This is a genomic window from Ruegeria sp. BB6 (assembly GCF_056539385.1).
On record NZ_JBQFUW010000001.1, the window covers coordinates 228,634 to 284,324 of the forward strand.

Sequence of the window (55,691 nt, forward strand, 5' to 3'; positions counted from 1 at the left end):
AAGGCCACGGGTCCATGCCTGTTCGCAATCGCCCGCAGGATCGGCAAAGTGATCGAGTGATCGCCCCCCATCGCAACGGGAATCACCTGCTGGGCGAGGATGGCGTCATAGCTCTCCTTGATGATTTTCAGGCTTTCTGACAGCGAAAAGGTATTGATCGCCAGATCGCCTATATCCGCGATCTGCAGACTGTCGAAAGGCGCCGCATAGGTGGCCATGTTGTAGGGACGGATCATCGCGCTTTCGGACCGAATTTGTTTGGGTCCGAACCGCGTGCCAGACCGCCATGAGGTTCCGATATCCATCGGAATTCCCAAAACGGCCACGTCCAGCGCAGCCAGAGATTCAGCCTGCGGCAATCGCATGAAAGTATTCGGCCCCGAAAATCGCGCCAGGTCGTTGCCGCTGATCGGTTGATTGAAATCTGTCATCCGTTTGTATCTCCCGTCGGACCGGTTTGCTTTTTGATACCGGCGGTATGGCTAACCAATGGTTAAGCCCTCAGCTTGTTCCAACCCAACAGGCAAATAATCTGCGTCGCCACATGCGCGCCTGCGATCGCCGTTGCGCCGGACGTGTCAAACGGCGGAGATACCTCGACTACGTCGCCGCCCTTGATGTTGATCCCGGCGATGTCGCGCAGGATGATCTGCGCTTGAATAGAAGTCAGCCCACCCCAGACAGGTGTACCGGTGCCCGGCGCAAAAGCAGGATCCAGACCGTCGATATCAAAGCTCAGGTAGACGGGGCTGTCGCCCAGAATACCCTTGATCTTCTGCGCGACGGCAGCGGGGCCGGATTCATAAACCTCGCGCGCGTCGATGATGTTGACGCCCAGCGTGTCCTCGTTTGTGGTGCGGATGCCAACCTGCACCGATCGCTTGGGATCGACGATGCCCGACTTCACCGCCTTGTAGAACATCGTGCCGTGATCCACGCGGGACATGTCATCATCAGCCCACGTGTCCGTATGCGCATCAAATTGCAGCAGGGACATGGGCCCGTATTTCTCGGCATAGGCTTTTAGGATCGGAAAGCTGATATAGTGATCCCCGCCCAGTGTCACCGAGGCCACATCCGCCGCCAGAATCGTCCTGATATGGTCGGTCAGAGTATCCGGAAACGCCGGGATATTGGCGTAGTCGTAGGCCATGTCGCCATAATCCACGATCGCCAGCTCACTCAGCGCGTCAAAAGGCCAGCCATAGGGCGCATCCGGAGACTGCAGAGCACTGGCCTCGCGGATTGCACGCGGGCCCAGCCGTGTTCCGGGGCGGTTGGTCACCGCCTGATCAAAGGGCACGCCCGTCACGGCGATATCAACGCCTTTCAGGTCTTTGGTATAAAGCCTACGCAAGAAGGACGTCGCCCCGCCGAACGTATTTTCGTATGACAACCCCTTGAGGTCAGGGTTGGTGAACGCTTCGTCTACCTGGTTCTTTGCATCTTCCAGTGCCATTTATTCCCCCCATCAGCCCAGTGGCTGCGCCTTTTCGACGACCCGCGCGAAGAAGGATGCCCCAATCGGCGCGATCTCGTCGTTGAAATTGTATTTCGGGTGATGCAGCCCGGCGCTGTTGCCCTGCCCCAGAAACAGGTATGCCCCCGGACGCGCATTCAACATATACGAAAAATCCTCAGCCCCCATTTCGCGCCCGGAGTTGGAGGTCACGCGGTCAGCGCCTGAGATTTCGCGAGCCACGCCAGCAGCGAAACCAGCCTTTTCAGCGTCGTTAATCGTGGCTGGGTAATTCACTTCGTAGTCTAGACGGGCCTGGACCCCGTAAGAGGCTGCCTGCCCTTGTACGATCTGCTCCATCCGTTCCATCACCATTTTCTGAACCAATGGATCAAACGTCCGAACAGTGCCGTTGATATAGGCCGTATCCGGGATCACGTTATTGACCGTGCCGGTGTGGATCTGCGTGACCGAAACCACCAGGTCGTCCAGCGCATAGTGGTTGCGACTGACAATGGTTTGGATCGCCTGCGCAATACCGCACGCGGCCATCACCGGATCGCGGGTCTCGTGCGGCATAGCCCCGTGGCCGCCAACACCCTGAACATAAACGTGGAATGTGTCCACCGCTGCCATGATTGGACCCGGAGTTGTATGAAAATCTCCCACAGGAATCCCGGGTGCGTTATGCAGCGCATAGACCTCGGAGATATCGAACCGATCCATAAGCCCTTCTTCGACCATGACGCCAGCGCCGCCGCCTTCCTCCTCGGCGGGTTGAAAGATCAGCGCCACGCGGCCACGGAAATTACGCGTCTCAGCCAGATACCGCGCGGCCCCCAACAGCATCGTCGTATGCCCGTCATGGCCACAGGCATGCATATTGCCCGGCTTGGTCGAGGCATACTCGACCCCAGTCTCCTCGGGGATCGGCAAGGCATCCATGTCAGCGCGCAGGCCGATTGTCGGCCCCTCGCCCTGCCCGTTGATGATCGCGACAATCCCGGTTTTGGCAATTCCTTCATGCAGCTCATCCACACCAAATTCGCGCAGCCTGTCAGCGACAAAAGCTGCGGTTTCATGACATTCAAACTCCAACTCGGGGATAGAATGCAGGTGCTGCCGCCAGGCGGTCATGTCGGCGGTGTAATCGGCAATTCGGTTGACGACGGGCATCTGGGGTGGACTCCTGATCCTGACTGCGGAATGGATGCATCTGACACCGGAACGAAAGGGTTCGCAATGGCCGAAAATCCTCTGATCCACGATACCGACGCAGGGATCGAACGCCTGCTGGAAATCATGCGCCGTCTGCGTGACCCGCAAACCGGCTGCCCGTGGGATATCGAACAGGATTTCGCCACCATCGCCCCCTATACCATCGAAGAAGCCTATGAGGTCGCCGACGCCATCGAGCGTGAGGCATATGACGAGCTAAAAGGAGAGCTGGGCGACCTGCTGTTCCAATCCGTCTTTCACGCGCAAATGGCCGAGGAAGCCGGGCACTTCACCTTTCAGGACGTGGTGCGCACCATGTCGGACAAGATGGTTGCACGTCACCCCCACGTATTCGGCGAGGAATCTCGCGACAAATCGGCCGAGCAGCAGACGCTGGATTGGGAAACCATCAAGGCGGCGGAGCGCGCTGGCAAGGAGCAGAAAGGTGCGCTGGACGGTGTGGCCGCAAACCTACCCGCCCTGTTGCGCGCGCATAAACTGCAAAAACGCGCGGCCCGTGTGGGGTTTGACTGGCCCGATGCCAGCCACGTGCTGGCCAAGATCACCGAGGAAGCTGCTGAGTTGGAGGAAGCGCGCGACAGCATGGACGCCGACGCGTTAGAGGATGAGTTCGGCGATTTGCTGTTCGTGATCGTCAATCTGGGTCGCCATCTTGGGATTGAACCCGAGGCTGCCCTGCGCCGCACCAACGCCAAGTTTACCCGCCGGTTCGAGCAGGTCGAGGCCCGCCTTGCGGCACGTGGCAAAACGCCGGCGCAAAGCGATCTGGCCGAAATGGACGCCCTGTGGGACGAGGTGAAAACCGAGGAACATCGCGCCAATGGCAAACTCCCGCCGGTGGATGCGGTGGCGGATACCTAAAACGGCTGGACAAGCCCCGGGACACTTGCGAGTGTCCGACCTTCACGACCCCCGGAGACACCCATGCCCCCTCGTAAAATCATCATCGACACTGACCCCGGTCAGGACGACGCCGTCGCCATCCTGCTGGCACTTGCCAGCCCCGATGAGATCGAGGTTTTGGGCATCACAGCCGTCGCCGGGAACGTGCCGCTGGACCTGACTTCCAAGAACGCCCGCATCGTCTGCGAACTTGCCGGACATACCGAGGTGCCGGTTTACGCCGGGTGCGACCGCCCGCTGAAACGAGCGTTGGTCACGGCAGAGCATGTGCACGGAAAAACCGGTCTGGATGGCCCGGACCTGCCTGATCCTCAGATGCAGCTGACCGAAGGCCACGCGGTCGATTTCATTATAGACACCCTGCGTGCGCATGAACCCGGCACGGTCACGCTGTGCCCGTTGGGGCCACTGACAAATATCGCGACCGCCTTCACCAAAGCGCCTGATATTGTGGATCGGGTGCAGGAAATCGTGTTGATGGGCGGCGCGTATTTCGAGGTTGGCAACATCACACCCACAGCGGAATTCAACATTCACGTCGACCCAGAAGCGGCTGATATCGTATTTAAATCAGGCCGTCCGATTGTGGTTATGCCGCTGGATGTCACGCACAAGGCGCTGGTCACGAAACCCCGCAACGATGCCTTCCGCGCTCTGGGAACCAAGGTCGGCATCGCCGTCGCCGAGATGACGGATTTCTTCGAGCGCTTCGACAAGAACAAGTACGGCTCGGAAGGTGCCCCGCTGCACGATCCGTGTGTCACCGCCTACCTAATCAAACCCGAGTTGTTCTCGGGCCGCTTTGTAAATGTCGAGATTGAGACCCAATCAGAACTCACAATGGGTATGACGGTCGCCGACTGGTGGCACGTCACCGATCGAAAGCCCAACGCGACATTCATAGGTGATCTGGACGCCGACGGGTTCTTTGCTCTGCTGACTGAACGGCTGGCCCGACTATGAGCGCGGCACTACGGCTTGCCCGCCCCGAAGATATGGACCGCTTGATGGGCCTGGTCGCTGCTTTCCACACAGAGGAAGGTATCGCTCAGAATGCGGATCAGACCCGCAACGCCCTGGCCCCGCTGTTAGAGGGCATCCCCCACGGATGTGTCTACCTGATCGGACCCGGACGGGCACCGCTGGGATATATCATCCTGACATTCGGCTGGTCCGTCGAATTTGGCGGCATGGATGGCTTTGTGGACGAGATTTACATTCGCCCCGCCGTTCGCGGCCGTGGAATTGCATCCGAAGTCCTGCTGGACTTGCCAAAAGCTCTGGCCGGAGCCGGTCTTACCGCCCTGCATCTAGAGGTCGACCGCACAAACGAGTCAGCTCAGAAACTGTATCTGCGCACCGGGTTCAAACCGCGCGATCGATATATGCTGATGAGCAAAAAGCTCTGACTTGAAGGCGATCACGGGCACCCCGCCCGTGACCCGACAGGTTTTCCTTAACGCGCTTCACCACGGTAAATGTAAGTGGGCGACTGCATTTCCTGAACTGGATCACCCGGGCTGACGGCGTCGCCGCTGATCGGGTACGTGCCGGGCCCTGCACAGGCCGCAAGGAAAACAGTGCTGATCACTGATGCTACGAGAAGGAACTTGGAACCAGTCATGGTATTCTCCTTTTCTGTAATATCATGATGATACGAGACTAAACCCTGCCCCAAATAGGGAAAAGTTCACACATAAGAAGATTTATGTTTGCTTTTGCCCCGAGTTTGTAAATTTATCATTCAATAACAACAAGAAAGAGCTCGAAAAAACTTCGCAGTTTTTGTCTGGCGCTGGGCTAGTCTCGCAGGTTCATCTCAAAAAACAGCAGATGGCCGTCTGTGATCTCGGGCATTTCCGAATAGGCGTCGCGCAACTGAAACCCCATCGACAGGTAAAGGCGTGTTGCAGCCTCCAGCGGTTTTCCCGTGTCCATCCGAATGAAATGGAACCCTTGCTGACGGCAGGTTTCGATCAGATCGTTCATGATCGCATACCCTGCGCCGGTGCCCCGCGCATTCTCATTCACGAAGACTCGCTTGATTTCAGCCACACCGGGTTCAATCGTATGATACATTCCGCACCCGACCGCGCCACCATCCCTCAACGCCAACCGAACGCCCCCTGTGGGTGATGCGTGCTCGACCTCGATGGCGTCCATCAAACGGGCGTATTTCTCACGCGGATAGAACGTCCGCACAATGCGCTGAGATTTTTCGTCCAGCGTCAGCAGGAATTCGCGGTATTCCCAACACAAACGCCGGACCGCATCAAAGTGGTCCGGCGTCTTGGGTTCTATGATCGAAAGCAAAACCTGATCCTCGGCAAATGATACGAGGACCAGCCTAGCATTCAGCGCTTCAGGATCGAAGCCCCGGCGTATTCTGCGACTTCGCCCAGCGACTCTTCGATGCGGATTAGTTGGTTATACTTGGCCAACCGGTCGGACCGCGCCAGCGAACCGGTCTTGATCTGACCGCAGTTGGTCGCCACGGCCAGATCCGCAATGGTCGAGTCCTCGGTCTCGCCCGAGCGGTGGGACATGACGTTGGTATAGCGCGCGCGGTGCGCCATATCGACGGCGCGCAGGGTCTCGGTCAGCGAGCCGATCTGGTTCACCTTGACCAGCATCGAGTTCGCGCAGCCACGCTCGATACCTTCGGCCAGACGCGCGGGGTTGGTCACGAACAGGTCGTCGCCCACCAGCTGCACCTTGTCGCCGATGGCATCGGTCAGGGCTTTCCAGCCGTCCCAGTCATCCTCGGACATGCCGTCTTCGATCGAGATGATCGGGTAGTCTTTAACCAGCGCCGCCAGATACTCGGCGTTTTCCTCGGAGTTCAGCGAGATCTTCTCGCCCGACAGAACGTATTTGCCGTCCTTGTAGTACTCGGTAGCGGCGCAATCCAAGGCAAGGTGGATTTCTTGACCCGGTTTATATCCTGCCTTTTCAATGGACTGCAGGATGAAGTCCAGCGCTTCGCGTGTGGAGGCGATGTTGGGTGCAAAACCACCCTCATCGCCGACGCCGGTGGCCAGACCCGCTGCGGACAGTTCGCGTTTCAGCGTGTGGAACACCTCGGACCCCATGCGCACCGCCTCGCGGATATTCGCGGCCGAAGTCGGCATGATCATGAATTCCTGAATGTCGATCGGGTTGTCGGCGTGTTCGCCGCCATTAATGATGTTCATCATCGGCACGGGCAGAACGCGAGCCGAGGTACCGCCAACATAGCGATACAGTGGCTGGGTCGTGAAATCGGCCGCAGCCTTTGCGGTGGCCAGCGAAACGCCCAGAATGGCATTTGCCCCCAGACGGCCCTTGTTGTCGGTCCCGTCCAGTTCGATCATCGCCTGGTCAATGGCGACTTGTTCGGTTGCGTCATAGCCAACCAGTTCTTCGGCGACCTCACCATTGACTGCGGCGACAGCCTCGAGCACGCCTTTCCCCATGTACCGCGCCTTGTCACCATCCCGCTTTTCAACGGCTTCGTAGGCTCCGGTCGAGGCACCCGACGGCACCGCCGCGCGGCCCATCGTGCCGTCTTCCAAAATCACGTCCACCTCAACGGTCGGGTTGCCCCGGCTGTCCAGAATTTCGCGTGCGTGGATGTCGATGATTGTGCTCATGAGGCCGATCCCTGTGGCTGCATTAGGTTGCATGCCTCATAGCATCACAGGGTCAAAAGTAAACCGGTCATGTTATCGCTAACACACGTCAGCACCGGTGTTTGCGCCAACGTGCGACGATCCGTCAGGTCGCCGCCACCAATTCTTGCGCCAACTTCCTCTCACGCAGGAACGTATAAAGCCCCGAGCCGATGATGAGCGTAGCCCCCGCCATGGTCATCATGTCTGGCCGCTCTCCGAACATGAACATGCCGGCGGCGATCGAAAAGATCAGGCGTGTATAGCGAAACGGGGTCAACGCCGAGGCATCACCGATCCGCATTGCCGTGACAATACCGTAGTAGCCCAGAACACCGAACCCCACCGCGCCTATGAACGGGCCTATCTCTGCCCTTTCAAGGGGCACAAGCGGCTGTGCATTCAGAACAATCAGAGCCAGCCCCGCCAAAGTTACCGCCACGTATGCCTGCAGCGCCACCACCGCCGACGCGATGCGCGCGTCCAGCTTGCGGGTGATCAGATCGCGCGCTGCAATCGCCACGACGCTGGCCACAACAAACAGGGTTTCTGGCTGGAACCCGGCAAAACCAGGCCGAATGATCATCATCACCCCGACAAACCCAACAGCAATCGCGCTCCAGCGTCGCCAACCGACATGTTCGCGCAAGAAAAGCGCCGCCCCCATGGTGACGACCAACGGCATGGCCTGAAAGACGGCAGCGACGGTGGACAAATCGACCAATGACAGCGCAGTTACGAAAGCCACGGCCCCAAAGCCTTCGCTGGCGGCGCGGATCAGGGGCAACGGACCCCAAGCCGTCGCGTCTAGAATCCGTTTGCGTGTAACCACAGCCATCGCCGCAAAAGCCAATCCGCAGCATACCCCCAGAAAAACCATGATCTGGCCCGTCGGCACTGTGACCGAGAGATGCTTGATGAACATGTCCTCAAGCGCAAACGCTGCCATCGCGCCGATGATCAGCAAAATGCCGTTCACGTTGTTCATTGCTTTTTCCGTAGGAAGCCGCGGCGCAAATAGCCGCCTTTGACTTCACCAAAAGCCCAAGCGGCATCTTCAGGCAAGCAATATCAGCACGGGATTCATGAAATCCCGTGCGCCCATCGTTCGCATTTCGTGATGAGTCAGTCCTGCTCCAGCGGAACTCCGTACAGTTCCAGCCGGTGCCCTTTCAGCTTATACCCCAGCTTGGCTGCGATTTTTTCCTGCAGCGCTTCGATCTCGGGGTCTACGAATTCGATGACTTTGCCCGATTGCATGTCGATGAGGTGGTCATGGTGATCCCGCTCGGCGTCCTCGTAACGCGCGCGACCGTCGCCGAATTCCAGACGTTCAAGGATTCCCGCTTCCTCAAACAGCTTTACGGTACGATAAACGGTTGCAATCGAGATACCCGAGTCGACTTCGGACGCGCGTGCGTACAGTTCTTCGACATCCGGGTGATCTTCGCTCTGCTGCAACACATGCGCAATGGTGCGGCGCTGACCCGTCATGCGCAGACCTTTGGCTTCGCAGCGGGCGATGATCGTATCGGACATGATGACCCTCGGGACTTATTCGGTTCTCTGTCTTAATACGTCTGCGCGGCTGGCGCCACAGGGGAATTTCTTTCTAAGCCACACGCCGCAGATCGGCCCAGATCGGCAAGTGATCCGAAGCGATGTGAGCGGGCCGCGCATCATGTACGCCATGAAGTGTCGCCTCCAACCCGTTGCCCAGCGCGATCCTGTCCAACGCGCCCAAAGGCTGCGCGGCGGGAAAACTGGGAACTGGCGGTAGGAACCGCATGTCGGGGGCCAGATGATCCAACACCGGCTGGCGCGACCATTCGTTGAAATCGCCCGCCCAGACAGTCGGCATCTGGTCGAGATCGTCGTCGAACCGCCGTAGGTGAGTGATCTGTTGACGTCTGGACGCAGGCAGCAGGCCAAGATGCATCCCCATGACCCGCAATGGCCCGATGTGGGTGTCAAACTCAACCCGCACCGCGCCCCGCGGCTCTAGCCCCGGCAGATCATGATGACCTTTTTCACGCTCTTGAATCGCGTCACCGCGCCAGATGACAGCATTGCCGTGCCAACCCAGACTGCCCGCACCGCCCAGATCGACGATCTTCCAGCCAGCTTCATCCAGCATGAAATGCGGCAGGGCGGCCGGTCGTGGAGGAAGGCGTTTGTCGGCCTCCTGCAACACCACGATGTCGGCTTCCATGCTTTCGATAACCTGCAGGATGCGCTGCGGCTGACGGCGAAAATCAAGCCCCACGCATTTCTGGATATTGTAGCTCGCAATGCGCAGGGTTGAATGAGTTTGCATTTGGACCTGATCAAACATTTCGACCAAGAGTGCCACGATGGTTGTCAGGTGCAACCCCTCGGCGCACGAAAGCCCAAGATTTCCGCGACCAAAGGCCCGCTACGCCACGCCTCGCATGTTCCACTTGATCCGCAACCAATGTTCATTCTATCCCGACGGCAGGCAGGTTTCGGTTGCCGACTTCCGAGGAATTTCATGGTTTCCAACCCAGTTCAAACGGACAATACCACCCGCGCTAGCATCATCCTTGTCATCGGCGGAATGATGTGGGGTCTGTATTGGATTCCGGTCCGGTTCTTCTATGACCTTGGCTTGACGGGCCCGTGGCCGGGTATCGCAATGTACAGCGCCGCCCTGATTGTTCTGATCCCGCTGGTTTGGCGAGAGCGTCTGGCGCTGGCCTCGCAATGGCGCGATCTGGCCCTCAGCGGGATGTTCACCGGGGCAGCGTTCAGCCTGTATTCTCTCAGCCTTGTCTATACGGACGTCGTCCGCTCGATCCTGCTGTTCTATCTGACGCCAATCTGGGGCACGATGCTCGGTCTGTTTGTCCTGGGCGAGCGGCTGAGCTGGGGCCGGTTTGCCGGGCTGGTCTGCGGGATCGGAGGGCTGTTCGTCGTGTTGGGCGGCGACGGCTTTGTGCCATGGCCCCAAAACGCAGGAGACTGGCTGGCGCTGGCGTCGGGCATCTGCTGGGCGCTGGGAACCCTTGGGCTGTATCGGGCCAGCAGTATTTCCGTTTCCGGGCAGGTGTTTGCCTTTGTGTTGGGTGCGCTGATCCTGTCATTCTTCAGCCTCGCCCTCATCCGCGGCCCGGTTCTGCCCGCGCTCGCTCAAGGCGACCATCTTTGGGTCCTTCAGCTTGTCCTTCTGTCCGCCCTATACACGCTGCCCATGGTCTATATGACGATCTGGCCCGCGACCAAGCTGTCCCCCGCGCGGGTCGGCATCCTGTTGATGAGCGAGGTCGTCGTCGGAATCGCCTCGGCCGCCGCATTTTCGGGCGAACCCTTTGGCTTGCGCGAACTGTTGGGAGCTATCCTGATCGTCAGCGCGGCAGTCTTGGAAATCGTGCGAAAATAACCGCGAACGCTTACGTCCCGCAGAACGTCGCATGCACCACTTCGCCCTGCGTCGGCGGGCGTTTGAGGTCGGCCTCATCGGGTTGATCCTTAAATGGCTGCGCCAGAACCCGGTTCAGGCGGTGGAACGGGCCATAGTCACCCTGCACAGCCGCCTGGATCATTTGCTCGACCCGATGGTTGCGCGGAATGAAGGCGGGGTTCGCCGCGGCCATGACCGGGAATGGGTCTTCTTCCCTCTGCAACCGTGCCTTCCAGCCCTCGGCCCAAGTGTCAAAAGCGTCCGGGTCCGTAAATTGATCGCGGGCTGTATCGCTGCCCAGCGCGCGGAACGTGTTGGTGAAGTCGGCCTGACATTGCGCCATACGCACCAATAGATCGGTAATCAGTCCCTCATCCCCCTCTTCCGAGGTCGACAACCCCAGCTTGGACCGAAAGCGCGCCTGCCAATTCTCTTGCAGCAGATCAGGCATGGCGTGAACAATCTCGGTCGCTTCTTCCACCGCGGCCTGCTTGTCCTCGATCTGCTGGATCAGGGCGGTTGCAAGCTGCGCGGCATTCCAAACGGCAATCTCTGGCTGATTGGAATAGGCGTAGCGGCCCATGCGGTCGATCGAGCTGTAGACCGTGTTCGGGTGGTAGGTGTCCATATAGGCGCAGGGTCCGTAGTCTATGGTCTCGCCCGCGATCGAGCTGTTGTCGGTGTTCATAACGCCGTGAATGAAGCCCACGCTCATCCAAGCGGCGATCAGCTCGGACTGTTTTTGGACCACGGCGCGCAACAGACCCATCGGCCCCTTGGCCTGAGGGTAGTGCCGCTGAATGGCGTAGTCCGTCAGTTGGCGCAGGCTGTCAAACTGGCCACGCGACGCAAAGACCTGAAACGTCCCCACGCGCAGATGGCTTTGTGCAACCCTTGTAAGCACGGCGCCGGGCATCGGCCCTTCGCGCAGAACGACTTCTCCGGTTTCAACCGCAGCCAACGCCCGTGTCGTTGGAATGCCCAGCGCATGCATCGCCTCGGATACAACGTATTCCCGCAAAACCGGACCCAACCAAGCCCGCCCGTCGCCCTGACGGGAAAACGGCGTTGGCCCCGACCCTTTGAGCTGTATGTCCCGGCGCACCCCGTCGATCCCGACGGTCTCACCCAACAGCACGGCGCGACCGTCACCAAGTTGCGGGTTGTAGTTCCCGAACTGGTGCCCGGAGTAAAGCTGCGCGATCGGCTCGGACCCTTCGGGCAGTGTGTTTCCGGCAAACGCCTCGGCCATTTCATGCACATCACCCGGAGTGACGCGCAGAACACGCGCAAGGTCTTCGTTGAACGCAATCAGTTGCGGTGCACGCACGGGGATCGGAGCCTGCCGCGCGTAAAAGCTGTTGGGAAGCTGGGCATAGGTGTTGTCGAAGGGGATCATCAGGGTCATGCGGCAAACATATTCCTGATCCGGCCGAATACCATAGCGGATCACGCAAACCCGTGCATAATCACCCCCAACCACGAGGCGCCCATGACCGCACAAGACATCATCGACCACCTGAAACTGCAACAGCACCCCGAAGGCGGCTGGTTTCGCGAAACCTGGCGCGCGGATAACAAAGGCCGCGCGACGGGCACCTGCATCTATTTCCTGTTGGCAGAGGGTGAGCGCAGCCACTGGCACCGCGTCGACGCGACCGAGATCTGGCTGTTCCACTCCGGTGCGCCGCTTGTCCTATCCATCAGCGACACAGGCACCGGACCAGCGGTGGATCATACGCTGACCCCGGACCTTGCCCAAGGCGCGCCCCAACTGATTGTGCCTAAAGGCCATTGGCAAGCCGCCCGTACCACCAGGGACTACACCTTGGTCAGTTGCACCGTGTCTCCGGGGTTTGAGTTTGACGGTTTTGAACTGGCCGACCCCGGCTTTGACATTCCTCGCGGTTAAAGAATGGACCACCGCGCGCTCATAGCCTCGATTCCGCCGGAGGAGAAAGACCGCCTGCAAGAACGTTCCGACATCGCAGGCTTGCGGCACCTTTCCCTCTATGCCCTGCTGCTTCTGGCTACCAGTTCAGGCATTGCCTTTCAGGTTCCACTGTGGCCGCTTCTGCTGCTGCCTCAAGGTCTGCTGCTGGTGTTTTTGTTCACGCTCAGCCACGAGTGCACCCATAAGACGCCCTTTCGCACCGGCTGGCTGAATGACGTGGTTGGTCATCTTGTTTCGGTGCCTATTGCCCTGCCCTTCACGTGGTTTCGGTATTTTCATCTGGCCCATCACAAATGGACCAATGACCCGGACAAAGACCCGGAACTGGACGGCAAACCCAGACCGGAACGCTGGCGCGATCTGGCAATCTACCTCAGCGGCTGGCCGTATTGGAAAGGCATGGCGCTGGTTCTCTTTCACAATGCGATCGGAAAGATCGATGCGCCCTACCTGCCCCGGCGACAGCACCGCGCCATGCGGATTGAGGCGCGTATTTTGCTTGGCCTCTATACGCTTGTTGGCATCAGCTTGGTTTTCACACCGGTTCTGTTCTGGCTCTGGCTGTTTCCGGTCCTAATTGGCCAGCCGTTCCTGCGCCTTTACCTGTTGGCAGAACACGGCCTCTGCCCGCCGGTCGCCAATATGCTTGAGAACTCGCGCACCACCTTCACCAACCGCGTAGTCCGGTTTCTAGCGTGGAACATGCCCTTTCACGCGGAACATCATGCGTTTCCAAACGTGCCTTTCCACCAATTGCCATCCCTGCACGGCTGGACGAAAGCCCATCTTCAAACCACCTCGGATGGGTATGCTGAGTTTACGGCAGACTACGTGCACGCGCTGGAGCGCTGATTACCCCACCGCCGACCAAAGCCTTGACCCCGGTCGTTCCCGGGCAAGAGGTCGGCAAGCCCTTGGCCACACGCACGGCAAGATAGGCAAACGCCTGCGCTTCCAGCATGTCTCCGTCCAGACCCACGGCCTCGACCGGCTCTACCGGGCAATCCAGCGAGACGCGCAGCATCTCCATCAGTACAGGATTGTGGCGGCCACCCCCGGTGACAAGCACGCGCGTGGGCCGTTTGGGGCAATGCTCCATCCCCTGCACGACGCCCGTTGCGCACATCGCTGTCAGAGTCGCTACGGCGTCAGCGTCCGATAGCTCTTTCACCAGCCCGATCATTTCCGAAAAATCATTTCGGTCCAAAGATTTGGGTGGCATCTTGTTAAAAAACGGCTCGGCCAGAAACAGTTCCAGCGCGCCCGTCTCGACCGTCCCACCGCGTGCAACTGCTCCGTCGCGATCCATCGGCAGACCCAGCCGCGCCTGCATCAGGTCATCAACAGGCGCATTGGCCGGGCCGGTATCAAAGGCCAGCAGCGCGCCCGGTGCCTCGGGGCCGTCAAAACCAGGGTCTACGTAAGTCAGGTTCCCCACCCCGCCGAGGTTCAGAAAACACACCGGCTCCGTTGCCCCGATCCATTTGGCACAGGCAAAGTGAAAGAATGGCGCCAACGGTGCGCCCTCACCCCCCATTGCCACGTCGTCACTGCGGAAATCCCACACGACGGGGACACCCAACGCCTGAGTCAGACCGTCGCCGTCGCCCACCTGCAACGTGCCCCGCCCACTTGGTTCATGTGCAAGCGTCTGGCCGTGAAAGCCGATCAGGTCGATCTCGTCGAACTCAGACAGCGCTTCGGCATGAGCAATCGTGACCAGTTCAGCCGCAGCATCGACTTCTGGACCGTGCCAATGACCCAGCGCGGCCCTGAGGGTGGCGCGTTCTTCCTCGGAATAGGCGCGATAGCCGCTGGGTCCGAACCCCAGAATGCCTACCCCGTCCGTTTCGACCACGGCGGCATCCACACCATCCAGAGACGTGCCCGACATCGCGCCCAGTGCTGTGACCGTGTCCGATTTGCCAATTACCCGGCTCATGCCTTACCTCTTGCGTCCTTCGCGCCCGTTGCATCAGCGCGTTGGCCACAACCTGCACGGTAACGCGAACACAACGCAAGCCACATCAGACGCACCACGCGCTTTTCCTGCAAAAGGTGCCTTTTCCTTGCCACCCCCACCGCCTATACACTGCCCCGCAACACAAACCCAAAGGGCACGGATATGACCTACCACCCCAAATCGGATTTCATCGCCACGATGATCGAGCGCGGCTTTCTCGCCGACTGCACCGATTATCAGGGCCTTGACGACGCGCTGATCAGTGGGGTGCAAACAGCCTATATCGGGTATGACGCCACGGCGCAGTCGCTGCATGTCGGTCACCTGATGAACATCATGGTCCTGCGTTGGCTGCAAAAGACTGGACACAAACCGATTACCCTGATGGGCGGCGGCACCACCAAGGTGGGCGACCCCTCGTTCCGGTCCGATGAGCGCCCCTTGCTTGGCCCGGAACAGATCGACGCCAATATCGCCGGGATGCAGAAGGTCTTTGCCAAGTACCTGTCTTATGACGACAGCGACACCGGCGCGATGATGCTGAACAACGCCGAATGGCTGGACAGCTTGAACTATCTCGATTTTCTGCGCGATATCGGACGGCATTTCTCGGTCAACCGGATGCTGAGCTTTGAATCGGTGAAATCGCGTCTGGACCGCGAACAATCGCTGTCGTTCCTCGAATTCAACTACATGATCCTGCAAGCCTATGACTTCCTTGAACTGAACCGTCGCTATGGCTGCGTTCTACAGATGGGTGGCAGTGACCAGTGGGGCAATATCGTCAACGGGATCGACCTGACGCGCCGCGTGCTGGATCAGGAAATCTACGGCCTGACGACACCGCTGCTGACCACCAGCGACGGCCGCAAGATGGGCAAGTCTCAGGGCGGGGCCGTATGGCTGAACGGAGATATGCTGAGCGCCTATGAGTTCTGGCAGTTCTGGCGCAACACCACCGACGCCGACGTAGGCCGCTTCTTGAAGATCTTCACGGAGCTTCCCGTGGACGAATGCGACCGCTTGGCCGCGCTGCAAGGGTCCGAGATCAACGAGGCCAAAATCCGTCTCGCCAACGAGGTCACCACCCTGCTGCATGGGGCTGAGGCCGCAGCCACAGCGGAGGCCACCGCGCGCGAAGTGTTCGAGAAAGGTGGCGTGGGCGACGACCTTCCGACCCTGACCGTCGGTGCGGATGAATTGCCAGCCTCGATCGTTCAGTTGATCGTGAAATCCGGTCTGGCCAAGTCCGGCAAAGAGGCCAAGCGCCTGATCGCCGAGAATGGTGCCAAGCTCGACGATGCTCCGCTAACCGACGCGGGGTTGATGATCGACGCGGGCGCGCTCTCCTCACCGATCAAGCTGAGCGCAGGTAAAAAGCGGCACGCGCTGGTTCAACTGGGCTGAGCTGATAGACTAAAAAAGACGGCCACCCCCTTGGGTGGCCGTAGTTTTTTGAGATGATGAGCTCTGTGGCGTCAGCGTTTTCCGCCGTTTCCACCGCCATTGCCGTTTCCACCGCCTTGGCCGTTGTTGCTGCCGCCATTGCCAGTTCCGGGACCCGAGCCACTGGTATTGCCGCCGCCGTTACCAGAGTTCCCGCTGTTCCCGTTGCCGTTACCAGGGCCGCCGTTACCGCCACCGTTGCCGTTTCCACCACCTTTGCCGCCGCCATTGCTGCCGCCGTTGCCGTTTCCACCGCCTTGGCCGTTGTTGCTGCCGCCATTGCCAGTTCCGGGACTCGAGCCACTGGTATTGCCGCCGCCGTTACCAGAGTTCCCGCTGTTCCCGTTGCCGTTACCAGGGCCGCCGTTACCGCCACCGTTGCCGTTTCCACCACCTTTGCCGCCGCCATTGCTGCCGCCGTTGCCGTTTCCACCGCCTTGGCCGTTGTTGCTGCCGCCATTGCCAGTTCCGGGACCCGAGCCACCGGTGTTGCCACCGCCGTTACCCGGATTGCCGCCATTGCCGTTCCCGTTGCCGGGGCCGCCTTTGTTTCCACCGTTGCCGCCGCCGTTATCTCCGCCGTCGCCGCCACCGTTGTTTCCGCCGCCGTCGCCGCCACCGTTGTTTCCGCCACCGTTGTTTCCGCCGTCGCCGCCACCGTTGTTTCCACCGTCGCCGCCGCCGTTGTTTCCACCGTCACCGCCGCCGTTGTTTCCACCGTCACCGCCACCGTTGTTTCCGCCGTCACCGCCGCCGTTGTTTCCGCCGTCACCGCCGCCGTTGTTTCCGCCCGGACGGGAGCCCGCTCGACTCACTTGATCGTCGTCCGAGTTTTCACCCGTGCTGGATGTTGCCCCAATCGACGCCGTAGCGAAATCTGTCAACAATGCGGCCAAAGCAGGGCACTGCTCACCAGTAACTGCCAAAGTGGCTTCAAAATCGGACCGCCGCTGCAGGCGCTCAATGAAGCTAGGCGTCACTTGCGTACAGTCACACAGGGCTTGATAATCGCCCGCATTGGCCGCGATCCGCGCCGTTCTCGCATTGCAAACTTCTGGCGCAGCCTGCGCAGTTGTCGCCATCAACGCCCCGACGAACGGGGATACCACCAAGGCTGAAACGCTTGATTTAAGTCTTATCCGCATCATTAATCTCCTTGCGCCCTAAAAACCCAAGTACCTCAGGATCTTCGATTTCAATGTGGAAGCCTCAGATGAAGCGCGGTTAAGCACATGCTGAAATTGCGTTAACTAAAGGGCTCGCCACTACTCATCACAACCAACCAGAACACCAGTTGTGACAGCCTTGGGGCGTCGATATACAATATCTACCCGCGCCACCAATCAAATGTGGTCACAATGTGTCGAAATTAAGGAGAGGTTACCGAAATGCAACTACCCTCAACCGCTGCCATAGTCACAGGTGGCGCATCCGGGCTTGGCGAGGCGACCGCTCGGTACTTTGCCGAAAACGGAGCGCAGGTCACTATTCTGGATCGTGACGCCGAGCGCGGAAAAGAGGTCGCGGCCGAGATCGGTGGGCACTTTGTCGAGACGGATGTGACAGATGAGGCATCGGTCGCCGCTGCGATTGCTTATGCGACGGACAAGATGGGCCGGATCACCGCTGCGGTGAACTGTGCCGGTATTGCCGTGGGTATCAAGACGGTTGGGAAAGACGGTCCTCACCCGTTAAGCCCGTTCCAACGCACAATCGACATCAACCTGGTGGGAACTTTCAATGTTTCGCGCCTGGCCGCCGAACAGATGGCCAAGAACGCGCCCGAGTCAGACGGCGCGCGGGGTGTGATTATCAACACGGCGTCGATTGCAGCGTTTGATGGTCAGAAAGGCCAAACCGCCTATGCCGCATCCAAGGGTGGCATTGTGGGCATGACGCTGCCGATGGCCCGAGATTTGGCCTCATCGGGTATCCGCGTGATGGCAATCGCGCCGGGAATTTTCATGACGCCCATGCTTGCTGGCCTGCCGGAAGAAGTGCAACAGCAACTGGCTGCGGATGTCCCGAACCCTGCCCGCCTTGGCGACCCACGCGAATTCGGGCGGTTGGCCGGGTTCATCGTCGAGTTGGGCTATCTGAACGGAGAAGTTATCCGCATCGACGGCGCCCTTCGGATGAGGTGACGTTCAAGCGCCCTCGGCCTTTTCTTCTAGCATCAGCCATTCTTCCTCGGCTGCTGCTAGTTTCTCTTGCCGCTCAACCAGTGCCTCGGTCGCTTTTTGGAACTTGACCGGTTCACGGGTGAACAAGTCGGGATCGGACATGAGTTCTTCGAGCTTGCCGATCTCGGCCTCAAGCCGTTCCATTTCGGCTGGCAGCTTCTCCAGACGGTGTTTTTCGGAAAAAGACAGGCCGGATTTGGGTTGAGATTCCTGCTTCACCTTCGGCTTTGATGGCTTTGTTTTCTCAGTCTTCTTTTCAAAAACGTCACCGCGCTGCGCAATATAGTCAGACCACCCGCCCGCATAAACGGTGGCGCGGCCATTGCCCTCCATCGCGATAGTGGTCGTGGCGACGCGGTCCAGAAAATCGCGATCGTGACTGACCAGCAGCACGGTCCCGTCATAGTCGTCCAGCAGTTCTTGCAGCAGGTCCAGCGTTTCCACGTCCAGATCGTTTGTCGGTTCGTCCAGCACCAGCAGGTTGGACGACTTGGCCATCAGTTTGGCCAGCAGCAACCGCGCTTTTTCTCCGCCTGACAAGGACTTAACGGCGGCTCTTGCCTGCCGTTCATCGAACAGAAACTCCTTGAGGTAGCCGACAACGTGCTTGGGCTGACCGCCGACCATCACCTGATCGGCCTTGCCGGAAACGCGCATCTCGGGGTCACCTGTCAGGCTGTCCCAGAGGGTCATTTCAGGGTCCAACTGCGCGCGGGTCTGGTCGAATACGGCAATCTCAAGGTTGGTTCCAAGCGACACAGAGCCTTCGTCCGGTTGCTCCTGCCCCAGCAGCATTTTCAGCAGGGTCGTCTTTCCTACACCGTTGGGGCCGACAAAGGCCACCCTGTCCCCGCGTTGGGCCAAAAAATCAAAGTTCCGAACAATCTGTTGCGTCCCGAAAGACTTGGCCAGCCCTTTGGCCTCGATAACTTTTCTGCCAGATTTAGGTCCTGCTTCCAGCGTCATCGCAGCCGAGCCCTGACGCTTGATCTGCGCTGCTTTCTCGGCCCTTAGCGCCTGCAACGCACGCACCCGGCCCTGATTGCGCTTGCGCCGCGCACTGATGCCTTCGACGGCCCATTTCGCTTCGGATTTGATCAGACGGTTCAGCTTGTGGCGCTGCTGGTCTTCTTCTTCCCAGATTTTGTCGCGCCACGCCTCGAATGCTTCAAAGCCCTGTTCTTGCCGCCGGACAACCCCACGGTCGATCCACAGGGTCGCGCGGGTAAGTACGCGCAGAAACGCGCGGTCGTGCGAGATCAGGACATAGGCCGCTCGGGTCGCGCCCAACTCGCGTTCCAGCCACGCAATCGCTTCGATATCCAGATGGTTGGTCGGCTCATCCAGCAGCATCAGGTCGGGCGCTTCGGCCATCAGCTTGGCCAGCGCCGCACGACGGCGTTCACCGCCCGAGGCGGTCTCAACCGCGCGCGAAGGGTCAAATTTCAATCCCTCACCCGCGCGTTCGACCTTATAAAGCTCTCCGGGTTCCAACCCGCTGGAGGCATAGTCACCCAGCGTGGCAAACCCCTCCATCCCCGGATCCTGCTCCATATAACCCACAGATTTACCCGGAGGAATCACGATGTCGCCGTGGTCGGCCTCGACCAGCCCCGCCATGACTTTCATAAGCGTCGACTTGCCGGATCCGTTCCGCCCGACCAGAGCGACGCGGTCGCCCGGCTGAACCACCAGATCCAGCCCCGAAAACACCGGGTCACCCCCAAAGGTCAGGGAAATGCCGGCCATCTGCAACAAAGGAATTCTCGCCATATCCGCCAGCTAAACCGGCAGGGCCAAGGCGTCAACGACGATTACCCGACAACCGCGCGCAACAGCCGCTTTCGCGCCGGGGGAATCGCGCCGATCTCAAGCCCTGTAAAGACATGGAGCGTGTTCATGTGGCGATCGACAACCGCGTGATCGCTGACCCAGCCGCCCATCATCAGATATGTGCGCAGCAAAGGCGGCATCCGCAGCATTGCCTTTTTCGCATCGGGCCGGCGTCGCAGGCGTGCAGCAAAGCGGAACACATCGGGCGCTTTCACGCGGGGCAACCAGCGCTTTGGGGCCAGATGGCGATGTTTCAGCATGGCAAAGGCGTCCAGATACTCGGACGTTTCCGTCCCGGCGAAGGATGAGCAGCCAAACAGCATTTCCACGTTGTTTTCGTCCACATAGGCGGTCATTGCCCCCCATGCGACACGCAGGATGTCATGGTCAGTCCAGTCAGGATGTACGCAGAATCGCCCCATCTCGACCATGCGCCCGGTGAACCCTTCAAGCGCCGAGAGATCATAGAACTGGGCGGAATAGCTGCGCCCGATCTCGGACCCCTGATCCATCGTCAGCATCCGAAAGCAGCAGACTAGGTCCCCGCCAGCGCGCGTATCCTCGATCAGAATATGTGCGCACAGCGGATCGAAACCGTCCTGATCCACCTGTTCCGTTCCAAAGGCCAGCGTCCGCAGCGCCTGAGCCGCCGCAATATCCTGCGGTGTTTGCGCCAGTCGTGCGCGGTACCGGCCCTTGCCGAGCAATAGTGCCATGGTCGCACCTCCGCGGTTGCAGACCCGTTTCATCTTGCCGCGTCACTATCACACTATGTGTGACCATCGTGTGACTGCGACAAGAACTGGCTACAAATTAATTGGTCGCGCCGGGAATGTTCGCTGGGTTGAAGTTGCCAATGTTACCAAGCAGCTGACGCAGGAAGCCCCGGCCCTCGATACTGGAATCCGTCACGCGGCGATCCAACTGAACGACCACTCCGTCCTCAAGCCCGAAACGCTCGATGTTGCGCACGACACCGCGCTGGTCAAAGCTGATCGCGACCAGTTGACGCTCAACGACTTCGGGGCGCTTGGGTCCGTAGTGACGGACTTTGGAGCGCACGTAATAGTAACCGGAATCACGAACCACACCTGATGAGCTAGGCGCACCGACGGCCTCAACCACACTTTCGCGGGTATCCACGCCAACTTGGATCTCGGCAAGCTCCTCGGTGGTGGGAACATAGCCGTGATTCTCGAAAACAGGCGTACACGCACCGGCAACGGCCAGACAGACCCCAAAGGCAAGCGCTTTGGACGCTGGTTTCAACCTGTTCACAACCTTCAACATTCACACCCTCTTGCCTTGGCCCCTTGCGGACCCTATCCGATTACATCAAACCGCAGCCCCGGTTCAACACAGGAAAGGGTCACGAATGAGCAACCAGACATCTCTGCGGGTCGCCGACCTGCCGCAGAACGCCCCAACCATGTTCAATTTGCGTCCGGACTCCAAGATTCTGGACTCGATCAAGGATGATCTAAACCTGCTTGGACTACGCAAGTTGACCTTTGTGGGCGAGGTTCGCGCCAAAGGCAAGCGCGATTGGGGTTTGAAAGGCAAGCTGGGCGCAACGGTCATTCAGCCATGTGTTGTGACGCTGGAACCCGTAACGACCAGAATCGATGTGCCGGTAACTCGTGTATTCCTGGCGGATTGGTCAGACCCGGACGAAGAAGAGTTCGAGATTCCCGAAGGTGACGAATCCGAACCTCTGGGGCCAGAGATTGACCCGGCGCAGGTTATGATCGAGGCACTGTCGCTGGCCCTGCCACAATACCCGCGCAAGGAAGGTGCTGAACTGGAACAGGCCGACTATACAGAACCGGGCAAACAGGCGATGACCGACGAAGACGTCAAACCCTTTGCTGGGCTTGCCGGTTTGCGCGATGCGATGAAAAAAGTCGAGTGACACGGGTCTGATTTCCTGTCATAGCACGCCCTCAGAAAAATCGCTTGAACATGTCGAGAATCGCAGTATTTTCGCGCGCTCATCGGAATTTGGGTTGGACATTGCGGGGCTGGTCCCCTAAACGCGCGTCAAACCACGAGAAAAACGAAGAATGAAACCCGGCCCACAGCGAATCTGTTGGCCCTTAGTAGACAAAGGTTGAGACCATGGCTGTCCAACAGAACAAAGTTTCCAAGTCGCGCCGCAACAACCGCCGCGCACATGACGCTCTGGTTGCTGCAAACCCGAACGAATGCCCGAACTGTGGCGAGCTGAAGCGCCCGCACCACGTCTGTGCGTCCTGCGGCCACTATGATGACCGTGAAGTCGTCGCTCAGGCCGACGAAATCGACCTGGACGAAGACGCGGCCTAAGCCTTTCAACGTACAGGCCAAGGCATGACAGAACAGCCCACGCACGCCGGACGGATTACCATTTCGGTTGACGCAATGGGCGGAGATTCGGGGCCTGCCACAGTGGTGGCAGGCATTGCTCAGTCAGCAAACAAAAACCCCGACATCGCGTTTGTCCTGCATGGGCCCGAAGCCACGTTGCGCAAACTTGTCGCAAAACGGCGTGTCCTGAACGGGCGCGTCGTTTTTCGTGATTGCCCTGATGTGGTCACGATGGAGGACAAGCCCAGTCAGGTTGTCCGCAACGGCAAGCAGACCTCGATGTGGTCTGCACTGGAATCGGTACGGCAAGGCGAAGCGCACGGAGCGGTCTCTTGCGGCAACACCGGGGCGCTTATGGCGCTGTCGATGATGCGGCTGCGCAAACTGCCGGGCGTGAACCGCCCGGCAATCGCGATTCTGTGGCCTTCTCGCAACCCGCAGGGCTTTAACGTAATGCTGGATGTCGGCGCTGATGTGCGCGCGGACGCCAAGGATTTGCTGCAATACGCATTGATGGGTGCTTCATACGCACGCAACGGCATGGCGCTGGAACGGCCCCGGATCGGCCTGCTCAATGTAGGCACCGAAGAACACAAGGGCCGGGCCGAGCTGAAAGAGGCCCATGCAATGATCGCGGATTTCGCGGATCAGGCCAGTTTTGATTTTGTGGGCTTTGTCGAAGGCAGCGACATTCCCGGCGACAAAGCAGATGTCATTGTAACCGATGGGTTTACCGGAAACGTCGCGATCAAGACAGGCGAAGGAACCGCAAGCCTGATCGGTGATCTATTGCGTGAGGCGTTCAAGTACTCCCCCCTGTCCCGCTTGGCTTCGGTCCTTGCGATCACGTCGCTGAACCGCCTCAAGAAACGCATCGACCCGCGCCGTGTAAATGGTGGGGTTTTCCTTGGCCTCAACGGAACCGTCGTCAAATCTCACGGCGGCGCGGACGCGACCGGAGTTTCAGCAGCGGTCAAGCTGGCCTTCACTTTGGCTCAGTCGGGCTTTGCCGAAAAATTGGCGGCACGGGTTGCATCCACAGCCGAGCTTGCACAAGATGCCGCGCACGCACCGTCGAAGGCGGGCGAATAACAAAAAAGGCAGTACCTCAGAATGGCAGGCCGTTCAGTTGTTGTAGGTGTCGGACACTATTTGCCAGAGCGCATTGTTCCGAACTCCGAATTTGAAAAGACGCTCGATACGTCGGACGAGTGGATCAAGACTCGCTCGGGTATCGAACGACGCCATTTTGCCGCCGATGATGAAACGACGTCTGATTTGGCCACCAACGCTGCCGAAGCCGCGCTGAAGGATGCGGGGCTGACGGCGGATGACATTGACGCCATTGTCGTTGCAACGTCCACAGCCGACCTGACCTTTCCTTCGGCTGCGACAATGGTGCAGGCAAGGTTGAACATGACCAAGGGGTTTGCCTTCGACGTTCAAGCGGTTTGCGCGGGATTCGTTTTTGCACTGAGCAACGCAAATGCCTTGATTCTGTCCGGGCAAGCCAAGCGCGTTCTTGTGATCGGCGCCGAGACCTTTTCGCGAATCATGGACTGGTCGGACCGATCGACCTGCGTTCTGTTTGGTGACGGAGCAGGCGCGCTGATCCTCGAAGGGCAAGAGGGTGAAGGCACATCGCAGGATCGTGGCATTCTGGCGACTGACCTGAATTCGGACGGTCGCTATAAGGACCTGCTGTACGTAGACGGAGGCGTTTCGACGCAAACGACGGGCCATCTTCGGATGCAAGGCAATCAAGTCTTCCGACATGCCGTTGAAAAACTTACGAAAACTGCTGAAACTTCATTGGAAAAAGCAGGGCTGGAAAACTCGGATGTGGATTGGATTGTTCCCCATCAGGCCAATATCCGCATCATTCAGGGCACAGCCAAGAAAATGGGGCTGCCAATGGAACGCGTCGTCGTGACGGTCCAGGATCACGGAAATACGTCGGCCGCATCGATCCCACTTGCCCTATCGGTCGCCAAGCAACGGGGCCAAATCAAGCAGGGCGATCTGATCGTGACCGAGGCAATCGGAGGTGGATTGGCCTGGGGCTCGGTCGTCCTGCGGTGGTGACAAGCGCAAAACGGCTTACACACCCTCTCGCAATTCATTGATATTGACAGTGAATTTCCCCCCGCCATATTCTATGGCATCAACAGGGGAATAGGTATGGGCGACAAAACACTGACCCGAATGGATCTGAGCGAGGCCGTCTTTCGTGAGGTTGGCCTTTCACGCAACGAAAGCGCGCAACTGGTTGAGAGCGTTTTGAACCACATGTCCGACGCACTTGTGCGCGGCGAACAGGTCAAGATCTCGTCTTTCGGCACATTCAGCGTTCGGGACAAGACTGCTCGTATCGGCCGCAACCCCAAAACCGGCGAAGAGGTTCCGATACAGCCGCGCCGCGTGCTGACTTTCCGCCCGTCGCACCTGATGAAGGATCGCGTCGCCGCCGGGAACCGCAAGTAAGATCAGGGCGGCAGTGTCATGAGCAAGTCCCCCGACGCATTTCGCACGATCAGTGAGGTTGCGGATTGGCTGGGCGTTCAAGCTCATGTTCTGCGATTCTGGGAAAGCCGTTTCAGTCAGGTCAAACCGGTAAAGCGCGCGGGTGGCCGCCGTTATTACCGCCCGAATGACATGCGGCTTTTGGGCGGCATCAAAAAACTGCTGCACGAGGACGGAATTACCATAAAGGGCGTTCAACGCATCCTGCGTGAACAAGGCGTATCGCATGTCTCGTCACTGTCTCAGAGTCTGGACGAGCAAGCTCAACCAGACCCGACACCGCGAGACAGTGTCGTTGTTCCCTTCTCGACGAAATCCACCCCCGCTCAGGAACAGATCGCGTTGGATTTGGGGGGAACCAAGCCGACCGACATTCCACAGGTTGAGCCAGCCGCCGCTGCGCCTGCGGCCGAGGCAACTTCGGCCACGACACAGGTTGCCACAGCCGCCCAAAGCCCAGAGCCGGACCCGTTAACCGGGGCAGCATTGGTACGCGGAATCGCGTCTCAGGCTTGGAGCAAAACAGATTTTGACGAAGAACTTCTGCGTCAGATCGCGCCGGTCGCGAAAGAGCTGCGCGCCGTACTTGATCGAATTGAGAGCCGATCGGCGGGATAAGAAAAAAGGCGATGATTTCCTCTTGCCCCTGCCGGGAAAGTCTTTATGAACACCCCAACGTCGGGCTATGGCGCAGCCTGGTAGCGCGTCCGTCTGGGGGACGGAAGGTCGCAGGTTCGAGTCCTGCTAGCCCGACCAAATTACACCGACGTTTATGGCAGACAGGCCAGATCCCGCTCTGGCATCAGGGGGGATCGGAATGACAGGCGTATGTCCAAACCAACAGATCGAGGGCATGATTGCACGCGGTGAGATTACCGCCGAGCCAGCGATCATCGACCCGCAAGTGCAGCCAGCCAGTCTGGACCTGCGCTTGGGAACAGTAGCTTACCGCGTGCGCGCATCTTTCCTTGCTGGTGAAGGGCGCTCGGTCGCCGACCGTCTGGCCGAGTTCGAGATGCACCGGATAGATATCAGCGATGGTGCGGTTCTGGAAAAGGGCTGCGTTTATCTGGTTCCGCTGATGGAATCGCTTGCTCTGCCCGACAGCATCACCGCAGTCGCCAATGCCAAAAGCTCGACCGGGAGGCTGGACCTGCTGACCCGTACCATCACCGATGGCGGGACTGAGTTTGACCGGGTGCCCGCCGGGTATACTGGCCCCTTGTATGCCGAAATCTGCCCCCGCTCCTTCTCGGTCCTTGTACGGCCCGGAATGCGGTTGAATCAGATTCGATTCCGCGAAGGGCAAGCTGTCCTGAGCGACGCGGAACTGACTGCGCTGCACAACGACTCGCCCCTTGTCGATGGCCCTGCCGTGATTCAGGACGGCTTGGGTTTTTCGGTCGATCTGCAACTGCCAAACACCGATCTGGTCGGCTATCGCGCCAAACCGCATACTGGCGTGATCGACCTCGACCGGATTGGCGAATACGACCCACAGGAATACTGGGAGGAAGTGCGCACCACCGATGGCCGCATCATCCTTGATCCCGGTGCATTCTATATCCTGGTCAGCCGCGAGGCGGTCCATATTCCGCCCATGTATGCCGCAGAAATGGCGCCCTATCTGGCTATGGTTGGCGAATTCCGCGTGCACTACGCCGGTTTCTTCGACCCCGGTTTCGGTCATGCCGCTGCCGGCGGCGCAGGATCGCGCGGTGTTTTGGAAGTGCGCTGCCACGAAGCCCCCTTCGTGCTGGAGCACGGACAGGTCGTCGGGCGGCTGGTCTATGAGAAAATGGCCGAAATGCCCACGCAGCTTTATGGCGCGGGTATCGCCTCAAACTATCAAGGGCAAGGCCTGAAACTGTCCAAGCATTTCAAAGCGGTAAGCTAGAACTTCATGAACCGGCGCATCTGACGGGTCATGCGCTGCGCCTGTTTCATGTTCTGCTTTTGCCGCTGGGCATTCTGCTGCATGTGGCGTTCTGCACCGGGGTCGTCTTTGGCACCGGGCGCGTCGGCAGAGTTTCGACCAATCCGGCTTGCCATATCAAAGCCCTTGTCCACGCCCTTGTTCACCAGACGGCGCATGACTTGACGTACGATCATATCGATCATTCGATTGGCATTCATTGCTCAACTCCGTTTTCTTGGCCCTAACATAGACGATTGGCACCGTGGTAAAAGAGGTGAACGATCACTCTTCCTCGAACAGCTCTGTCTGGTCTTCATCTTCTTCGTCGCCCTGCCCCTCGCCCAGCGGCATGGCACCCGGCGGTGGGCGGTTTTCCAGCAAACCAGCAGCGCGCAATTCCTTGAGACCCGGCAGATCACGCGCGTTTTCCAGACCGAAGTGGTCCAGAAACTGCGGCGTCACCACGAAAGTCACAGGTCGCCCAGGCGTCATGCGGCGACGGCCCAGCCTGATCCACTCCATCTCAAGCAGTTGATCAATGGTGCCGCGCGAAACCGAAACACCACGGATTTCTTCGATCTCGGCCCTCGTGCAAGGTTGGTGATACGCGACAATCGCCAATGTCTCGATCGCTGCACGGCTGAGCTTTCGCGTCTCAACCGTCTCTTTCTGCATCAGAAAGCCCAGATCGGCGGCAGTGCGGATCGCCCAAGCATCGCCCACACGGACAACGCGAACGCCGCGCCCCTCATAGCGTTTCTGAAGCAATTCAACCGCTTGCGCCGCGTCGCTGCCATGGGGCATCCGCGCCTCAAGATCAGCAATCGTCACAGGTTCGGCGCTGGCGAACAGCACGGCCTCGACCATCCGCTCCTGTTCGGCCAGCGGAGGAGCCTCGAACAGAGTGCCGGTGCCTTCGTCTTCGGGGGCGTCAGTCACGTGTTTCCGTCCTCTTACGCAGGTGGATCGGGGCAAAAGTCTCGCTTTGCTTGATCTCCATATGTCCTTCTTTCACCAACTCAAGCGAGGCCGCAAAGGTCGCGGCCGTGGCCGAGCGTCGGCGCACCGGGTCCGCGTCCCAGCCGTCAGGCAGGTAGGTTTCCATATCCGTCCATGTTCCGGCAAAGCCGATCAGGGGGCGCATCCGTTCCAGCGCCTGTTCCATCGTAAAGACGGCGTCGCGATCCATGACAAAGGGGCGGAACTCATCCCGCGTGCGGATGCGGGCATAGCCCTGCATCAGATCCAACAGCGTGGCAGAGTAAGTCACAGTGCGGATACGCGTGATATCCTCGCCCTGCCCGCGTTTGAAAAAATCGCGCCCCAGTTGGTCCCGCGCCATCAGACGAGCGGCGGCGTCGCGCATCGCTTGCAGCCGCTCCAGTTGGAAAGCCAGGTGCGCGGCAAGCTCCTCGCCCGATGGTCCTTCGTCATCAGGGTCGGGTGGCAGCAACAGACGGGATTTCAAAAACGCCAGCCACGCAGCCATAACCAGATAGTCAGCCGCCAACTCGATCCGCAGCGCACGCGCCTTTTCGACAAAAGCCAAATATTGCTGCGCCAGGGCCAGTACCGAGATTTTCCGAAGATCAACCTTCTGCGTCCGCGACAGAGTCAGCAAGACATCCAACGGGCCTTCAAACCCGTCGACATCAACGATCAGGGCTTCGGCCGCAAGGCGATCCGCGACCGACGCCGGGTCTTCGCTGAAAAGGTTATCGTTCATACACCTGCCCGCCCATTAGGGCAGATAGTTCAGCCTCAGCCGCAGGGATGTCAAGTTCCGCTGGCTTCTGCCGCATCGACAGCGCCTTTTCCGCGCGGGATTGTGCCCGGTCGGTCATTTCCCCGGCGGCCTCCAGCACGCGGGCTCGGGCGTCGAACGATCCGTTGCAATGCAAGACGACGTCACATCCAGCCTTCAGCGCCTGACGCGCGATGTCTTCTGGCGCGCCGCTCAGAGCCTTCATCGAGATGTCGTCGGTCATGATCAGCCCGTCAAAACCAATTCGGTCGCGGATCAACTGTATCATCACGGAAGAAATCGTCGCAGGCTGGGGATCAATCTGATCATAGACCAAATGAGCGGTCATACCCATCGGCAGGTCATTCAAGGCCCGAAACGGGGCAAAGTCGTAACGATCCAACGCGTCCAAAGGCAAATCCACGTGGGGCAGATCATGATGGCTGTCCATAGTTGAAAGCCCATGGCCGGGCATATGCTTGATCACGGGAAGCACACCGCCATCAAGATGCCCTTTGGCAACCGCTCGCCCAATTTTGGAAACCTCATTCGGATCAGAGCCATAGCAGCGGTTTTGCAGGAAAGGATGAGTATCCTCGCGCGCCAGATCGACCATCGGGGCACAGTTGCTGTCGATCCTCAGCTCAAACAGTTCCTGTGCGATTAGCCGATACCGCAGATACATCGCACGCTCGGCCTGTTCGCCAGAACGTGTGGTATGATCCAGTGGTGGCATCCATTCACGCGCGATCGGGGTCCGCAGGCGCTGCACGCGGCCACCTTCCTGATCAATGGTAATGGGGCAATTGCGGCCAACCGCCTCGCGAAAGTCATCGCAGAGGGCACGCACTTGATCTGCCGTGTCGATATTGCGGCCAAACAAAATGAACCCAAATGGGTTCATTTCGCGGAACAGGCTCTTTTCTTCATCCGACAGGCGCAAGCCCTCGGCGTCAGAGATCGCAGCGCCAAACGTCAACGGGCAGCAACCGGGATGCAGTCCGCGCCTTGCGCCTGCAGTGCCGCGCAGAACTGACGCGAGTCGCTCAGATCATCAAAACCCAGCACGCGCAGGCGGTAAAAGGTGCGTCCACCGCTTGAGGTTTTCTGGATAACGCGCTGTTTTCCATCCATATACTCGCCAAATCGACCATTCAGGCGATCCCATTCGGCGCGGGCCACATCCGAACTTTCATACGCACCAAGCTGGGCAAGGCGTGTGCCCTTTGACAATGCGTCAGGGTCCACATCCAGACCAACGGCTGCTTTGACGGCTGCGTTGATTGCATTCTCGGTCGAGCTGTTCGGCGTAATCCCTGCCGGAGTCGTCCGCGCCGGGCGCGTAATCGGACGCAGGGAACGCCGAACGCCGGGCAAAGCCGCCAGTTCCGGGTCAGGCTGCTGTGCCGCCAGATCAGCAGGATCAATCGCAGGTTCTTCTTCCGGCGCAACAAGTGAGGCCAGTTGCACGCCCTGCTCTACCGGTTCATCGGCGGCGGTATTTCCATCCGCCAGCTCCGCAACCAGCGCATCCACGGCGCCTTGGCGCATTTGGGCGGCTTCCTGATCGGAAATCTCTTCCTCGACCAGATGCACGGCCTTTGTGGGCGTCAGCGACACGACCGGCGTATCTTCGTCCGTCAGCGATACCGGGCGAGGCGCAAGGATCAGGCGATCAGCAGGTGGCGCAGCACTGCCAACGGCTGCAACCGCATTGACAGCCAACCCCTGATGATCAGCAGGCGTTCCGCCGGGGTTTTCGGGCTGAATCCGCATCGGACCTTCCAGCGCCCTCACAACGGGTACGCCACTCACGTCCCGCATAACTAGCTTGTAGCCCCAGACGCCGATACCAGCGACCAAAGCCAGGGACGCTACCGCTCCAAGCGTGTTGACGATACGCCCCAGACCCAAAGCGCGTGGCGCCGCATCATATCCGTGCATTTCGTCTGAGTACTCAGACCCATCCTGAGTATGAGGTTGATTCGTATAATGCATCTGCTCGGGGCGCATTTGCCCCGAGTAATCGTAATTCGCCATGTCCGCCTCACTGCCCGTTTCGCGCCAGAAAATAAGGCGCGCGGGTCATTTCTTGCCTACCTCGTACCGGCGGTTCGGGCGATATTTGTTACCGCATCTCCTGCGCCGGAGTGACGCCAAGAATACCCAAGCCCGCTGAAATCACAACAGAAACGGACCGGGCCAGTGCGATTTTTGACTGACTTGTGTCAACATCGCCATCCTGAATGAACCGAAGCTGGGTTTCATCGTTGCCCTTGTTCCACAAAGCGTGAAAATCCCCTGCCAATTCATACAGATAGAAGGCAACGCGGTGCGGTTCATTAGTCCGCGCGGCGATTTCGACCAGACGTGGCCATTCGGCCAGCTTCTTGGCAACAGTCAGTTCCGATGCATGGTCAACCTTGCTCAGGTCCGCCCCAATGAGGGTGGCATCGTCAGTTGCAATCCCTGCCTCAGCCGCACGGCGCAGCACGCTCATGACGCGGGCATGGGCGTATTGCACATAGAACACGGGGTTTTCGCGGCTCTGCTCAAGCACTTTGTCGAAGTCGAAATCCAAAGGCGCGTCGTTCTTGCGGGTCAGCATCACGAAACGGGTCACATCGGGTCCAACCTGATCGACCACATCGCGCAGGGTGACAAAATTCCCCGCGCGTTTCGACATCTTGAACGGCTCGCCATTCTTCCACAGTTTCACCAGCTGGGTCAGCTTGATATCCAGTGGCACCTTGCCATCGGACAGCGCCGACACCGCCGCCTTCATCCGTTTGACATAGCCACCGTGATCCGCGCCAAACACGTCGATCAGCGCGTCAAAGCCGCGGGTGACCTTGTCATAGTGATAGGCGATATCGGGCGCGAAATAGGTCCACGAGCCATCCGATTTCTTGACCGGGCGGTCGACGTCATCGCCGTGTTCGGTCGATTTGAACAAGGTCTGCTCGCGCGGCTCCCAATCCTCGGGCTTCTTGCCTTTGGGCGGCTCCAGCACGCCCTCATAGATCAAACCCTTGTCAGTCAGCGATTGCAGCGCAGATTCAATCCGGCCCGTGCCATAGAGCGATTTTTCCGAGAAGAACACGTCCATCTCAACGCCCAGCGCCTTAAGGTCGGCACGGATCAGGTCCATCATCGCTTCGGTGGCAAAGTTGCGCAGGTCCTCAAGCCACTCGCTTTCGGGCTTGTCGATCAGGCTATCGCCGTATTTCTCTTTCAGCGCCTCACCGATCGGGATCAGATAATCGCCCGGATACAACCCTTCGGCAATCTCAGGGCTGAGACCATTGGCTTCGCGATACCGCTCATAAGCGGACCGCGCCAGCACATCTACCTGCGCGCCGCCATCATTGATGTAATACTCGCGCGTCACATCGTGGCCGGAATAGGCCAGCAGGCTTGCCAACGCATCGCCGAACACGGCCCCCCGCGTATGACCTACATGCAGCGGACCTGTCGGGTTGGCCGAGACATATTCCACGTTCACCTTCTGCCCGTGGCCCATGGTCGAGCGCCCATAGTCCGTACCATTTTCCAGCACAGCCGCCAGAACACCTTGCCACACGGTCGGAGCCAACCGCAGGTTCAGGAACCCCGGCCCGGCAACCTCGGCGCTAGTGATCCGCGTGTCCTCAGCCAGCTTTCCGGCCAACACGTCCGCAATGTCGCGCGGTTTCATCTTGGCGGGCTTTGCCAGCACCATCGCCGCATTCGTCGCCATATCGCCATGCGCCGCATCGCGCGGCGGCTCAACGGCCACGTTGTCAAAGCTCAACCCCTCGGGCAGAGCACCTTCGGACTGCATCTGCGCCAGCGCGTCCAACACAAGGCCGCGGATCTCGGAAAACAGGTTCATTTCGGATGTCCTTTTGCTTGCTCGGCGGTTTACCATGCAGCGCGGCAAGGTCAATGGATGCCTAAAGTTTCACCTTGGTTTGGGCGTAATCCCCGCTAAAGTCGGCCCGGAAAGCCCAACCGGAGACCCTTCATGCGCCTTGCCCTACCCCTGAGCCTGCTTCTGGCCACCGCCCTGCCCGTTCTGGCCGAAATGCCCGCACCGCAAGGTCATGTGCTGGTGACGCTGGGCGGCGCGGTGAGCGAAACCAATCTGCCCGCGCGGGGCGAAAACGATGGCGGGCTGCTGGGGTTTCTTGAGGTGACCCATGACGGGGCGGCAGGATTTGACGCCGCCCTACTGGACAGCCTGCCTCAGGTCGAGATTACCATCCCCTACGGTTCGCCCGAACACCAGCGCGACTATACATTCCGTGGCCCCTTGTTGTCAGACGTCATGGAAATGGCTGGGGCCGAAGGCAAAACCGCACGCCCGATGGCGATGGACGGCTATCAGGCGGAAATCCCGTGGGACAGCATTTCGACGTATCAACCCATTCTGGCCACCCACGCCGACGGCGCGCCGATGGGCATCGGAGGGTATGGCCCCACCATGATCGTATTCCCCCCAACAGAGAACGAAGACATTGCCGACGAACAAGCCGGCCAACAGGTCTGGGCCTTGGCCTACATCAGTGTCGAGTGAACACCGGGCAGCGGCTTGCCCGTCAACCTTGCGTGATCCTGAATCGCGAACCGGTCTGTCATTCCGGCAATATAGTCTGAAACGATCCGGGCCAGAGCGGTCTCGTCAGCCGCAGCCTCGATGTCCGCGTGCCAGCGTTCGGGCATTTGCCGGGGATCGTTGAGGTAGATCGGGAACAACTCCTCGACCACCCTGCTGACCTCTGCCCGAACCTTCATCACCGACGGTGCGCGATACATCCGGGTGAACAGAAACGCTCGGATTTCCTTCAACTGCGCCCAAAGCCCATCCGAGAATTGGACAACCGGGCGGCCCAGATCGCGGATTTCTTCCACCGACTGCGCCCCGGACTCGGCAATCAGCCTTGCAGACGTGTCGATGACATCCGAGACCATGACACCGAAAACACGCCGCAATGCCTCGTGTCTGCGGCGATAGTGATCGAGGGCGGGATACTTGATGTCCACGTCCGCGTAGCATTCTCCCAAGATAGGCAGTTGCAGGATTTCTTCATCCGTGAACAGCCCGGCCCTCAATCCATCGAGCAAGTCGTGGTTATTGTAGGCAATATCATCGGACAGAGCCGCTACTTGAGCCTCAGCGCTGGCATGGGTGCTCAACTCAAGGTCAAACGCCGCGTCACACTCGGCCAGCGCCCACGGCAATGGGCCCACAACAGGGCCATTGTGCTTGGCAATCCCTTCGAGGGCTTCCCAAGTGAGGTTGCAGCCGTCGAACTCCGCGTAGTGACGCTCCAACCTCGTCACAATGCGAATGGCCTGGGCGTTGTGATCGAAACCCCCATAAGGGCCCATGATCGCGTGCAGAGCATCCTCGCCCGTGTGACCAAACGGCGTGTGCCCCAAGTCATGGGCCAGCGCCACCGCCTCGGTCAGTTCGGGATTTAGCCCAAGAGCGCCCGCTATAGTCCGCGCCACCTGAGCCACCTCGATCGAATGAGTCAAACGGGTACGATAGCTATCCCCTTCATGCTCAACAAAAACCTGCGTCTTGTGCTTTAGCCGCCGAAACGCGCTGGCATGAATGATCCTGTCCCGATCCCGCTGAAAGCATGACCGGAAACTGCTCTCGTCCTCTGGCACCAGACGCCCTCTGGTGCGCCCTGGGTCAGATGCAAAACCTGCTCTTTCCAAAGGTCTTGTCCTTGTCGCCTGTCATTGCGTTTTCTATATGGTAGAGTGAGACAGAAATAAACCTTTGGAGTGCGGCATGAATCTGCCCCCAACAGTCACAGAGCGCGCCTTCGATCGCCTGGCCGAAATCGGCGCCGCCGATCAGGGCCAAGCCCTGCGCGTCGCTGTAGAAGGCGGAGGTTGCTCCGGATTCCAATACGAAATCGCGCTAGATGAACCGAAGGATGACGACCTGATCCTTGAGGGTAAGGGCCAAAAGGTTATCGTGGATTCTGTGTCGCTGCCGTTTCTGGAAAACGCCGTGATCGACTTTACTCAGGAGCTGATCGGCGCGCGTTTCGTGATCGAAAACCCCAACGCCACTTCTTCGTGCGGATGCGGCACGTCGTTTTCCATGTGAAAACAGGTGGGGGCTTTGCCCCCACACCCCCAGGATATTTTTAGCCAGATGAAGCAGGGATCCGCTCTCCGACCGTTTCGCCGGAGAGCTTCACCTGGCGCGGTCATCGGCGTCCCCGCCTGTACCGCTCTATCCTTGTCACTCGATATGGTAAAGAATCCGTTTCTTCATCTGGCCAAAAATATCCCGGAGCGCGAGGCAGAGCCTCGCAACCCTGCTCACCTCCTTGCCGCTGGGTCTATTCTGCGCGATAGGTTGCCTGAGACTTCGGAGGATCGCGTATGAAAATCGCCACGTTCAACATCAATGGAATAAAAGCTCGCGCCGAGGCTCTTCCACGTTGGCTCGACACTGCACAGCCGGACATTGTGCTGTTGCAGGAGATAAAATCCATCGACGAAAACTTTCCACGCGAACTGTTTGAGGATCGTGGCTACAATGTTGAAACGCACGGACAAAAGAGCTTCAACGGTGTCGCCATTCTATCCAAATATCCACTTGAGGATATCTCTCGCGGATTGCCGGGCGACGACTCGGACGAACAGGCGCGCTGGATAGAAGCCACGGTCGTTGGAAAGAAGGCATTGCGTATCTGCGGGCTTTACCTGCCGAACGGAAACCCGGCGCCCGGGCCAAAGTACGACTACAAACTGGCTTGGATGGAACGCCTGTACGACCGCGCCCGCGATCTTATGAACAGCGAGGAACCCGCACTGATGGCGGGCGACTACAACATTATTCCTCAGGCAGAGGACGCGGCGAGACCCGATGCTTGGCGTGAAGACGCTCTGTTTCGCCCTGAGAGTCGAGAAGCCTTTCGGAAAATCCTGAACCTCGGGTTTACCGAAGCATTCCGGTCAAAAACCCAAGGTCCGGGACATTATTCATTTTGGGACTATCAAGCCGGTGCGTGGAACCGAAACGACGGGATTCGCATTGACCATTTCCTGTTGACGCCGCAAGCCGCTGATCTGATGAGCGACTGCCAGATCGACTCTGACGTTCGCGGCCAAGAGAAGCCTTCGGATCACGTTCCGGTCTGGATTGAGCTCGACCTGTGACCGGTTACGCCGTCGCGTCGTAGCTGTATATCCATTCATATTTACGCGCCAACCTCGGGCCAATTATCCGCAACGCCATTTGCGCTCCGATCCGCATTGGACCCCGCAAATGAAAATTTCGCGCATTGGCCCCCGCCGCGGCAACGACCTGTCGGGCGCGGGGTCGGCGGTTTGTTTCATAGCTAAGCAATGCTTGCGATACACCCGATTGCTCACTGAAGGACCGCGCCAATATCCAAGCATCCTCAAGTGCCAGGCAAGCGCCCTGCGCCATGAAAGGTAAGGTTGGGTGGGCCGCATCGCCCAGCAGCGCCAACCGACCATTCTGCCAGTTTTTTGCCACGGGTCGAAGAAATAGGGCCCAAAGGTGAGTCTCGGTCACCTTCGCCAGCGCCTCTTGCACAGCCCCTCCAAAGTCGGAAAAGCGGGCGCGCAGCTCGTCAGGATCCCCCTGCAAGCGCCAACCTTCCTGCTGCCAGTCCGACCGTTCTTCGATTGCGACCAAATTCAACAGGGATTGGCCCCGCAACGGGTAAGTCACCACGTGACGCCCCGGCCCCATCGTTAAGGACGCGCGTGGATTTTCCTCGCTGGCAGACCAAGGGATGGTCGCACGCCATGCGATCTGGTGGGTGAACTTTGGCGCTTCGTCTCCGTTAAGAACCTGACGCAGAACGCTACGCCCCCCGTCCGCAGCAATCGCGCATTCAGAGCGCAGACGTTCACCACTATCCAGAACGACTTCAGCTTCGCCCGGTCGCTTCGTGACTGTTGAAACCCGAGCACCCAGCCGGACTTGAACACCGGCTTGAACGGCGGCTTTAAGCAAAAGGTTCAGCAGATCAGCCCGGTGAAAATAGTATGTCGGGCCAGACGTCGGTCCGGGAAGTTGGCTGATTACGCGCCCCTTGCGGTAGTCCCGAAGGGTTGTGCCGTACGATACCTGCCCAGCTTCGGGGGACTCTCGCACTACATCAAGGGCGCGCAAAACGGCCATTCCGTTTGCACTGATCTGAAGCCCAGCACCAACCTCAGTCAAAGCGGGTGCCTGTTCCAGAACAGTGACATGCGCGCCGCGTTGCCGCAGAGCCAAGGCGCTCGCTAACCCGCCGATACCTCCGCCGATTACAACAAAATTCAGGCCATCAATTTTCATGCCTTACGCATAACGTAAAAACGCCGGAGCGACAGGCCCCGGCGTCAGAGAATTCCGCATTCCCAAGCGATCAATCGTCGCGGTGGACTTTCTCGCGGCGCTCATGACGCTCCTGCGCCTCCAGCGTCATTGTTGCGATCGGACGTGCATCCAGACGCTTCAGCGAGATGGGATCGCCGGTCATCTCGCAATAGCCATACTCGCCCTCGTCAATCCGGCGCAGGGCCGAGTCGATCTTGGCGACCAGCTTGCGCTGGCGGTCGCGGGTGCGCAGTTCCAACGCGCGGTCGGTTTCCTCGCTCGCGCGGTCAGCTACGTCCGGGATGTTACGGGTATTGTCTTGCAGCCCTTCGATCGTGTCGCGGCTGCCTGCCAAAAGTTCGTTCTTCCAGTCCAGCAGCTTACGGCGAAAATACTCCAACTGCTTGTCGTTCATAAATGGTTCGTCTTCGGCTGGACGATAATCTTCGGGCAGAAATACTTCCTGCTTCATTTTTGCTCCCTCGGTGTGGCCTTCAACGCCGAGTGCTCTCTCTTCACCAGACATGAGGCATTCCCTTCTGCGGAGCGTTTATCTGACAGCGCGGGGATTGTCACTATGCAAACGTCGCGCCTGTGTCGTGTTATCGCGTGTCGTCTAAATATGAGACATAAAACAACAAAACCTTGTTTTTCTGTGGAATTTGGCAGGCGTTTTCGTGGCATGCCTAAAATAAGCGCAATATCCAATGCTCTGCGAATCGACTCCAAGCATCTAAGTTTCCTGAGAATTTAACGCAAGGCGACGCAGCGGCCTGCCTTGTCAAATTTCCTGTGCCGCGATAACCCCATGTTGCAAATACCGCGCGACACTTGATGAGGGGCCGATGACCGCACGATTCCAAGGAACAGCAGAATATGTTGCCACTGACGACCTGACCATCGCGGTGAACGCCGCCGTGACGTTGGAACGCCCTCTGTTGGTCAAAGGCGAGCCGGGAACTGGCAAGACGGAACTGGCCAAGCAGGTCGCCGGTGCCTTGGGCCTGAAGATGATCGAGTGGAATGTGAAATCCACCACCCGCGCGCAGCAGGGTCTGTACGAATACGATGCGGTAAGCCGTCTGCGCGACAGCCAGTTGGGTGACGAGCGCGTGCACGACGTGTCGAACTATATCCGCAAGGGCAAGCTGTGGCAGGCGTTTGAAGCATACGAAAAGGTCGTGCTGTTGATTGATGAAATCGACAAGGCCGATATCGAGTTTCCCAACGACCTGCTGCAGGAACTCGATAAGATGGAGTTCCACGTCTACGAGACCGGTGCAACGATCAAGGCCAAGAACCGCCCCATCGTGATCATCACCTCGAACAACGAAAAGGAACTGCCAGATGCGTTCCTGCGTCGGTGTTTCTTCCACTACATCCGGTTCCCCGATGAAACCACGATGCGCCGTATCGTCGAAGTGCACCATCCCGGCATCAAAGACGGTCTGCTGACCACGGCCCTGACCCAGTTCTACGAAATCCGGGAAACACAGGGGCTGAAGAAAAAGCCCTCGACCTCCGAGGTGCTGGACTGGCTCAAGCTGCTGTTGGCCGAGGATTTGACCGCCGAGGACCTCAAACGTGACGGTGCCAACGCCCTGCCCAAGCTGCACGGCGCGCTGCTGAAAAATGAGCAGGATGTGCATTTGTTCGAGCGGCTGGCGTTCATGGCCCGCAGTAAGCGCTAAGAGTTTTAAACTTCGGGTGATCGGAGCTTGCCTTACTCGGAGTCGAATGCAAGCATTGGCTGATAACTGCCCGGTCCTAAACGGGCACCCCTCCACCTGACGAATGGGACGCGTTATTTGCCTGAAACTCTTACGATCCGCGCTTTGCGGCCCGAAGATCGCGCCGAATGGGGCGATATGTGGCACGACTATCTGGCGTTTTACGAAACAACTGTCGCTGACGAGACATATGACAGCACCTTTGCGCGTTTGCTGGCAGACGACCCGCATGACTTTTCCTGTTTTGTCGCGGAAAAAGACGGGCATCTGGTCGGCCTGACCCACTACTTGTTTCACCGGCATGCGTGGAAGGTTGAAAGCGTGTGCTACCTGCAAGACCTCTTTGCACGCCCCGCGGCGCGGGGAACCGGTGTCGGGCGGGCGCTGATACAGGCCGTCTATGACGAGGCAGATCGAAAGGGTGCGCCGTCGGTCTATTGGTTGACGCAGGAATTCAACCATACGGCGCGAAAACTATATGACCGTATCGGAAAACAGACCCCATTTATCCGGTATCAGCGTTCATGAGGCGATGGGCGGTGATCCTTTTGGGGCTGGTTTTAACCGGTTGCACGGCGGTCACCGCACCGGAACCACCAACGCGCGTAAAGGCAGTCGAAGACATATTGCCGCCAGCCAAGGCGTTTTCAGCCTCGTTCCCGGCACCGCCGGCCCGGTCGAATTGGAATATCGCGTCCGACTTCGTCTCGCTGCATTTTTCACTTGAAAGCGGGACGCCTTTGCCGGTGTTCACACGGTTTGAAGAACCTGTGACAGTGCGCCTGACAGGAACGCCGACCCCTTCGATGCAGCGCGATTTGTCCCGCCTGCTGGCGCGTCTGCGGCGCGAGGCCCGTATTGATATCCGAGAGATACCCAGCGGACAGGCCAACATCACGATCGAAGCCATCAGTCAGGAGCAAATCCAGAAAATCCTGCCAAATGCGGCCTGTTTCGTGGTTCCCAACTCATCAAGTTTTGAGGAATACAGCCGAGACCGCCGCAAGAAGAAAAGCAGCTGGACCGCGCTGCGCAGTCGCCAACGGTTGGGTATTTTCATACCCTACGATGTCAGCCCACAGGAAAAACGCGATTGCCTGCACGAAGAAATTGCGCAGGCGCTTGGGCCACTGAATGACCTCTACCACCTGCCGGACTCGGTGTTCAACGACGACAATATCCATACTGTTCTGACCGGTTTCGACATGCTGATCCTGCGTGCGACCTACGCACCCGAGATGCGCAGCGGCATGACACGCGAACAGGTCGAGGCTGTCATTCCGGGCGTTCTGTCCAGACTGAACCCGGGTGGAGCATCGCTTGCCAAGGTGCCCGTCTCTGATACCCCCCGTGAGTGGATCAACGCCATTCAGAAGTCCGTGGGACCGGGGCCAGGAACACGCAAAAGGCTCCGCTCTGCGCAAAAGGCAGCCCTGATCGGTCAGGAACTGGGGTGGACGGACCATCGCCGCGCCTTTCCCTATTACCTGATGGGGCGCATGGTGCAATTCGACAACCCACAAGAAGCGCTGAGATACTACAACACAGCGATGCAATACCTGCGTACAAGCCCCGGCACCGAGGTCCATCGCGCCTATGTGACAACTCAGACCGCATCCTACGCGCTTGCTCAGGGTAAAGGCCCCGAAACGTTGCCCGAACTGGAGAAGGCAATAAACGTGATGACGCGGGCCGAGAATGCATCGCAACTTGCAACACTGCTGTTGCTGAAGTCCGAAGCGCTCAGTCAGGCGGGGCGATCAGATCAGGCACGTTCCGTCAGGCTGGACAGTTTGGGGTGGGCGCGATACGGCTTTGGCTCGGAAACCGTGGTCCGGGCGCTGGCGCAAGACGTTGCCGAAGCGCCCGCAAGTAACAACAAGGGCGGGTAACGCATGGTAGTGGTTCTGGGAATGGCAATACTAGGAGCTATCCTTGGGGCGCTGACAGCGCGTAAACGCAACGGCACCGGCGCGGATATCGCGCAGTATGCGGCCGGTTACGGTATTGCCTTTGCTCTGGTCGGCCTTGTGCTTTCCCTCATTCTTGTGCGTCTGGTGGTCTGAATCATGTTCCTGCCCTTTTTTGAGAACCTCCGCAAAGCCGGCATTCCCGTATCGCTGCGTGAGTATCTGACCTTTCTGGAAGGCATGAAAAAGGGTCTGGCCACCTATGACGTCGAAGCGTTCTACTATCTCGCCCGCGTGTCGATGGTGAAGGACGAGCGCAACATCGACAAATTCGACCAAGCCTTTGCCGCCAGCTTCAAAGGGCTTGAGGAGATCAGCTTTGAGCAGGTGTTGGACGCAGTAGACATCCCTGCGGAATGGTTGGCCAAAATGGCCGAAAAGCACCTGTCGGATGAAGAAAAAGCCGAGATTGAAGCCCTTGGTGGATTCGACAAACTGATGGAGACCCTGCGCGAGCGTCTCAAGGATCAGGAAGGCCGCCACCAAGGTGGGAACAAGTGGATCGGAACCGCCGGGACATCGCCTTTCGGGGCATATGGGTACAACCCCGAGGGGGTGCGTATCGGCCAGAAGGAAAGCCGTCACCAGCGCGCGGTCAAGGTCTGGGACAAGCGTGAATTCAAGAACTTGGACGACACAGTTGAACTGGGTACGCGCAACATCAAAGTTGCCCTAAAGCGCCTGCGTCGCTGGGCACGCGAAGGCGCAGCGGATGAATTGGATCTGGACGGCACCATCCGCGCCACGGCCGAACATGGCTATCTGGACGTCAAAACCCGACCCGAGCGTCACAACGCAGTCAAGGTACTGCTGTTTCTGGACGTGGGTGGATCAATGGACCCGCATATCAAGGTGGTCGAAGAACTGTTCTCGGCCGCGCGGACCGAGTTCAAGCATCTGGAATATTACTACTTTCACAATTGCCTGTACGAAGGCGTCTGGCGCGACAACCACCGCCGCTGGGATCAGCAGACCCCTACCCATGAGGTTCTGCGAACCTACGGACCAGACTACAAATGTATTTTCGTTGGGGACGCCTCGATGAGCCCCTATGAAATCGCCTATCCCGGCGGGGCCAACGAGCACTGGAACCAGGAGGCCGGTCAGGTCTGGCTTCAACGCGCAAGGGATCAATGGGCCTCGAACCTGTGGATCAATCCGGTTCCTGAAAAATACTGGGAGTACACCCACTCGATCAGCATGATCCGTGAGATATTCGAGGATCGAATGGTGCCAATGACATTGGCTGGGCTGGAACAGGGAATGCGCGAATTGACGCGATAGGTCCAAGATGGACATTCGCCAAAACTATTTGTTGCCAATTTAGAAACAAAAACTGCCCCGACGACTCATTGCGCACGCACTTTAGCGCCACCCGAAACACCCCCCTTAAAATCCGCCGGGATTCTTGAATCCGTGGTATATTGAGAGGTGGTTTAAGCTGGGGGGCTATAATGACCAAGTTTCGTTTCCGTTCATTTCTTACGACCATTGTCGCTTCTGCTTCGCTCATCCTGACGTCAGGGGCGGCTGCCACATTTGTACTTGCCCCAGACGCAGCTTTTGCCAAGGGCGACAAAGGAAAAGGCGAAGGCAGAGGGCGCGGGAAAGGCGGCGGGAACGGGAAGGCCGGAAAAGGCAATAAAAACAGTAAGGCAGGCGAATACGGCAAGGGCGGAAAAAAGGGCAAAAAGAACAACTCAAAGCAGGTTTTGTTCGTAAAGCACGACGGCTCTAGCAAAATCAAAGGTAAAAGTGGCAAGGCCCGCAAGGCTTCTCTCTCCGACTTTGGGCGTGAGTTCAAAAGGGACGTTGAGGAGCTGTTCGGAAAGCGTTCGAGTTCAAGATCGAATCGTACTTCGCCGTCGGTCAAAAAAGCCTATCGGCAAGCCTCGATAGACCCGATTGAACAGTCTCCGCGTCCTGTGGCACGGTCAAACGGCACCTATACCTGGCATCAAGATGATGATGACTGGAAATCTAAGCGTCGGCACAAGCGTGATCCACTTGTTGCGGCAATCACGGACCCTGATGGCTCGGACAAGCTGAGAAACCTCAACGCCTCGAACGCTGCCGCGCCTGCCTTCCGAAACGCTTCGCCAAACAGCAATGTCGGAAAGATCGCGACCTATCAGGCCGAAGCAGCCGAATATTACGATCTGCGCGCCGACCTATACGAAGCGCGACGCGACCTGCGTGACCACAATCAAGGATATGACGGACGTTCAAGCAGCGAGATCGCCGATGACATAGCCGCGCTTGATCCAAATGACTCGGACTATGACAAGAAGCTGGATGAGCTGGAAACCGAACTACGCGAAGCCGAATTGCACGAGGAGACTCGCGAGGATCTGCAGCAGGATGTCAAAGACCTGTCTTACGAAACCAAGGATGCCTTGGCCGAAGCAGAATCCGCCTTCTTCGAGGCATCAAAAGGGCGCACATTGACCCGCAGCGCGTTGGGCGAGTTTCACGACAATCTTGATCTGCCGCAACCAAAGGATCGCCATCAGGACGACTTGACGATTCAGCCAGTGCCCTATGACCCTGATTATCATCGCTATTCCGACGACCACGAATATTTCGTAAAAGATGCCGCCTACACTTTGCGCTACGACGACGTCGAATACCCGAATGGCAAGGGCTGGAACCGATACAAGCGTGATCCGCTTGTCGCGGCAATCACGGACCCTTACGGCTCGGACAAGTTGCGCAACCTGAACGCCTCGAACGCGGCGGCTCCTGCGTTGCAGAACGCAGCGCCCAACAGCAACGTCGGCAAGATTGCGTCCTACCAGCTTGAGGCGTCCGAGTATTACGAGCTGCGTGCCGAGCTATACGAGACCCGGCGCAACTTGCGGACTTTGAACGAAAATTACGACGGTCGCAGCAGCGACGAGATAACGGATGACATTGCCGATCTGGACCTCGACGATCCGGAGTATGACAACAAGCTGGACACCCTGGAGCGAGAGTTGCTTGAAGCGGAGGCATATGAGGAAATTCGCGACAATCTGCGTGCTGATGTCAAAGACCTGCGGGTGGATACATTGGTCGCCCAGAAAGAGGCCGAGTACGCGTTTTTCCAAGCGTCCAAGGGCGAGGTGCTAACCAAAGACACACTTTCCGACCTGCATGACAATCTAGAGCTGCCCTCGCCCGTCGAGTGATCGGACACACGGCGTTGGTCCCAGACCGGCAAAGCGGAAAGTTGTGACTTGTCTAGTCCGCGCGCGCGGCCCATATCTTTGGCATGCTTCGTCTGGTTCCAATATTGCTGGCAATCGCCTATGCCGTTGTCATGTATCGAATTTCCGTCTGGCGCACCCATCGGGAACTGGACGCCAAGTCAACCGAACTGGCCGACCCCGCGCTAAAACGCATGACGGATCGGCTTGCGGCTGCGCTCGGGATCGCCCGCGTGCCGGTCTATATCTACGAGATCGACCCAGTGAACGGGCTTGCCGCCCCGGACGGGCGGATTTTCATAACGCGCGGGTTCTACCGAAAATTCAGCAATGGTGAGGTTTCTGCCGAAGAAATGGCCAGTGTGATTGCGCATGAGCTCGGCCATGTTGCGCTAGGCCATGCCCGGCGGCGCATGATAGATTTCTCGGGGCAGAATGCGCTTCGGGCGGCGCTGATGATGTTGCTGAACCGTTTCATCCCATTCATTGGTGCCTGGATCGCAAACATGCTCACCCATCTTCTGGCCTCGCGTCTGTCGCGTGGGGATGAGTATGAGGCCGATGAATATGCCGCTGCACTGTTGACCAAGGCCGGGATCGGGATCGGGCCGCAAAAGTCCTTGTTCCACAAGCTTGAAGACCTGACGCAACAGCGCGCAGGTGTGACCCCGGCCTGGCTGATGAGTCATCCCAAGACCGATGAGCGTATTGCGGCGCTGGAGGTGCTTGAACAGCGTTGGGGCGCGGGTGGATAAGCTGAATCTCGACCTAGCTTGCGAGCGCTTTGCCCAGACGCGGTAGCCGGGCTTTTTTCATCAGCGCCCGGAGGTTCCATTGGTCGCCCGACAGACGGTTGGCTTCGCCTAACACTCTGTCAGCGAGCTCGGCCATATCAACCGGATTTTCCAGCCAGAACCCGTGAAGTAGCGCGTCGGGGTCGCGGCGCTCAAGCCCTTCTTCGGAAAGGATATTCTTTGGGAAGTCCTTGGCGTTCACGGTAACAATGACATCCGCGGACGAGGAAACAGCCGTTGCCAGAACGTGAATGTCCGCCGGGTCGGGAAGCCATAGCCGCTGCGCCAACCCTGGGTTCGCTGTGTGTTCGGCTTTTGGCCAGTTTGCCTGTGTCAAAGCGATTTCAGCGCGGGCTTGCGCCTCACCTTCCGGGCCGAGTTTACGAGCCGCGCGCGCCCATTCTTCGAGGATGCGTCCAGACCAGACCGGCGTGAAATAACCAAGTTTGGCTGCCCCCAGCAGCATCTCTCGCATCACCGTCGGGTAGATGACGCAGGTATCAAGAACGGCCTTCACAGACGATAGAACACGGCTTTGAGGTATCCGCTTTCGGCCAGTTGTGGCAGTTGCGGATGATCGGGTCCGGCGAACCCGGTATGGATAAGCTGCGCCTGTCGTCCAGCCCGACCAATTCCACGAGAGGAAGCATCACGGAACCGGCCAAGGTCGGCCGCGTGCGAGCAGGAACAGAGGCCAAGATAGCCGCCCGCTTTTACCAGCGGTGCAGCCAGACGTGCCACACGCTCATACGCGCGCAGTCCCGCATCCAGCGCCTGTTTTGACGGGGCAAAGGCCGGTGGATCACAGATGACGACGTCGAATTGGGCACCCTCCTGCCCCAGTTGTGTCAGAACATCGAAGGCGTCGCCTTGCCGGGTCTCGAACCTGCCGTCAAATCCCGATGACTGAGCACCCTTGGCGGCCAGCTCCAGAGCGGCGGCAGAGCCATCGACGGACAGCGCGCGCCCCGCACCCCCGGCCAGCATCGCAAGGCCAAACCCACCAACGTGGCTGAAGACATCCAACACCTGCGCTTCGGGTTGCACCAAACGCGCGGCAAACGCGTGGTTTGGGCGCTGATCGTAGAAAAGACCGGTCTTCTGCCCGCCGGTCAGGTCGGCCATGTAGGTCGCGCCGTTCATTGGAACCGGCAGCGGGGCATCGGGGGCCGCGCCGCGCAATGTCAGGTTGGCATCATCCAGCCCCTCCAGACCGCGCGTCCGGCCCGAAGCATTTTTCAGAACGACCGAAACGCCCGTCACAGAGACCAGAGCATCGGTCAGGGTCTCAAGGTGTTTTTCCGCCCAGGCCGCATTTGGCTGAACAACGCAGGCGTCGCCGAAACGGTCGATGATCACACCGGGGAAACCGTCAGCTTCGGCATGGATCAGGCGATAATACGGCGCGTCGAACAGCCTTTCGCGCATCTCAAGCGCGCGGCGCAGACGGGTCTCGAACCAATCAAAGTCCAGCGTGGCCTCTAGATCGCGATCCAGAACACGGCACATGATCTTGGAGTTCGGGTTCACCGCGACCAGCGCAATGGGCGAACGCTTGTCATCCTCGAGAACCGCAAGAGCACCGGCCTCGATCTTGCGCGTCCGGCGGTCGGTCACAATGTCATTTGCATAGACCCAAGGGAAACCATGGCGCAGCCCGCGTGCGTTGGCTTTGGGTTTGAGGCGAATTCGGGGACGATCGGCGGATTGGGTCATGGCGCCCTCTTAGTGCCGATTGTCCGCAGGGAAAAGCCCTAGCGCGAGCGCGAGCGCCATCCGCCGCGTCTTTTGGGGGTTTGGGCGGCCTGCAAGCCTTCGGCCAGAACCTGCGTCATCGGATGATCCGCCGCCTGCGCGGAATAGATGGCATGCAAGTCGGTCAGCGCCTGTATCTGGTCCCGGTCCGCAGGCAGGCTAAGCGCCCAGTCCAGAAATATGGTGCGACATTCCGGCAAAGAGATGCCCTCGATGCGATAGGCTTCGCGGATAAGGCCTTTGTGGTCATTCGGGTCGTCACTGCGCGCCATTGCCATCCTCCTTGACCACGCTGCCGATGATTTCGGCCGCGCTTGAATAACTCTGCTGCAACGCGGCCTGTAGCTGTTCGACCCGATCAAACCCGGTAGCCCGGCACAGGAAATCAGACCCGCCCTGCCCGATTTTGTCCGCGTCGATCACTTTACCAGACAGCAGCCGCGCTGCACATTGCACGGACCAGCATAGATCGTAGCACTCTTTGAGCGTTTGCGCCTGCGCGACGTCCAAGAGCCCGGCAGCGACCGCGCCGTCCAGCCCCGCGTGAACATCGTGTTTGATCTCGCCGGACAACAACGCGCCAGTTTCGGCCATCAACTCAATATCCATCATGCGCCCTGCCCCGTTCTTGGCGTCCCAAATGCCCAAAGGGGATTTCGCAGCGGCCAAGCGGGTGCGCATTTCAGCCACCTCTTTCAAAACCTGCGCATGATCTCGGGGGCGAGACAGGAATTCTGCGCGAAACGCCTCGATATCTGCGGCCAGTCCCGGATCACCGGCCACGACCCCGGCACGGGTCAAGGCAAGATGCTCCCAAACCCAGGCTTCGTTTTGCTGATAATTGGTGAAACTGGCCCAACTTGTCGCTACGGGACCCTGATTACCAGAGGGACGCAGACGCATGTCGACCTCATACAACCTGCCCTGAGACATGGGCGCAGACAGCGCTGTGATCAGTGCCTGCGTGAACCGGGCGTAGTACGTCCGGGTCGCCAGAGGTCGCGGGCCGTCAGACATGTCCTGATCCAGCGGGTCGTAGATCAGAATGATATCCAGATCGGATTGCGAGTTGATCCTGCCAGCACCAAGCGACCCCATGCCCAGCACGGTAGCCCCGCGTCCGGGTGCAGGTCCGTGTTTCCGGGCGAACTGGTCTTCCACGCACGGCAGGATCGCGGCGATCACAGCCCCGGCCAGCTCTGCATATTGGCGTCCGGCCTGTGCCCCGTCGATCAATCCACGCAGGTGATGCACACCAATCCGAAAGTGCCACTCTTTGCACCAGCGCCGCGCAAGGTCCAACTGGCTTTCATAGTCGCTTTCCTGCGCCAGCGCTTGCTCGAGATCGGCCTGCAGAGCGGACCGCCCCGGCCACTCATCAAAGAAGCTGCCCCCAATCACCGCATCAAACACCGAGGAATTGCGCGACAGGTGCGCCGCCAGCGCATGTGAGGTTCCGACAATGTCGATCAACAGGTCAATCAGGTGAGGGTTGGCTTCAAACAACGAAAAAAGCTGCACACCCGCAGGCAAGCCCGACAGGAACCCATCCAGCGCCAACAGCGCCTCATCCGGTTTGGCGGTTTTCGACAGACGCGAAAGAAGCTCGGGCTTGAGCCGTTCAAAAATGCGCGCGCCCCGCTGCGATCGCAACGCCGGATAGGTGGGCCAACGGGCCAGAACGCTTTGGTCAAACCCGACCTCTCCGGCAGGTTTCGGCGTTGACGAGCCGGGCGCAAAGAACCCTTCGGTCAGCTCGTGCACTTCGGTCAGACGGCGGGTCAGGTCCGATGTCAGCTCGGCGCTGTCGATCCCCATGAGGCAGGCGACGCGTTCGATCCCGTCGGGCGATTGAGGCACCTTGTGGGTCTGGGCGTCGTGGATCATCTGAATCCGATGCTCGACCTCACGATGTGCGCGATAATGGCCGGTCAACTTTTCCGCCACATCCTGCGGAACCCAGCCCTTATCGGCCAAGGCTGCCAGCCCGGGCACCGTGCCACGAACCCGCAGGTCGGGGTCGCGCCCTCCGGCGATCAACTGGCGGGTCTGTGTAAAGAACTCGATCTCACGAATCCCACCCTGCCCCAGCTTCATGTCATGGCCGGGTATGGTCAGGGCGCCACCTGTGCCTTTGTTCTCGCGGATACGCAGGCGCATGTCATGGGCGTCCTGAATGGCGGCAAAATCCAGATGCCGCCGCCAGACGAACGGGCGCAGCGTGTCCAGAAAACGCTGCCCAGCCTCAATGTCCCCGGCGCAGGGCCGCGCCTTGATATAGGCTGCGCGTTCCCATGTGCGGCCAAGGCTTTCATAGTACCGTTCAGCCGCCTCAGCCGCCATGCATACTGGGGTCACCCCCGGATCGGGACGCAGGCGCAGATCGGTGCGAAAGACATAGCCATCAGCCGTCTTGTCGCTTAGCGTCGCGCAGAAATTCCGCGTGGCCCGGACCATTCCGTGGCGCGCGTCATAGAAATCGTCCGGATCGAATCTGGTTTCATCGAACAGCACGATCAGGTCGATATCCGAGCTATAGTTCAGCTCGTGCGCGCCCATCTTCCCCATGGCCAGAATGATCATCCCGGCAGCGGTTTCGACGTCATCCTCGGTCATACCCGGCAATTTGCCGCGCCGGATCAGCGCGGCAATTTCCGCCTTGGCCGCAATATCTGCCGCCAGCGCACCAAAATCCGTCAGGGACGCGGTAACTTTCTCCAGCGGCCACGCACCGGCCAGATCAGCCAGCGCAGTCAGAAGCGCCATTCGCCGCTTGGCCTGACGCAGCCCGGGCTTCAACTTATCGGCAGGTAGACCGCGTGCGTCCTGCATCACATCCGCCAAAGCCTGATCGGGCTGGGCCAGAGCCTGCGCAAGCCAATCCCTTTCTTGCTCGATAAGACCTTTCAAATAGGGGCTCGACCCTGCGGCCCCGGCGATAAGCTCACCAGCTTCAGGCGCAACATCGGTGACAAGCGCGCGCGCTTCCGCCCCTAGCGACGGATCGAAAGGCCGCGGCATTCGTTGGATGGCGAGTGGTCCTGACATTACCCCTCCGGCGGAACGACAACATTGGGGGTTCAAGCCCCAATTAAGAGATGGCGTGATTTCAATGTCTTGCGCAAGTGGAAACTGTTCACCGCCTGAACCTTGGTCACACGGCGACCACTCTAAATGTAAATCTTTTTCACATTCACCCCTTGCAACCCGCAACATCCCCCCCATCTAGATGATGTGAACGCAATTTACATTAACCCGGAGATCCCAAATGACCGCACTGTCCGACCACGCCGTCCCTGAAAATCCGGGATGGCTCTACCGCGCCGAAGCCTGGCTTGATGACAAGGGAAAAGGGGCTTGGATCGCTGCAATTGTCCTTGGTTTCATCTTCTTCTGGCCCGTGGGCCTGGCACTTCTGGCCTATATGATCTGGAGCAAACGCATGTTCAGCAAATCCTGCAGCCGCCGCAAAACCTGGCACAGCCACATGAGCGCCATGAAGCCCTCGGGCAACAGCGCCTTTGACGCGTACAAGGCCGACACCCTGGCCCGCCTGGAACGCGAACAACAGGATTTTGAAGCGTTCCTGCGCCGCCTGCGCGAAGCCAAGGACAAGGCCGAGTTTGATCAGTTCATGGACGAACGCGCCCGCGAAAACAGCGATCAGACCGAAAACGGCGAAAACGCCTGAACCGGACTTGCCCTGCCCCGCCTGATCGGGACAGGGTAAACCCACACAACAACTTGGAATTCCCTACATGACCCACCTGCCTGACCCTGACCGCCAACCGGAGTTCTATCAGTCCGTGGCGATCAAACGCTTTGTCGCGTGGCTGTTTGACATCGCCTTTGTCTCGCTGCTCTGCACGGTTGCGATCTTTCTGACACTGGGCATGGGCCTGTTTATTCTTGCCCTGATCTACGCGGTCGTCAGCTTTGTCTATCGCGTGGTGACCATCGCAAACGGCTCGGCCACTTTGGGCATGCGTTTCATGGGCATAGAACTGCGCGATTCCTTCGGTGCCCGCATGGACACCGGCAAAGCCGTGGCCCACACTGCGGGCTATTTCGTCAGCATGGCCTTTCCCGTCCTACAGATCATCTCGGTCATCATGATGCTGACCAGCGCACGATGCCAGGGACTGACGGACGCGTTCCTTGGAACGGTCATGATCAACCAGCGCGCGTAATAATTATCCAACCGCTTGAATCACTTGGCGGTACCGGGATCGGTTGTTATCATCCGTCTCAGGAAACCTGGAACATTCATGCGACACACGCTGCCGATAGCGCCACAATTCTATGTGACGGCCCCACAACCCTGCCCTTATCTTGAGGGCAGGATGGAGCGTAAGTTGTTCACCGCCCTGCAAGGCGAAGGCGCAGACCAGCTCAACAATTCGCTGTCGCAGCAAGGGTTCCGTCGATCCCAGAACGTACTCTACCGCCCATCCTGTGCCGACTGCGCGGCCTGTCTGTCTGCCCGGATAAACGTGTCCGAGTTTCGCATCAGCAAAAGCCAGAAACGCGCCATCAAGCGTAACACCTACCTGCAGCGCAAGGCGAACTCGCCTTGGGCAACGGATGAACAATACGAGCTGTTCCGCCGGTATCTCGACACACGCCACGCGGATGGCGGCATGGCCGATATGGATGTTTTTGAATTTGCCGCGATGATCGAGGAAACTCCGATCCGCAGCCGGGTCGTGGAATACGCAGACCCGGCCACCGGTGACCTGATAGCTGTAAGCTTGACGGACGTCTTGGATGACGGGCTCAGCATGGTCTATTCCTTTTATGACCCGTACCAGCCGCAAAGCTCGTTGGGGACCTACATGATCCTCGATCACATCGACATCGCACGCGAAGCTGGCCTGCCTTATGTCTACCTGGGGTACTGGGTGCCAGGCAGCCCCAAAATGGGATACAAGGCCCGCTTCTCGGGGCTCGAAGCCTACGTACAAGGCGAATGGGTTGGCGTGGGCAATCCGTCCGAATTGACGGACTCCAGTCATCACCCCCTTTCCACTGCCCCCATTGCCGAGCAGGTGGCCAATATCCAACTGCCGGATCGCCACCCGACCAAGGGCTGAGGCAACATGCGCCAAAGCCTTCACGCGGTGACGCTGGTCGTCCCGGACTATGACACAGCCATCGCATTCTACTCGGAATCACTGAAGTTCACCGTATTACAGGACGTTGATCTGGGCGCTGGAAAACGGTGGGTGCGCATCGCACCGCCAGGATCAAAACAAGGATCACTGCTACTTGCCCGCGCAGACAGCCCAGAACAGTCCGCGGCGATCGGCAACCAGACCGGCGGGCGCGTAGGCTTCTTCCTGGAAACCGATGACTTTCATCGCGACCACGCCGAAATGACGGCCGCAGGTGTTCACTTCGAGGAAGCCCCCCGACACGAGCCCTACGGAACAGTCGCAGTCTGGCGCGACCCGTTCGGAAACCGCTGGGACCTGATCCAATTCACCTGATCCGTATCTTCATCTGGCCAAAAATATCCCGGGGATGAATTGGCCGCAGGCCAAGAAGGGGCTGGCCCCTTCCCACAACACCAAAGCAAAGTGGGCCAACAGGCCCCCTTTTCAGTTTCACTGTATCACACCAAAAGATCAGTTCGGGATCAGGTCCGGAACGATTGTCACAATCGACGGGAAGAACCACAAGATCGCGATTCCGACCACCTGGATCAGCACGAAAGGAATGATCCCGCGATAGATATGACCCGTCGTGACCTCCTTCGGCGCAACCCCCCTCAGATAGAACAAGGCAAACCCGAACGGTGGCGTCAGGAACGAGGTCTGCAGGTTCACCGCAACCATGATCGTGACCCATTTCGGATCAAACGACCCCCCATAGATCACCGGCCCAACGATTGGGATCACGATGTAGATGATCTCGAGGAAATCCAGCACGAACCCAAGGATGAACAAGACCAGCATCACGATCAGGAAGACCGTGAACTCGTTGTCAAAACTCTTGAGGAACTGCTGGATGTAATGCTCCCCTCCAAACGAGATCACCACAAGGTTCAACAATTGCGAGCCGATCAGGATGGTGAACACCATCGAGGTCACCTTGGCGGTTTCCCGAACCACCGGCGTCAGAACGCCGCTGGTAAACAGGACCCAGCACCCATAGATCAGGCCGAACAGGGCAAACAGGTAAGCGCCATAGGCGATGATGAAGGCAATCCAGGTTTCCACCGTCACGCCGCCCTGATTGATGCGCAGGTCAAAGTTGACCCCCATCAGCAGGGCGATCATCACGGCAAATGTCGACCAGATGATCACCTTACCGGACCGTCCCTGATCCTGCAGTTTGCGGTAGGCCGCCAGCATGATCGCACCACCGGCCCCCAGCGCAGCCGCCGGAGTCGGGTTCGTCACGCCACCCAGGATCGAGCCGAGAACCGCGATGATCAGAACCAGCGGTGGGAACACCACGCGGATCAGATCATTGGTCGCACACCGTGCCGCAGCTTCCTTACAGCCATACATGGCCAGCGCAAACGGCGCTGCCAACCGCAGGAAGGTTGCCCCGGACGAGGTTGTCGGCGCGATCAGAAGCACATCCACCAGCAGCATCAGCAACAGGCCGATGGCCCCCACGATCAGGGGTTGCGTGGACTGAGACGGCGCAATGCCGCGCCCCATGACCAGCGTCAGCCCCAGCAGAACAACCATCACGGCGACACCGGTTCCAATCGGGGCAGCCGCTGCGATCTTGGCTTCCTGAGCGGCGGCCAGTTCCTCTTCGGTCAACCGCGTGGCTTCGCTGGTTCCACCTGCGGCGTCGATGGCCTCCTGCTCGGCCACGGCCTGATCCCAGGCGGACTGACCATGCAGGTCGATCATCGAGGCTTTACATTCCTCAGACACGTTGGTGCGCAACGAGGCCCCTTCGCCAATGTCTGAGAACGCCGAAACGCTGATATTCTGGCTGCCGATGACACCGGCACTGCTCAGCATTATCGCACCCACGATCAGGCCGACCGGAGCAGCCAGCAACCAGGTCAGACCTTCCGCGCGGGTAATCACCTCACCACTGCCACCCGACAATTCAACGGCCGGAGCTTTCTCGGGGTTCAGCAACGCATATCCGAACGCATAGAGCGCATATAGCAAGGCCAGCATGATCCCCGGCAGCAGCGCCGCCTGGAACAATGTGCCAACCGAAACCACCGCAGGCTCACCCAGATAGGTCAGCGCGTCGGTACAGCCCGCTTCAACCGCGCGCGTTTCCTGAGCGGTTGAATACAGATCCCCCGCCAGCGTCCCCAACAGAACGATCACGATCGAGGGCGGGATGATCTGCCCCAACGTACCCGAGGCCGCGATAACACCTGTCGCCAGTTCCGGCGAATAGTTGTTCCGCAACATCGTCGGCAGCGCCAGCAGACCCATGGTCACCACAGTGGCCCCCACGATCCCGGTCGAGGCCGCAAGGAACGCGCCCACCACAACAATCGACACGGCCAGACCACCCGGCAGCGGTCCGAACACGCGCGCCATTGTCGTCAGCAGGTCGTTTGCAATCTTTGAACGTTCCAGCGTGATACCCATCAGGACGAACATCAGAACGGCCAGCAGAGTCTCAATCGACTGCCCCGCCAGAACACGTTCATTCATGCGGTTCACGATGAATGAGACGTTGCGGTCAAGAGCCGTTTCCCAGCCCGATACAAAGACCGGCTCGGCTATGCGCGGTAAGTCCGGGTATCGGAAGACCGATATCACATCTGGCTTGATCCCAGAATTCACCACGTCCCTATAGGCTTGTGAGCTGGTATCGATCGCCTGATGTATCAGCAGCCCGGCACTGTCCAGCGCCGCGATGATCCCGAATGAGATGATCCCCGCCCCACCGATGGCAAAGGCCACCGGAAAGCCGGACAGAATGCCTCCGAAAAGGCAGAAGAACACGATAATGAGGCCTATCTCGACGCCATCAAGTCCGAATAACATAGTCTGGGTCCCCGTCCCTAATGTGCGCCTTCGTAGGCTTCTTCACCCTCTCCAAGGCTGTCCTTGTCGAGGTATTTTCCAACGCTGTCCGGTCCTTCCACGTACTCCAGATACGACCGGTACAGGAACGCGATGGCGTGCAGGAACACCATGCCTGCAAAGGCCACCAGAAGGATCTTGAACAGGAAGTAGGCGTTGAACCCATTTGGGCTGAAGCCGATGGTTTCCACGTTCCAACGCAGCGCGCGGGATTTCAGAACCAATTTGTCCAGCGTGTCACTGGCCGAAGGCTTCGGCACGATCAGGTGCCGCCACATGAAATACCAGCCGTACATCCATGTCAGCACCGCCATCGGCATCATGAACAACAACGCACCCAGCATGTCGACGACTCGCTTAGCCCGGTGGCTGATGCCTGCATAGATCAGGTCAACCCGAACATGACCGCCCTGCACGAAGGTGTAGGTACAGCACAGGCACACGACCATTGCGTTATACAGCTTCAGTTCTTCGGCATACCAACTGATATCCATCTGGATCGGGATGCCGAAACCAAAGGCCATATCGGGCCGTGCAAACACCCGCTGCATGAAAACGATGACGATCTGCTGGATGACCATCAGCAGGCCCGCCCAAGCAAAGAAGCGCCCGGTGGTGTTGGCGAACCCCTCAAGGCCGCGCACCATGCCCCACATGAAGTTCCGGTAGTACAGGCCAATGGCCGTCAGAACCAGAAAGATGGTGAAGATCACAAAGAAGAACTCGACTGATCCGCCATAGTAGACAAAGCGCATGATGGCTTCTTTGTCCGACCAGTTCAGCCAGAGTTGCGGATGCGTGATGGCGTATCCGAAATTATAGAAGGCTTCGGCAATGTTCTGAATGAACCAAACCAGTCCATTCCACAGGGCGCCGAAGAACGAGATACCGTTTTCGTCCTGCATGTTGTCCCCAGGTCGCGTCAGTTGCACTGCAGCTTATTGTTGGCTTGTCCGAGCCCTGCATGTGCAACGGGAAAGGCTTCCCCGCGCTGGGCGGGGAAACCAATTGAGTTCAGGTCCGGCGATTAGCCGCGAACGCGGTCGCGCTGTGCGGTGTAAGCACCCGACGACAGGTTCAGCCAAGCCGAAGACGCAGCCATCGAGCTCATCGCGCTGTCGTGGATCTTCTTGAACAGCTCGTCGCCCATGTTTTCGTCCAGAACTTCCTGGCTGGCGGTGCCGAAGGCATCCCAAACGCTGTCCGGGAATTCCATGACTTTCACGCCGCCCGACTGCAGACGCTGCAGGGCCGCACCGTTGTTTGCCAGGAATTGCGCCAGGTTCCACTGGTGCGCTTCG

At 58.9% G+C, this 55,691-nt stretch carries 60 protein-coding genes and 1 tRNA gene (2 of these 61 only partly in view); 30 read left to right on the forward strand and 31 right to left on the reverse strand.

Annotated elements, in window-relative coordinates:
- The 3 genes from speB (ACR0B7_RS01085) to ACR0B7_RS01095 all read right to left on the reverse strand — a co-directional run.
- Positions 1–431: the start of an agmatinase gene (gene speB / locus ACR0B7_RS01085; RefSeq protein WP_170481516.1), read on the reverse strand. Its footprint begins 517 nt before the window's first position; the window shows 431 of its 948 coding nt (coding positions 1–431); the start codon lies at positions 429–431; its stop codon lies beyond the left edge, outside the window.
- A gap of 62 nt (positions 432–493) precedes the next feature.
- Positions 494–1,459, reverse strand: coding sequence for an agmatinase (gene speB / locus ACR0B7_RS01090; RefSeq protein ID WP_170481513.1), 966 nt, complete (start codon positions 1,457–1,459; stop codon positions 494–496).
- A 12-nt stretch (positions 1,460–1,471) separates the two neighbouring features.
- Positions 1,472–2,635: a M20 aminoacylase family protein gene (locus tag ACR0B7_RS01095; RefSeq protein WP_170576618.1), complete on the reverse strand. Its 1,164-nt coding sequence runs from the start codon at positions 2,633–2,635 to the stop codon at positions 1,472–1,474.
- A gap of 66 nt (positions 2,636–2,701) precedes the next feature.
- Here ACR0B7_RS01095 and mazG point away from each other — a divergent pair, with 66 nt between their 5' ends.
- From mazG to ACR0B7_RS01110, 3 genes are all read left to right on the forward strand, one after another.
- Positions 2,702–3,559, forward strand: coding sequence for a nucleoside triphosphate pyrophosphohydrolase (mazG, locus tag ACR0B7_RS01100; protein WP_170482059.1), 858 nt, complete (start codon positions 2,702–2,704; stop codon positions 3,557–3,559).
- A 63-nt stretch (positions 3,560–3,622) separates the two neighbouring features.
- Positions 3,623–4,564, forward strand: coding sequence for a nucleoside hydrolase (locus ACR0B7_RS01105; RefSeq protein ID WP_170481507.1), 942 nt, complete (start codon positions 3,623–3,625; stop codon positions 4,562–4,564).
- Positions 4,561–5,010, forward strand: a complete 450-nt coding sequence (locus ACR0B7_RS01110) for a GNAT family N-acetyltransferase (RefSeq protein ID WP_170481502.1) — start codon at positions 4,561–4,563, stop codon at positions 5,008–5,010. Before ACR0B7_RS01105 ends, ACR0B7_RS01110 begins: the two co-directional genes overlap by 4 nt.
- Positions 5,011–5,057: 47 nt before the next feature.
- Here the strand turns inward: ACR0B7_RS01110 and ACR0B7_RS01115 are convergent, their stop codons facing one another.
- The 6 genes from ACR0B7_RS01115 to ACR0B7_RS01140 form a co-directional block, all read right to left on the reverse strand.
- Positions 5,058–5,225 carry a hypothetical protein gene (locus ACR0B7_RS01115; RefSeq protein WP_170382892.1) on the reverse strand — a complete coding sequence of 56 codons (168 nt, stop codon included), beginning with the start codon at positions 5,223–5,225 and terminating at the stop codon, positions 5,058–5,060.
- A 176-nt stretch (positions 5,226–5,401) separates the two neighbouring features.
- A complete protein-coding gene (locus tag ACR0B7_RS01120; RefSeq protein ID WP_170481499.1) occupies positions 5,402–5,914 on the reverse strand; it encodes a GNAT family N-acetyltransferase in 513 nt (170 codons plus the stop codon).
- 41 nt (positions 5,915–5,955) lie between these two features.
- The gene (gene eno / locus ACR0B7_RS01125; RefSeq protein ID WP_170576619.1) at positions 5,956–7,233 is read right to left on the reverse strand and encodes a phosphopyruvate hydratase; all 1,278 of its coding nucleotides are present in this window, start codon (positions 7,231–7,233) and stop codon (positions 5,956–5,958) included.
- A gap of 124 nt (positions 7,234–7,357) precedes the next feature.
- Positions 7,358–8,239: a DMT family transporter gene (locus ACR0B7_RS01130; RefSeq protein ID WP_170481493.1), complete on the reverse strand. Its 882-nt coding sequence runs from the start codon at positions 8,237–8,239 to the stop codon at positions 7,358–7,360.
- 137 nt (positions 8,240–8,376) lie between these two features.
- A complete protein-coding gene (locus ACR0B7_RS01135) occupies positions 8,377–8,790 on the reverse strand; it encodes a Fur family transcriptional regulator (RefSeq protein ID WP_170413633.1) in 414 nt (137 codons plus the stop codon).
- A gap of 73 nt (positions 8,791–8,863) precedes the next feature.
- Positions 8,864–9,568: an endonuclease/exonuclease/phosphatase family protein gene (locus ACR0B7_RS01140; RefSeq protein WP_170382882.1), complete on the reverse strand. Its 705-nt coding sequence runs from the start codon at positions 9,566–9,568 to the stop codon at positions 8,864–8,866.
- On the opposite strand from ACR0B7_RS01140, the gene ACR0B7_RS01145 reads away from it, so the two are divergent.
- Positions 9,557–10,651, forward strand: coding sequence for a DMT family transporter (locus tag ACR0B7_RS01145; protein WP_170481490.1), 1,095 nt, complete (start codon positions 9,557–9,559; stop codon positions 10,649–10,651). The two genes, ACR0B7_RS01140 and ACR0B7_RS01145, sit on opposite strands and share 12 nt — an antisense overlap.
- Before the next feature lie 10 nt (positions 10,652–10,661).
- Here ACR0B7_RS01145 and ACR0B7_RS01150 read toward each other — a convergent pair whose 3' ends face one another.
- The gene (locus ACR0B7_RS01150) at positions 10,662–12,080 is read right to left on the reverse strand and encodes a protein adenylyltransferase SelO (RefSeq protein ID WP_170482056.1); all 1,419 of its coding nucleotides are present in this window, start codon (positions 12,078–12,080) and stop codon (positions 10,662–10,664) included.
- Positions 12,081–12,164: 84 nt separating this feature from the next.
- On the opposite strand from ACR0B7_RS01150, the gene ACR0B7_RS01155 reads away from it, so the two are divergent.
- Together ACR0B7_RS01155 and ACR0B7_RS01160 are read left to right on the forward strand one after the other, a co-directional pair.
- Positions 12,165–12,584: a cupin domain-containing protein gene (locus ACR0B7_RS01155; RefSeq protein WP_170481487.1), complete on the forward strand. Its 420-nt coding sequence runs from the start codon at positions 12,165–12,167 to the stop codon at positions 12,582–12,584.
- Positions 12,585–12,587: 3 nt separating this feature from the next.
- Entirely contained in the window at positions 12,588–13,478 is an 891-nt protein-coding gene (locus ACR0B7_RS01160) for a fatty acid desaturase (RefSeq protein WP_170481484.1), read from the forward strand.
- Here ACR0B7_RS01160 and ACR0B7_RS01165 read toward each other — a convergent pair.
- Positions 13,444–14,568, reverse strand: a complete 1,125-nt coding sequence (locus ACR0B7_RS01165) for an anhydro-N-acetylmuramic acid kinase (protein WP_170481481.1) — start codon at positions 14,566–14,568, stop codon at positions 13,444–13,446. The two genes, ACR0B7_RS01160 and ACR0B7_RS01165, sit on opposite strands and share 35 nt — an antisense overlap.
- A 183-nt stretch (positions 14,569–14,751) precedes the next feature.
- Here ACR0B7_RS01165 and tyrS point away from each other — a divergent pair, with 183 nt between their 5' ends.
- Positions 14,752–15,996, forward strand: a complete 1,245-nt coding sequence (tyrS, locus tag ACR0B7_RS01170; RefSeq protein WP_170481478.1) for a tyrosine--tRNA ligase — start codon at positions 14,752–14,754, stop codon at positions 15,994–15,996.
- Between the two features lie 71 nt (positions 15,997–16,067).
- On the opposite strand, the gene ACR0B7_RS01175 is transcribed toward tyrS, so the two are convergent.
- Positions 16,068–17,180, reverse strand: coding sequence for a hypothetical protein (locus ACR0B7_RS01175; RefSeq protein WP_480680761.1), 1,113 nt, complete (start codon positions 17,178–17,180; stop codon positions 16,068–16,070).
- A 243-nt stretch (positions 17,181–17,423) separates the two neighbouring features.
- On the opposite strand from ACR0B7_RS01175, the gene ACR0B7_RS01180 reads away from it, so the two are divergent.
- A complete protein-coding gene (locus ACR0B7_RS01180) occupies positions 17,424–18,179 on the forward strand; it encodes an SDR family NAD(P)-dependent oxidoreductase (RefSeq protein ID WP_170481472.1) in 756 nt (251 codons plus the stop codon).
- A 3-nt stretch (positions 18,180–18,182) separates the two neighbouring features.
- On the opposite strand, the gene ACR0B7_RS01185 is transcribed toward ACR0B7_RS01180, so the two are convergent.
- The 3 genes from ACR0B7_RS01185 to ACR0B7_RS01195 all read right to left on the reverse strand — a co-directional run bounded on the left by ACR0B7_RS01185 (position 18,183) and on the right by ACR0B7_RS01195 (position 21,341).
- Positions 18,183–19,991, reverse strand: a complete 1,809-nt coding sequence (locus ACR0B7_RS01185) for an ABC-F family ATP-binding cassette domain-containing protein (protein WP_480680763.1) — start codon at positions 19,989–19,991, stop codon at positions 18,183–18,185.
- A gap of 41 nt (positions 19,992–20,032) precedes the next feature.
- Positions 20,033–20,767 carry a GNAT family N-acyltransferase gene (locus ACR0B7_RS01190; RefSeq protein ID WP_170569617.1) on the reverse strand — a complete coding sequence of 245 codons (735 nt, stop codon included), beginning with the start codon at positions 20,765–20,767 and terminating at the stop codon, positions 20,033–20,035.
- A gap of 97 nt (positions 20,768–20,864) precedes the next feature.
- Complete coding sequence (locus ACR0B7_RS01195; protein WP_170481465.1) at positions 20,865–21,341, reverse strand: outer membrane protein assembly factor BamE domain-containing protein; 477 nt, start codon at positions 21,339–21,341, stop codon at positions 20,865–20,867.
- Positions 21,342–21,426: 85 nt separating this feature from the next.
- Between ACR0B7_RS01195 and ACR0B7_RS01200 the strand changes: the two genes are divergently transcribed.
- The 8 genes from ACR0B7_RS01200 (at position 21,427) to ACR0B7_RS01235 (ending at position 26,817) form a co-directional block, all read left to right on the forward strand.
- Positions 21,427–21,963 carry a DUF177 domain-containing protein gene (locus ACR0B7_RS01200; protein ID WP_170576620.1) on the forward strand — a complete coding sequence of 179 codons (537 nt, stop codon included), beginning with the start codon at positions 21,427–21,429 and terminating at the stop codon, positions 21,961–21,963.
- Between the two features lie 206 nt (positions 21,964–22,169).
- Positions 22,170–22,376 carry a 50S ribosomal protein L32 gene (rpmF, locus tag ACR0B7_RS01205; RefSeq protein WP_008756996.1) on the forward strand — a complete coding sequence of 69 codons (207 nt, stop codon included), beginning with the start codon at positions 22,170–22,172 and terminating at the stop codon, positions 22,374–22,376.
- Between the two features lie 24 nt (positions 22,377–22,400).
- Positions 22,401–23,489, forward strand: a complete 1,089-nt coding sequence (gene plsX / locus ACR0B7_RS01210) for a phosphate acyltransferase PlsX (protein ID WP_170481459.1) — start codon at positions 22,401–22,403, stop codon at positions 23,487–23,489.
- A gap of 21 nt (positions 23,490–23,510) precedes the next feature.
- Positions 23,511–24,482, forward strand: coding sequence for a beta-ketoacyl-ACP synthase III (locus ACR0B7_RS01215; protein ID WP_170564838.1), 972 nt, complete (start codon positions 23,511–23,513; stop codon positions 24,480–24,482).
- A 96-nt stretch (positions 24,483–24,578) separates the two neighbouring features.
- Positions 24,579–24,881: an integration host factor subunit alpha gene (gene ihfA / locus ACR0B7_RS01220; RefSeq protein WP_008755922.1), complete on the forward strand. Its 303-nt coding sequence runs from the start codon at positions 24,579–24,581 to the stop codon at positions 24,879–24,881.
- Between the two features lie 18 nt (positions 24,882–24,899).
- A complete protein-coding gene (locus ACR0B7_RS01225; RefSeq protein WP_170481453.1) occupies positions 24,900–25,538 on the forward strand; it encodes a MerR family transcriptional regulator in 639 nt (212 codons plus the stop codon).
- Between the two features lie 61 nt (positions 25,539–25,599).
- Positions 25,600–25,676, forward strand: a tRNA-Pro gene (locus ACR0B7_RS01230).
- A 61-nt stretch (positions 25,677–25,737) separates the two neighbouring features.
- Entirely contained in the window at positions 25,738–26,817 is a 1,080-nt protein-coding gene (locus ACR0B7_RS01235) for a 2'-deoxycytidine 5'-triphosphate deaminase (protein WP_170481450.1), read from the forward strand.
- On the opposite strand, the gene ACR0B7_RS01240 is transcribed toward ACR0B7_RS01235, so the two are convergent.
- The 6 genes from ACR0B7_RS01240 to argS form a co-directional block, all read right to left on the reverse strand.
- Positions 26,814–27,056 carry a hypothetical protein gene (locus ACR0B7_RS01240; RefSeq protein ID WP_170382851.1) on the reverse strand — a complete coding sequence of 81 codons (243 nt, stop codon included), beginning with the start codon at positions 27,054–27,056 and terminating at the stop codon, positions 26,814–26,816. The genes ACR0B7_RS01235 and ACR0B7_RS01240 overlap by 4 nt on opposite strands.
- A gap of 64 nt (positions 27,057–27,120) precedes the next feature.
- Complete coding sequence (scpB, locus tag ACR0B7_RS01245) at positions 27,121–27,777, reverse strand: SMC-Scp complex subunit ScpB (protein WP_170564850.1); 657 nt, start codon at positions 27,775–27,777, stop codon at positions 27,121–27,123.
- Entirely contained in the window at positions 27,770–28,564 is a 795-nt protein-coding gene (locus ACR0B7_RS01250; protein WP_170413669.1) for a segregation and condensation protein A, read from the reverse strand. The genes scpB and ACR0B7_RS01250 overlap by 8 nt, the downstream gene beginning before the upstream one ends.
- Positions 28,554–29,561: a beta-N-acetylhexosaminidase gene (nagZ, locus tag ACR0B7_RS01255; protein WP_170481444.1), complete on the reverse strand. Its 1,008-nt coding sequence runs from the start codon at positions 29,559–29,561 to the stop codon at positions 28,554–28,556. Before nagZ ends, ACR0B7_RS01250 begins: the two co-directional genes overlap by 11 nt.
- A complete protein-coding gene (locus ACR0B7_RS01260; protein WP_170481441.1) occupies positions 29,558–30,622 on the reverse strand; it encodes an SPOR domain-containing protein in 1,065 nt (354 codons plus the stop codon). The genes nagZ and ACR0B7_RS01260 overlap by 4 nt, the downstream gene beginning before the upstream one ends.
- A gap of 88 nt (positions 30,623–30,710) precedes the next feature.
- Positions 30,711–32,456: an arginine--tRNA ligase gene (argS, locus tag ACR0B7_RS01265; protein WP_170576621.1), complete on the reverse strand. Its 1,746-nt coding sequence runs from the start codon at positions 32,454–32,456 to the stop codon at positions 30,711–30,713.
- Positions 32,457–32,588: 132 nt separating this feature from the next.
- Between argS and ACR0B7_RS01270 the strand changes: the two genes are divergently transcribed.
- On the forward strand, positions 32,589–33,140 hold the full coding sequence (locus ACR0B7_RS01270) for a molybdopterin-binding protein (RefSeq protein WP_170569620.1): 552 nt from the start codon (positions 32,589–32,591) through the stop codon (positions 33,138–33,140).
- Here ACR0B7_RS01270 and ACR0B7_RS01275 read toward each other — a convergent pair.
- Complete coding sequence (locus ACR0B7_RS01275; RefSeq protein ID WP_170481435.1) at positions 33,122–34,294, reverse strand: deoxyguanosinetriphosphate triphosphohydrolase; 1,173 nt, start codon at positions 34,292–34,294, stop codon at positions 33,122–33,124. The genes ACR0B7_RS01270 and ACR0B7_RS01275 overlap by 19 nt on opposite strands.
- A gap of 76 nt (positions 34,295–34,370) precedes the next feature.
- Between ACR0B7_RS01275 and ACR0B7_RS01280 the strand changes: the two genes are divergently transcribed.
- On the forward strand, positions 34,371–34,694 hold the full coding sequence (locus ACR0B7_RS01280) for a HesB/IscA family protein (RefSeq protein ID WP_170413687.1): 324 nt from the start codon (positions 34,371–34,373) through the stop codon (positions 34,692–34,694).
- A 281-nt stretch (positions 34,695–34,975) separates the two neighbouring features.
- On the forward strand, positions 34,976–35,755 hold the full coding sequence (gene xth, locus ACR0B7_RS01285; RefSeq protein WP_170481432.1) for an exodeoxyribonuclease III: 780 nt from the start codon (positions 34,976–34,978) through the stop codon (positions 35,753–35,755).
- A 4-nt stretch (positions 35,756–35,759) separates the two neighbouring features.
- Here xth and ACR0B7_RS01290 read toward each other — a convergent pair whose 3' ends face one another.
- Together ACR0B7_RS01290 and dksA are read right to left on the reverse strand one after the other, a co-directional pair.
- Positions 35,760–36,911 (reverse strand): FAD-dependent monooxygenase, encoded by a 1,152-nt coding sequence (locus tag ACR0B7_RS01290; RefSeq protein WP_170481429.1) that lies wholly within the window; start codon positions 36,909–36,911, stop codon positions 35,760–35,762.
- A 70-nt stretch (positions 36,912–36,981) separates the two neighbouring features.
- A complete protein-coding gene (gene dksA / locus ACR0B7_RS01295) occupies positions 36,982–37,404 on the reverse strand; it encodes an RNA polymerase-binding protein DksA (protein ID WP_170382828.1) in 423 nt (140 codons plus the stop codon).
- A 373-nt stretch (positions 37,405–37,777) separates the two neighbouring features.
- Between dksA and ACR0B7_RS01300 the strand changes: the two genes are divergently transcribed.
- The 7 genes from ACR0B7_RS01300 (at position 37,778) to ACR0B7_RS01330 (ending at position 44,575) form a co-directional block, all read left to right on the forward strand.
- A complete protein-coding gene (locus tag ACR0B7_RS01300) occupies positions 37,778–38,623 on the forward strand; it encodes an AAA family ATPase (protein WP_170481426.1) in 846 nt (281 codons plus the stop codon).
- Between the two features lie 117 nt (positions 38,624–38,740).
- Positions 38,741–39,190, forward strand: a complete 450-nt coding sequence (locus ACR0B7_RS01305; RefSeq protein ID WP_480680769.1) for an N-acetyltransferase family protein — start codon at positions 38,741–38,743, stop codon at positions 39,188–39,190.
- Complete coding sequence (locus ACR0B7_RS01310) at positions 39,187–40,554, forward strand: DUF2927 domain-containing protein (protein ID WP_170481423.1); 1,368 nt, start codon at positions 39,187–39,189, stop codon at positions 40,552–40,554. Before ACR0B7_RS01305 ends, ACR0B7_RS01310 begins: the two co-directional genes overlap by 4 nt.
- A gap of 3 nt (positions 40,555–40,557) precedes the next feature.
- Entirely contained in the window at positions 40,558–40,728 is a 171-nt protein-coding gene (locus ACR0B7_RS01315) for a hypothetical protein (protein ID WP_170382820.1), read from the forward strand.
- A 3-nt stretch (positions 40,729–40,731) separates the two neighbouring features.
- A complete protein-coding gene (locus ACR0B7_RS01320; protein ID WP_170481417.1) occupies positions 40,732–41,916 on the forward strand; it encodes a vWA domain-containing protein in 1,185 nt (394 codons plus the stop codon).
- A gap of 170 nt (positions 41,917–42,086) precedes the next feature.
- Positions 42,087–43,802, forward strand: coding sequence for a hypothetical protein (locus tag ACR0B7_RS01325; RefSeq protein ID WP_170576623.1), 1,716 nt, complete (start codon positions 42,087–42,089; stop codon positions 43,800–43,802).
- Positions 43,803–43,885: 83 nt separating this feature from the next.
- Positions 43,886–44,575 carry a M48 family metallopeptidase gene (locus ACR0B7_RS01330; RefSeq protein WP_170481411.1) on the forward strand — a complete coding sequence of 230 codons (690 nt, stop codon included), beginning with the start codon at positions 43,886–43,888 and terminating at the stop codon, positions 44,573–44,575.
- A gap of 13 nt (positions 44,576–44,588) precedes the next feature.
- Here ACR0B7_RS01330 and ACR0B7_RS01335 read toward each other — a convergent pair whose 3' ends face one another.
- The 4 genes from ACR0B7_RS01335 to ACR0B7_RS01350 are packed head-to-tail and all read right to left on the reverse strand — an operon-like array spanning position 44,589 to position 49,417.
- On the reverse strand, positions 44,589–45,131 hold the full coding sequence (locus ACR0B7_RS01335; RefSeq protein ID WP_170481408.1) for an RSP_2648 family PIN domain-containing protein: 543 nt from the start codon (positions 45,129–45,131) through the stop codon (positions 44,589–44,591).
- On the reverse strand, positions 45,128–46,330 hold the full coding sequence (locus ACR0B7_RS01340; protein ID WP_170481404.1) for an RSP_2647 family RNA methyltransferase: 1,203 nt from the start codon (positions 46,328–46,330) through the stop codon (positions 45,128–45,130). The genes ACR0B7_RS01335 and ACR0B7_RS01340 overlap by 4 nt, the downstream gene beginning before the upstream one ends.
- A gap of 38 nt (positions 46,331–46,368) precedes the next feature.
- A complete protein-coding gene (locus ACR0B7_RS01345) occupies positions 46,369–46,641 on the reverse strand; it encodes a hypothetical protein (RefSeq protein WP_170481401.1) in 273 nt (90 codons plus the stop codon).
- Positions 46,628–49,417, reverse strand: coding sequence for a [protein-PII] uridylyltransferase family protein (locus ACR0B7_RS01350; RefSeq protein ID WP_170481396.1), 2,790 nt, complete (start codon positions 49,415–49,417; stop codon positions 46,628–46,630). Before ACR0B7_RS01350 ends, ACR0B7_RS01345 begins: the two co-directional genes overlap by 14 nt.
- A gap of 220 nt (positions 49,418–49,637) precedes the next feature.
- On the opposite strand from ACR0B7_RS01350, the gene ACR0B7_RS01355 reads away from it, so the two are divergent.
- The 4 genes from ACR0B7_RS01355 to ACR0B7_RS01370 all read left to right on the forward strand — a co-directional run bounded on the left by ACR0B7_RS01355 (position 49,638) and on the right by ACR0B7_RS01370 (position 51,858).
- Positions 49,638–50,060 (forward strand): DUF2852 domain-containing protein, encoded by a 423-nt coding sequence (locus ACR0B7_RS01355; protein ID WP_170382805.1) that lies wholly within the window; start codon positions 49,638–49,640, stop codon positions 50,058–50,060.
- 67 nt (positions 50,061–50,127) lie between these two features.
- Positions 50,128–50,559: an RDD family protein gene (locus tag ACR0B7_RS01360; RefSeq protein ID WP_170382803.1), complete on the forward strand. Its 432-nt coding sequence runs from the start codon at positions 50,128–50,130 to the stop codon at positions 50,557–50,559.
- Between the two features lie 78 nt (positions 50,560–50,637).
- Entirely contained in the window at positions 50,638–51,462 is an 825-nt protein-coding gene (locus ACR0B7_RS01365) for an arginyltransferase (protein WP_170569636.1), read from the forward strand.
- A 6-nt stretch (positions 51,463–51,468) separates the two neighbouring features.
- The gene (locus ACR0B7_RS01370; protein ID WP_170481387.1) at positions 51,469–51,858 is read left to right on the forward strand and encodes a VOC family protein; all 390 of its coding nucleotides are present in this window, start codon (positions 51,469–51,471) and stop codon (positions 51,856–51,858) included.
- 138 nt (positions 51,859–51,996) lie between these two features.
- Here the strand turns inward: ACR0B7_RS01370 and ACR0B7_RS01375 are convergent, their stop codons facing one another.
- The 3 genes from ACR0B7_RS01375 to ACR0B7_RS01385 form a co-directional block, all read right to left on the reverse strand.
- Entirely contained in the window at positions 51,997–54,351 is a 2,355-nt protein-coding gene (locus tag ACR0B7_RS01375) for a TRAP transporter large permease subunit (protein WP_170481384.1), read from the reverse strand.
- Positions 54,352–54,368: 17 nt separating this feature from the next.
- The gene (locus ACR0B7_RS01380) at positions 54,369–55,295 is read right to left on the reverse strand and encodes a TRAP transporter small permease subunit (RefSeq protein ID WP_170382794.1); all 927 of its coding nucleotides are present in this window, start codon (positions 55,293–55,295) and stop codon (positions 54,369–54,371) included.
- Between the two features lie 122 nt (positions 55,296–55,417).
- Positions 55,418–55,691, reverse strand: partial view of a TRAP transporter substrate-binding protein gene (locus ACR0B7_RS01385; RefSeq protein WP_170481382.1) — the end only. 809 nt of this gene lie beyond the right edge of the window; 274 of the gene's 1,083 nt are visible here — the last part of the coding sequence; the start codon falls outside the window, past its right edge; the stop codon is at positions 55,418–55,420.

Coding starts and splice junctions, on each gene's coding strand:
- speB (WP_170481513.1), bottom strand. CDS start 1,459: ATGGCACTGGAAGATGCAAAGAACCAGGTAGACGAAGCGTTCACCAAC.
- ACR0B7_RS01095 (WP_170576618.1), bottom strand. CDS start 2,635: ATGCCCGTCGTCAACCGAATTGCCGATTACACCGCCGACATGACCGCC.
- mazG (WP_170482059.1), top strand. CDS start 2,702: ATGGCCGAAAATCCTCTGATCCACGATACCGACGCAGGGATCGAACGC.
- ACR0B7_RS01105 (WP_170481507.1), top strand. CDS start 3,623: ATGCCCCCTCGTAAAATCATCATCGACACTGACCCCGGTCAGGACGAC.
- ACR0B7_RS01110 (WP_170481502.1), top strand. CDS start 4,561: ATGAGCGCGGCACTACGGCTTGCCCGCCCCGAAGATATGGACCGCTTG.
- ACR0B7_RS01115 (WP_170382892.1), bottom strand. CDS start 5,225: ATGACTGGTTCCAAGTTCCTTCTCGTAGCATCAGTGATCAGCACTGTT.
- eno (WP_170576619.1), bottom strand. CDS start 7,233: ATGAGCACAATCATCGACATCCACGCACGCGAAATTCTGGACAGCCGG.
- ACR0B7_RS01130 (WP_170481493.1), bottom strand. CDS start 8,239: ATGAACAACGTGAACGGCATTTTGCTGATCATCGGCGCGATGGCAGCG.
- ACR0B7_RS01135 (WP_170413633.1), bottom strand. CDS start 8,790: ATGTCCGATACGATCATCGCCCGCTGCGAAGCCAAAGGTCTGCGCATG.
- ACR0B7_RS01145 (WP_170481490.1), top strand. CDS start 9,557: ATGAGTTTGCATTTGGACCTGATCAAACATTTCGACCAAGAGTGCCAC.
- ACR0B7_RS01140 (WP_170382882.1), bottom strand. CDS start 9,568: ATGCAAACTCATTCAACCCTGCGCATTGCGAGCTACAATATCCAGAAA.
- ACR0B7_RS01150 (WP_170482056.1), bottom strand. CDS start 12,080: ATGACCCTGATGATCCCCTTCGACAACACCTATGCCCAGCTTCCCAAC.
- ACR0B7_RS01155 (WP_170481487.1), top strand. CDS start 12,165: ATGACCGCACAAGACATCATCGACCACCTGAAACTGCAACAGCACCCC.
- ACR0B7_RS01160 (WP_170481484.1), top strand. CDS start 12,588: ATGGACCACCGCGCGCTCATAGCCTCGATTCCGCCGGAGGAGAAAGAC.
- ACR0B7_RS01165 (WP_170481481.1), bottom strand. CDS start 14,568: ATGAGCCGGGTAATTGGCAAATCGGACACGGTCACAGCACTGGGCGCG.
- tyrS (WP_170481478.1), top strand. CDS start 14,752: ATGACCTACCACCCCAAATCGGATTTCATCGCCACGATGATCGAGCGC.
- ACR0B7_RS01175 (WP_480680761.1), bottom strand. CDS start 17,180: ATGCGGATAAGACTTAAATCAAGCGTTTCAGCCTTGGTGGTATCCCCG.
- ACR0B7_RS01180 (WP_170481472.1), top strand. CDS start 17,424: ATGCAACTACCCTCAACCGCTGCCATAGTCACAGGTGGCGCATCCGGG.
- ACR0B7_RS01185 (WP_480680763.1), bottom strand. CDS start 19,991: ATGGCGAGAATTCCTTTGTTGCAGATGGCCGGCATTTCCCTGACCTTT.
- ACR0B7_RS01190 (WP_170569617.1), bottom strand. CDS start 20,767: ATGGCACTATTGCTCGGCAAGGGCCGGTACCGCGCACGACTGGCGCAA.
- ACR0B7_RS01195 (WP_170481465.1), bottom strand. CDS start 21,341: ATGTTGAAGGTTGTGAACAGGTTGAAACCAGCGTCCAAAGCGCTTGCC.
- ACR0B7_RS01200 (WP_170576620.1), top strand. CDS start 21,427: ATGAGCAACCAGACATCTCTGCGGGTCGCCGACCTGCCGCAGAACGCC.
- rpmF (WP_008756996.1), top strand. CDS start 22,170: ATGGCTGTCCAACAGAACAAAGTTTCCAAGTCGCGCCGCAACAACCGC.
- plsX (WP_170481459.1), top strand. CDS start 22,401: ATGACAGAACAGCCCACGCACGCCGGACGGATTACCATTTCGGTTGAC.
- ACR0B7_RS01215 (WP_170564838.1), top strand. CDS start 23,511: ATGGCAGGCCGTTCAGTTGTTGTAGGTGTCGGACACTATTTGCCAGAG.
- ihfA (WP_008755922.1), top strand. CDS start 24,579: ATGGGCGACAAAACACTGACCCGAATGGATCTGAGCGAGGCCGTCTTT.
- ACR0B7_RS01225 (WP_170481453.1), top strand. CDS start 24,900: ATGAGCAAGTCCCCCGACGCATTTCGCACGATCAGTGAGGTTGCGGAT.
- ACR0B7_RS01235 (WP_170481450.1), top strand. CDS start 25,738: ATGACAGGCGTATGTCCAAACCAACAGATCGAGGGCATGATTGCACGC.
- ACR0B7_RS01240 (WP_170382851.1), bottom strand. CDS start 27,056: ATGAATGCCAATCGAATGATCGATATGATCGTACGTCAAGTCATGCGC.
- ACR0B7_RS01250 (WP_170413669.1), bottom strand. CDS start 28,564: ATGAACGATAACCTTTTCAGCGAAGACCCGGCGTCGGTCGCGGATCGC.
- ACR0B7_RS01260 (WP_170481441.1), bottom strand. CDS start 30,622: ATGGCGAATTACGATTACTCGGGGCAAATGCGCCCCGAGCAGATGCAT.
- argS (WP_170576621.1), bottom strand. CDS start 32,456: ATGAACCTGTTTTCCGAGATCCGCGGCCTTGTGTTGGACGCGCTGGCG.
- ACR0B7_RS01270 (WP_170569620.1), top strand. CDS start 32,589: ATGCGCCTTGCCCTACCCCTGAGCCTGCTTCTGGCCACCGCCCTGCCC.
- ACR0B7_RS01280 (WP_170413687.1), top strand. CDS start 34,371: ATGAATCTGCCCCCAACAGTCACAGAGCGCGCCTTCGATCGCCTGGCC.
- xth (WP_170481432.1), top strand. CDS start 34,976: ATGAAAATCGCCACGTTCAACATCAATGGAATAAAAGCTCGCGCCGAG.
- ACR0B7_RS01290 (WP_170481429.1), bottom strand. CDS start 36,911: ATGAAAATTGATGGCCTGAATTTTGTTGTAATCGGCGGAGGTATCGGC.
- dksA (WP_170382828.1), bottom strand. CDS start 37,404: ATGAAGCAGGAAGTATTTCTGCCCGAAGATTATCGTCCAGCCGAAGAC.
- ACR0B7_RS01300 (WP_170481426.1), top strand. CDS start 37,778: ATGACCGCACGATTCCAAGGAACAGCAGAATATGTTGCCACTGACGAC.
- ACR0B7_RS01310 (WP_170481423.1), top strand. CDS start 39,187: ATGAGGCGATGGGCGGTGATCCTTTTGGGGCTGGTTTTAACCGGTTGC.
- ACR0B7_RS01315 (WP_170382820.1), top strand. CDS start 40,558: ATGGTAGTGGTTCTGGGAATGGCAATACTAGGAGCTATCCTTGGGGCG.
- ACR0B7_RS01320 (WP_170481417.1), top strand. CDS start 40,732: ATGTTCCTGCCCTTTTTTGAGAACCTCCGCAAAGCCGGCATTCCCGTA.
- ACR0B7_RS01325 (WP_170576623.1), top strand. CDS start 42,087: ATGACCAAGTTTCGTTTCCGTTCATTTCTTACGACCATTGTCGCTTCT.
- ACR0B7_RS01330 (WP_170481411.1), top strand. CDS start 43,886: ATGCTTCGTCTGGTTCCAATATTGCTGGCAATCGCCTATGCCGTTGTC.
- ACR0B7_RS01340 (WP_170481404.1), bottom strand. CDS start 46,330: ATGACCCAATCCGCCGATCGTCCCCGAATTCGCCTCAAACCCAAAGCC.
- ACR0B7_RS01345 (WP_170481401.1), bottom strand. CDS start 46,641: ATGGCGCGCAGTGACGACCCGAATGACCACAAAGGCCTTATCCGCGAA.
- ACR0B7_RS01350 (WP_170481396.1), bottom strand. CDS start 49,417: ATGTCAGGACCACTCGCCATCCAACGAATGCCGCGGCCTTTCGATCCG.
- ACR0B7_RS01355 (WP_170382805.1), top strand. CDS start 49,638: ATGACCGCACTGTCCGACCACGCCGTCCCTGAAAATCCGGGATGGCTC.
- ACR0B7_RS01360 (WP_170382803.1), top strand. CDS start 50,128: ATGACCCACCTGCCTGACCCTGACCGCCAACCGGAGTTCTATCAGTCC.
- ACR0B7_RS01365 (WP_170569636.1), top strand. CDS start 50,638: ATGCGACACACGCTGCCGATAGCGCCACAATTCTATGTGACGGCCCCA.
- ACR0B7_RS01370 (WP_170481387.1), top strand. CDS start 51,469: ATGCGCCAAAGCCTTCACGCGGTGACGCTGGTCGTCCCGGACTATGAC.
- ACR0B7_RS01375 (WP_170481384.1), bottom strand. CDS start 54,351: ATGTTATTCGGACTTGATGGCGTCGAGATAGGCCTCATTATCGTGTTC.
- ACR0B7_RS01380 (WP_170382794.1), bottom strand. CDS start 55,295: ATGCAGGACGAAAACGGTATCTCGTTCTTCGGCGCCCTGTGGAATGGA.